We start from the raw sequence: 55,213 nt of genomic DNA, 5'->3' as shown, positions 1-55,213 counted from the left end.
TGATAGGCGGGCAACCCGCCAAATATATCGAAAATGCGCTCAAAGCGTACCAGAAGGGCGACCGCAAGCACCCCACCATGAAGGGCATCGCCGCCAGCCTGTCGGACCAGGATATCGCCGACGTTGCGGCCTATTATTCGCAACAAGCCAAGCCCAACTGAGGACCAGCCAGATGAAAAGAATACTCGCCGCCCTGTTGTGCTCGGTAGTCTCCTGTGCGGCCATGGCCGCCGGCAATATCAATACGGGCAAGGTCCTGGCTGAAAAATACAGCTGCGCCACCTGCCACGGCAAGGATTACGCCTCGCCGATCGACCCTTCCTATCCCAAGCTGGCCGGCCAGCACCGCGATTACCTGGAACATGCGCTGACCGCCTACAAGCGCGGCGACGCACCCAATGGCCGCAACAACGCCATCATGACAGGCCAGGTCAAGCCGCTGAGCAACCAGGATATCAAGGACCTGGCGGCCTATTTCCACAGCCTGCCGAAAAGCCTGGTGCTGCGCCGTTAAGGTTTCAGCCCGACCCGCTTCGCCAATTTGTGCAGATTGCTTGCGTCCAGCCCCAGCTGGCGCGCGCTGGCGGCCCAGTTGCCCTGATGCTGGCTTAACGCCTGGCGGATCGCCTGGCGCTGGCTCGCTTCGACGATCTGCTGCATGGTGGCCTGCTGGTCGTGTGACTGCGGCGGCGGTGGTGCGTCATTTGCGCCGCCAGGCATCTCGACGCCGTCCAGATCCAGCATGTCCGGCTCCAGTGTCATGATCTGCTTGCGGTCCGCGCCCCGTATCACCGCTTTCAGCGCGGCGCGACTGATCACATGTTCCAGTTCACGCACATTGCCGGGCCAGCGGTAGTGGCGCAGCGCGTCTTCGGCGGCGTTTGACAGCCGCAGGCTGCGCAGGCCCAGGCGCGCCCGGTTCAGTTCCAGGAAGCGCCCGGCCAAGAGCAGCACATCGTGGCCCCGTTCGCGCAGCGGCGGGATCGGCACCGGATACACCGACAGCCGGTGATACAGGTCGGCGCGAAACGTCCCGTCGCGCACATGGTCGCGCAGGCTGCGGTTGGTGGCGGCGATCACGCGCACGTTCACCCTGCGCGGCTGGTCGGCGCCCAGGCGCTGGATCTCGCCGTTTTGCAGGGTGCGCAGCAGCTTGGCCTGTATCGACAGCGGCAATTCGCCCACTTCATCCAAAAATAGCGTGCCGCCTTCGGCCGCTTCGAAGCGGCCCGGCCGGTCGCTGACGGCGCCCGAGAACGCACCGCGCGCATGGCCGAACAACTCGCTTTCGGCCAGCGACTCGGGCAAGGCCGCGCAATTGACATGCACCAGCGGCTTGCCAGCCCTGCGCGACAGCCGGTGCAGCCGGTGCGCGCACAATTCCTTGCCGACGCCCGTCTCGCCCAGCAGCAGCACCGGCAGTTCCGAGTCGGCGACGACTTCGAGTTCATGCAGCAGCTGGGTGATGGCCTCGCTCTGGCCCAGGAAATCGCTGTCCTCGCGTGGCGTAGCGGCGTTGGCGTGCGCCTGGGCGGCGGCGCCGGACACGCGCAGGGCGCGGATTTCCGCTTCCAGCCGCGTCACGCGCACGGCCGCTTCGATGGCGCACGCCAGTTCGCCCAGCTCGCGCTGCGCCTGGCTGTCAAAAGCACCGACCTGCAGCGCGTCCAGAGTCACCACGCCCCAGCGTTCTCCTTCCAGGTGCAGCGCCATGCCCATGCAGTCGTGCACCGGCAGCGGCTCGCCCGGGCGCTCGGCGATCAAGCCATCATAAGGGTCGGGCATGGCACTGTCGTGGTGGAAGCAGGTCACGCCGCGCCGGCGCAGGATGGTTGCCAGGCGCGGATGGTCCTGGACCAGGAAGCGGCGGCCCAGGGTATCGCTGACCAGGCCGTCCATGGCCACCGGCCGCAGATGCTCGCCGTCGAGTTTCAACAGGGCTACTGCGCCGCAGCCGAAGTGGGCGCGCAGGCTGACGACCAGGCGCTGCAGGCGCACCGCCACCGGCAGGTCGGCCACCAGGTCGGTCAGTAAAAGAAGATGGGTAGTGGTAATGGTCATGATGACCATGGAGGGTACGCGCTACCCTGTCTGGCAGGGTCATCATGACCCTGTGTTTTTCAAATCCTTGATTTGAAACGGCTTTTTCCTGGCATGCGAGTTGCGTTATTACAACTGCCAACTCGGCATACAAGAACAAGGATAGCCTCATGAAACCGTCTCTCCCCCTCGCCACCATCGCCGCCGCCCTGTGCCTGCTGTTCATCGATGCGCCGGCGCTGGCCGCCACCGCCGCGGCGCCTGCCGCCAAAGCCACAGCGTCCACCGCGCCGGCCATCCGCCGCCATGAACTGCAAACCAATATCGTCGACGGCAAGATGGTGTTTGTCGATGCCAAGGGCCAGGTCAACCCGCTGTTGACGGCCAATACGGGCGACACCATCGAGCTGGTATTGAAAAGCGGCGAGGGTGCCGAGCATGACCTGGTGATCCCGGAGCTGAATGTGTCTTCCGCCAAGTTCAGCGCCAGCAGCGGCAAGGTCTCCCTGCGCTTCAAGGTGACAAAAGCCGGCAGCTTTACCTATTACTGCTCGATCCCCGGCCATCGCCAGATCGGCATGGAAGGCAAATTGCAGGTCAGCGGGCCGACCCTGGCAGAAGCGGCACCGGCTGCCAATACCGGCAGCGACGCCAGCTCGGCCGCGCTGGCGCTGTACACCCCGGCGCCGTCGCCGATGCGCGGACCGGACCCTGCGGCCGTCAGCGTGGCGGCCAATCCGGCGCAGGTGCCCGCCGCCATCGGCGCGCGCGCGCCGCAGCTGCTCAAGTACCGCATGGAGACGGTGGAACTGCCCGGCAAGTTAGACGATGGCACCACGTTTACCTACTGGACCTTCAACCGGCAAGTGCCCGGCCCCATGCTGCGCGCGAAGGTGGGCGACACGGTGGAGCTGACCCTGTTCAACGCCGCCGACAGCAAGATGATCCATTCGATCGACCTGCATGCGGTGACCGGCGGCCATGGCGGCGGCCAGCATACCCAGGTCGCGCCGGGCCAGGAAAAAACCGTCACCTTCAAGGCGCTCAACCCCGGCCTGTATGTGTACCACTGCGCCACGCCCCTGGTGCCGCAGCATATCGCGGCCGGCATGTACGGCATGATCCTGGTGGAACCGGAAGGCGGCCTGTCGAAAGTCGACCGCGAGTACTACGTGATGCAGGGCGAAATGTACACGGGCCGTCCGCATGGCGCGCCGGTGCACCAGGAAGCGAACCTGGAAAAAATGGCCAACGAGCTGCCCGACTACTACGTCTTCAATGGCGAAGTGGGCGCGCTCAGCAAGACCCACAAGCTGCAGGCGAAAGTCGGCGAGACCGTGCGCATCTACTTTGGCGTCGGCGGCCCGAACAAAATTTCATCGTTCCACATCATCGGCGAGATCTTCGACAAGGTCTATAGCGAAGGCTCGATCAGCAGCCCCAAACACGATGTGCAGACCACGCTGGTCGCGCCAGGCGGCGCAACCATCGTCGAACTGAAAGTCCAGCATCCGGGCAGCTATCTGCTGGTCGACCATGCGCTGTCGCGCGCGGGCAAGGGCGCCGTCGGCGTGCTGGAAGTCACGGGCGAACCGGTACCGGGCGTATTCCACGCCGGTGCCCACCAATAAATCACCCTAATTTCAAGGAGTAAGCATGGATTTCATCGACCAGTCCCTGGGCCAGTTGGCCCGCCGCATTCCGGGCGCGACGCGCCTGTTCGACGCCCACCATCTCGATTTCTGCTGCGGCGGCAACCAGACCTTGCGTGCGGCGGCGGCCGCTGCCGGCATCGACACGCAGCCCATCGTCGACGAGTTGCAGGTGCTGCAGTCGCGCGCCGACGCCTCGGGCGAAGGCGAGTGGCAGCATGCGACGGCCGGCGAACTGGTGGCGCACGTGCTGGCGCGCTACCACGCCGTGCACCGCGAGCAGCTGCCCGAACTGATACGCCTGGCGCGCAAGGTCGAGCAGGTGCATGGCGAGCGGGCCGACTGCCCGCACGGCCTGGCCGACCAGTTGTCAAGCATGGCGCAAGAGCTGGAAAGCCATATGCGCAAGGAGGAAAACGTGCTGTTCCCGATGATCACCAGCGGCCATGGCGCGATGGCGGGCGGGCCGATCAGCGTGATGCGCATGGAACACGACGAGCATGGCGTGGCGCTGCGCGCGATCGAGCAGCTGACGAACGGCATCGTGGCGCCAGGCGGTGCCTGCACCACCTGGCGCGCGCTGTACACGGGATTGCGCACCTTCCGCGAAGACCTGATGGCGCATATCCACACTGAAAACAACATCCTGTTCGAGCGCTTTGCGCCGGCCATGGTGCATTGACGAAGAAAGACCAAGATGGGTCAATATAAAAAACTATGGTTCACTTTGATCGGCGTGCTGATCGTGACCTTTTCGCTGCTCGGTTATTACGGCACCGAAGTGTACCGGCAGGCGCCGCCGATACCTGCGCAGGTCACCGCGCCGGGAGGCAAACTGCTGTTCGACCGCGAGGGCATCCTCGACGGCCAGACGGCCTGGCAATCGGTGGGCGGCATGCAGCTCGGTTCCATCTGGGGCCACGGCGCCTACCAGGCGCCCGACTGGACGGCCGACTGGCTGCACCGCGAACTGATGGCCTGGCTGGAACTGGCCGCGCAGGACCAGCAAGGCAAGGCCTACGCCGCGCTGGACGGCCCGGCGCAGGCGGCGCTGCGCGAAGCGTTGAAGCAGGAATACCGTGGCAATGGCGTCGATGCGGCGCAGGAGCTGCATCTGTCGGCGCGCCGGGTCGAGGCGATCCGCATCACCGCCGGCTACTATGACCAGTTGTTCTCGGACGCGCCCGCACTGCGCACCAGCCGCGAGCACTACGCGATGAAGGAAAACACCCTGCCGAGCAGCGAGCGGCGCCGCCAGATGACGCAGTTCTTCTTCTGGACCGCCTGGGCCGCCGCCACCGAGCGCCCCGGCCATGACGTCACCTACACCAACAATTGGCCGCACGAACCCTTGATCGGCAATCACCCCAGCGGCGAGAACGTGGTCTGGTCGGTGGCCAGCGTGGTAGTGCTGCTGGCCGGCGTCGGCTTCCTGGTATGGGGCTGGGCCTTCCTGCGAGATCATGACGAGCCGCTGCCGGCTCCGGGCGCGCGCGACCCATTGACCACATTTGCCCTGACACCTTCCCAGCGCGGGCTGGGCAAATACCTGTTCCTGGTCGTTGCCCTGTTCATCTTCCAGGTGTTTATCGGCGGCTTTACGGCCCACTACACGGTGGAAGGACAAACTTTTTATGGCATCGACGTGTCGCGCTGGTTCCCGTATGCGCTGACGCGCACCTGGCATATCCAGGCGGCGCTGTTCTGGATCGCCACCGGTTTCCTGGCCGCCGGCCTGTTCCTGGCGCCCCTGATCAATGGCGGCAAGGATCCCAAATGGCAGCGCGCTGGCGTTGACGTGCTGTTCTGGGCGCTGGTGCTGGTTGTCGTCGGCTCCTTCATCGGCAACTACCTGGCGATCGCCCAGGTGATGCCGCCCGAGTGGAATTTCTGGCTCGGCCACCAGGGTTATGAATACGTGGACCTGGGCCGCCTGTGGCAGATCGGCAAATACATCGGCATCCTGCTGTGGCTGGCGCTGATGCTGCGCGGCGTGGTGCCGGCGCTGCTGGTAAAAGGCGGCGACAAGAATCTGCTGGCGCTGCTGACCGCCTCGGTGGGCGCGATTGGCCTGTTTTACGGCGCCGGCCTGTTCTACGGCGAGCGCACGCACTTGTCGGTGATGGAGTACTGGCGCTGGTGGGTGGTGCATCTGTGGGTAGAGGGCTTCTTCGAAGTATTCGCCACCACCGCGCTGGCCTTTATCTTTTCGACCCTGGGCCTGGTGTCGGTGCGCATGGCCACCGCCGCCAGCCTGGCGTCGGCCTCGCTGTTCATGCTGGGTGGCATACCGGGTACTTTCCACCATCTGTACTTTGCCGGCACCACCACCCCGGTGATGGCGATCGGCGCCAGCTTCAGCGCGCTCGAAGTGGTGCCGCTGATCGTGCTGGGGCATGAAGCGTGGGAAAACTGGCGCCTGAAAGACCGCGCCGCCTGGATGGAAAACCTGCGCTGGCCCCTGATGTGCTTTGTCGCGGTGGCGTTCTGGAACATGCTGGGCGCGGGCGTCTTCGGCTTCATGATCAACCCGCCGATGGCGCTGTACTACATCCAGGGCCTGAACACCACGCCCGTGCATGCCCATGCGGCGCTGTTCGGCGTGTACGGTTTCCTGGCGCTGGGCTTTACCCTGCTGGTGCTGCGCTATCTGCGGCCTGATTATCAGTTCAGCAAGTCGCTGATGATGACGGCCTTCTGGGGCCTGAACGTGGGCCTGGTGCTGATGATCTTTACCAGTCTGCTACCGATCGGCATCATCCAGTTCCACGCCAGCGTGACCGAAGGCCTGTGGTATGCGCGCAGCGAGCAATTCATGCAGCAGCCGCTGCTGCAAAACCTGCGCTGGGTGCGTACTTTCGGCGATGTGGTATTCATCGTCGGCGCGGTGGCGATGGCGCTGCAGGTGGTGCTGGGGTTGCTGGGCAAGGCGAAGGCCTCCGTGCTGCCACAAGCGGTGCGGCCAGCCTGACCGAGTGTTGTTGATACCTCTCCCGAAGCCGTGCTAGCCACGGCTTTTCTCCTGCATCGCCAGGAAGACGAGGCCGGCGAGCAGCGGAATGTTTTTCGTCAGCGGCCCGAAAGGGTGGATCAAAAATTCCGGCAGGAAGATGGCGATCACCAGGGTATAGCCGGCCACCAGCGTGCACTGCGTCCACCACAGCCATGGCCTGGCATGGAACAGCGAGGCGATGCCCATCGCCAGGTCGGCCAGGCAGGAGGCGGCAAACACGTGTTCCGTATGCAGCGTGATGCCGCTGCGGCGCAGCCATGCGAGCGATTCGGCATGCGGATACAGATACCAGGATACAAACGCCGTCCATAGCCAGATGAAGGCCATGCCGAGGCGCATGGCCCAGTACAGCCGCTGCAGGTTCGCTGCCGTCATGGCGTGGGCTTGGCGACCATCAGCCAGTAGACCAGCATCAGCGCGACAAATGCCGGCACGCCGAGCCAGAACCAGCAGCGTGCATAGGTCCAGTACAGGCGGGGCAGCGGCGTGCCCGCGTCGTCTGCCAGGCGGGCCAGGTCGCGCATGCGGATCTGCAGCCACACCACGGGCAGCCAGCAGGCGCCGGCCAGCGCATACAGCAGCATCGAGGCGAAGACCCAGCCGGACATGATCGGATAGCCGGCCAGGTGCGCCAGCGCCAGTCCGGACAGCGGCTGGACGATGACGGCCGGCGTGGTAAACAGCCAGTCGGCCAGCACGGTCTTTTCGGCCGACAGGCGGATCGCGCGCACCTCGCCGCTTCGGTCGTTGATCCACTTGAAGAACGCGATGCCGATGCCGGTGCCAAACAGGATGGTGGCGCTGAGAATATGCAGCCATTTGACGAACAGATACCAGCTCATGCCGGCACCTCGGTCACGTCATGGCCTTGCAGTGCGGCCAAGTAGGCTTCCACCGTGAGCAGGCCGACGCAGGGCATCGCACCGCGCGGCAGCGGCGCGCCAGCGCTGCCGGCGTTGGCCAGGCGGTTCGCCAGCGCGATCGACGCGCCGCACGGGATATGCGGCCCGTGGTTTTGCGCCGCCAGCAATTGCCATGTCAGTATCAAAGGCAGGCCATCGAGCCCCGTGCCTTGCAAGGTCACGAACATCGCGCCCTTGTCGCTGACCAGCGGTTCCACCCAGTGGCTGATGGCGTGCAGCGGCCTGACCAGTGGCAGCAGGCTGCGCAACAGGCCCTGGCGGCGTCGCGCCCGGCCACCAGCAGATGGATCGCCTGGTTGCCGGCCAGCGCCGCGCAAATGCGGGTGCCGAAAAAGCCGTAACCACCGAGTACAAGAATCGTGTGAGAGGCCAAGATATCCTTTAGGGGATGCTTTTCTTGGCAACATGATACTACCTGGTCAGCGGCGCCGCACGCAGTCAATATACGCGTCGGTATCGGGCGGCAGGCCGGAACGCTGCGAGGCCCAGATCATCTGGCCCAGGCATTCCATCACTTCGTGTTGGGCGGCGTGGGCCGAATCGAGGCGCTGGGACAGCTGCTGGACCGCCGTGCGGATGCCGCGCGGCTGGTCCACCTGTACCTGTTCCGTGATCGACAGGTGCATGGACAGGTGCAAAAACGGATTCGCCTGGCCGCCTTCGACCGAATAGTCGCGCGCCAGCGCCGCTTCGACGTCACTCAATTCGTGTTCATATTCGGGATGCTCGAGGATCCAGTCGATCGCGATCGCTTCCATCGGCGACAGGATTTCACGGGCGCGGTGCTTGCGCAAGGTGTCGCAAAAGAAGCGGCGCACATCGTCGGAAGAAGGATTGAACATCGTTTTGGCTTGAGGCTGAAAAGGGCAGGCGATATTGTACCGCGTACGCGCAATGCGTACTTGCCCCCTGATTCAGGCCCGGTCAATGCGGCCCGCATAGCAACCCCGCCTGGCGTTATGCACATGGATATAGCCGACCGCCGGATCGGCAAACAGCCTTGCGATCACGCTTTCAATCGCCGTGCCTTCCACCACATCGGCGTCGAGCATCATGCCATGCTCATCATAGGCGCGCAGCGACAGCAGCCTGATTCGCAGCGAGTCCGGTACCTGGTCGACGGCGTCATACTGCTGCGTGGCGCCCTCGCGAATAAAAATCGCATGCGAGGCGCGATAGGGCGTGTCGGCATCCTGGCAGACGTGATTCAATAGCAGCACGGTCTGCCCCGGCTCGGCATCCTCCATGGTGATCCGGTCGGGAAAGCCAGGCTTCGTATCGACCATGTAACGCAGTACGCCGAGTTGTTTCAGTTCGGCCTCGGGCAGGCCATACAAGTGTTGAAACGGCAGCGGCGACAGGCCGGAAAGTCGGAAATGCATGCGGGACTCCTGTTGGGGAAAGCCGCATCAGACCAGTTTCACGGCATGCCGGCCATCCGTTTATTGCGATGGAATGCGAAAGCCGGCCACGATGCGCGCCGCGTCACGTGCCGGCGGCAGGCCGAAGGCCCGTGCATATTCGCGGCTGAACTGGGTCGCGCTTTCATAGCCCACGTCAAACGCGGCGGCGGTGACGCTCTTGCCGGCGGCCGTCAGCAGGGTACGCGCGCGCAGCAGCCGGATGCGCTTCTGGTATTGCAAGGGGCTCATGGCGGTGACGGCCTTGAAGTGGCGGTGGAACGCCGACACGCTCATCATCGCCTGTTCGGCCAGTGTTTCCACCGGCAGCGGCTGGTCGAAATCGCGGCGTATCACGGTGATCGCGCGGCTCACGCGGGCCATCGCCGTGTCGGGCGTGGCGATCTCGCGCAGCATGGCGCCATGCGGCCCTTGCAGTACCCGGTACAGGATTTCCCGCTCATAGGCGGGCGCCAGCGCGGCGATATCAAGCGGCCGGTCCATCAGGCGCAGCATGCGCACCCAGGCGTCCATCAGTTCTTCGGTCACGGCCGCCACCGAAAACCCGGCCACTGCGCGTTCCGCCCGGGCAGGTTCAGGCAAGTCGGCCAGCAGGCCGGCAATGATGGAAGGATCGAGCGTCAGCGCCACCGCCAGGTAGGGTTCGCCCGTGGCGGCCGGCCAGATGGTGCCGACGGCCGGCAGGTCGACCGACATCACGAAATAATTCGCAGGGCAGTAGTGCAGCACTTGTTCGCCGACCGTCATCGACTTGCTGCCTTGCAGGATCAGGTTGACCATCGGTTGATACACGGCCGCCAGTTCGTGTTCGGGGATGGCGCCCTGCACCATGGCCACCCGTGGGATGCCGGTCTGCGTCAGCCGGTTCTGCGCCCTGGCGGCCAGGGTCCTGAGTTCGTTCAATTGCGTATCCATGGCGCCATCTAATCGCAAACCGGACAAATGCACAAGCACGGAAACAAGCGAAAAGCAGAATCGGGCAGGTTTGCGGCAGGAAGCGGCACGCAAGACCATCCGCTGACGCCTACGATGGCGGCACTACCACACACCTCAAGGAGCTTCAAATGAACATCATCGTGATTACCGGCGGCAGCCGCGGCATCGGCGCCAGCACCGCACTGCAATGCGCCAGCAAGGGCATGGGCGTGGTCGTGACCTATAACAGCCATGCGGCCGGCGCCGACGCCGTGGTGCGGCAGATCGTCGCGGCCGGCGGCAAGGCGGTGGCGCTGGCGCTCGATGTCGGCAATGTCGCTACCTTCGCCGGCTTCCGCGACCGGCTGGCCACCGCATTGCACGCGACCTGGGGCCGCGACAGCTTCGATGGTCTGGTCAACAATGCCGGCTATGGCAACTTCAACGCCATCGCGTCCGTCACCGAAGCCGAATTCGACGGTCTGCTGAACGTGCACCTGAAAGGGCCGTTCTTCCTGACCCAGGCCTTGCTGCCGCTGCTGGCCGACGGCGGCCATATCGTCAACATGACCAGCGCTACCACCCGCGTGGCGACGCCCGGCGCCGCGCCGTATGCGGCCTTCAAGGGCGGCCTGGAAGTGCTGACGCGTTATATGGCGAAGGAATTCGGTGCGCGCGGCATCCGCGCCAACGCCATTTCGCCGGGCGCGATCCGCACCGACATGACCGGCGCGACGTTTGACCAGAACCCGGGATTCGAAACCATGCTGGCCGGCCAGACGGCGCTGGGCCGGATCGGCGCGGCCGACGATGTGGGCAAGGTGATCGCCAGCCTGTTATCGAGTGATAATGGCTGGGTCAATGCGCAGACGATCGAAGTCGGCGGTGGCTACAACATTTAAAAAAAGGAGCTGGGCCATGCTCGACCATGTCTTTATCAACGTCACGGATTTTGAACGTTCCATCGCGTTCTACAGTGCCGTGTTCCAGCCGCTCGGCATCAAAAGCCGGGTCGACTATGACGGCAAGGATGGCCCGCCCGGGCACCCGGATCTGAAGGGCTTCGGCGCCAACGGCCGCATCTTTTTCTGGCTGCGGCAGGGGGCGGTCGATGCGCGTGCGGCGCATGTCGGCTTCGTGGCCAACAGCTGCGCCGAGGTCGATGCGGCGTATGCAGCAGCGATCGGCGCCGGCGCTGTCGACAACGGCGCACCGGGTGCGCGCCTGTATTACGACCCGCGCTACTATGCCGCCAGTTTCTTCGATCCTGATGGCTACAGCATTGAAATCGTCTATAAAAGCTGGCAGCACCCGTAGTCAAAACCGCGCTTTCACACTTCCCCGGCGGCGGTTTCCACGCTGCCGCCGCCTCTTCAACCGCGTTTTGTTAACGTCCGGTTACGCCGAAATTAATACTCCAAAGTAAGTGTTATCCACGATCCTGGCGGCCCGGCAAGGGCAAATAACGGTGATAAAATCGCTGTTCTTGATATTTGCTATGGACATAGCCGTCTATTTGTTGTGATTTTGGCCCCGCGCGAGGGCCGAAACAACAGCGGCGCCGTGTTTTCCTTGTCCGCACCATCGCCACCCGATCGCTGCCGCCACCTGCGGCGCGGCGGCGGCATGCATGCTGGTTTCATCACCATCAATATCCACGATCCGGCCGTTTTTTGCGCTGGAGGGATAGCTGTTTTCCGATGATCTTGCACCTGCCGCCCTGGTGGCCTGGAAGAGCCAACCCTCAGTATTCATAACGGAGTTATCCATGCGTAAATCGCTATTAATTTTGATGTCGTGCCTGATCCTGGCGGCATGTGACAAGACGCCGCCGGCGTCGACGGACAAGCCGCTCGACGTGCTGCTGGTGGGCGCCGGCACCATGAGTGCCACCCTGGGCAGCATGCTCAAGGAACTCGATCCGTCGCTGACGATGGAAATGTTCGAGCGCATGGATTCCGTGTCGGCCGAAAGCTCGGACGCGATGAACAATGCGGGCACCGGCCACTCGGCGTTCGCTGAATTGAACTACACCCCGGAAGCGGCCGACGGCAGCATCGAAACCAAGAAGGCCGTTGCCATCAACGAGCAGTTCGAAGTTTCAAAGCAGTTCTGGGCCTACCAGGTGGCCAGCAAGCACCTGGGCGCGCCGCAGACCTTCATCAACAATGTGCCGCACATGAGCTTTGTGTGGGGCGACGACAATATCACTTTCCTGAAGAAGCGCTACGCCGCGCTGCAACAGGAAAACCTGTTCAAGGGCATGCTGTTCTCGGAAGACTACAACCAGATCGCACAGTGGGCGCCGCTGGTCATGCAAGGCCGTGACAAGAACCAGAAAGTGGCGGCAACCCGCATGGACATCGGTACCGACGTCAACTTCGGCAACCTGACGCGCGGCCTGGTCAAATACCTGACCGACAGCCACGGCATGACCTTGCACCTGCGCCACCAGGTGGAAGACATCAAGCGCGGCGCCGATGGCGTGTGGAACGTCACCGTCAAGAACCTGGCCGATGACACGGAAAAGAACGTGCGCGCCAAGTTCGTGTTTATCGGCGCTGGCGGCGGTTCGCTGCCGCTGCTGGAAAAATCGGGCATTCCTGAAGCCAAGGGCTTCGGCGGCGTGCCGGTCGGCGGCCAATGGCTGGTGACCACCAATCCGGCCCTGGTCGAAGCGCATGCGGCCAAGGTCTACGGCAAAGCCTCGGTCGGTTCGCCGCCGATGTCGGTGCCGCATTTGGATACCCGCATTATCGATGGCAAGAAAGCGCTGCTGTTTGGCCCGTTCGCCACCTTCTCGACCAAGTTCCTGAAAAACGGTTCGTGGATCGACCTGCCAGCATCGATCGGCACCGGCAATATCAAGCCGATGTTGCAAGCCGGCTACGACAATATTCCGCTGACCAAATACCTGGTGCAGCAAGTGATGAATTCGCCGGAAGATCGCCTGGCCACGCTGCGCGAATACCTGCCGAACGCCAAGATGGAAGACTGGACCTTGCAGAACGCCGGCCAGCGCGTGCAGATCGTCAAGGATGATCCGGTCAAGGGCGGCTTGCTGCAGTTCGGCACCGAAGTGGTCGGCGCCGCCGATGGCAGCATCGTGGCCCTGCTGGGTGCCTCGCCAGGCGCGTCGACTGCGCCGCCGATCATGATCAAGGTGCTGCAAACCGCCTTCAAGGACCGCCTGGCCACGCCGCAATGGCAGGCCAAGATGCTGGAAATGGTGCCATCGTATGGCCAGAAGCTCAATGGCGACCCGGCGCTGGCGAACAAGATCCGCCACTACAGCAGCGATATCCTGGGCTTGAAGGCATTCACGCTGGAAGTACCAGCCGCAGCTGCCGCGCCAGCGGTCGCGGCAAACTAAGAATCACGCCGGCGGCAAGTTTGCCGGCATAAAAAAAGGGCAGCCTGCGAGGGCTGCCCTTTTGCGTGGGACGCTGAATTGATGCCGGCTAAAGTTTGCCCGGCAGTATCAGTTCCGGTGTGGCGATTTCCAGTTTGCCTTCCTCGCCTGCCTTGGCCGCTGCACCGGCCTCTTGCGCACGGGGCGCATGGGGCTGGCGCAAATAGCGCGAGGTATGGCGGTGCGGCTGCTGCGTGTTGCCATGCACGGGCCAGGTCAGGAAGCGCGACAGCTCCTGCAAGGCGCGCTGGTAGACATCACGCTTGAATTCAATCACGACATCGAGCGGGACCCAGTACTCATGCCAGCGCCAGGCGTCGAACTCGGGATGATCGGTCAGGCGCAGGTTGACGTCGTTATCGCGCGCGCACATTCTCAGCAGAAACCAAATCTGCTTCTGGCCACGGTAATGGCCACGAATCTCGCGCTTGATGAAGTGATCCGGCACTTCATAGCGCAGCCAGTCGCGGGTGCGGCCGACAATTTTGACGTGTTCCTGTCTGAGTCCGATTTCCTCTTCAAGTTCGCGAAACATGGCTTGTTCCGGTGTTTCGCCATATTTGATACCGCCTTGCGGAAACTGCCATGAGTGCTCGCGCACCCGCTTGCCCCACCACACCTCGTTCTGGGCGTTTAGCAGGATGATGCCGACGTTGGGCCGAAACCCTTCACGGTCGAGCATAAAACACCTCAAACTTTCTGCGACAGCGCGTCTTTTTTTACATAAATGCCTACAACTCCGCGTGCCAACGGTCTTTTCGGGGTGCGAAAAGGGCTGGAATCGCACCAATTGAGCGCATTTGTATAAAGTATGGACGCATCAGCCAGCTAATCCTTTAAAATTAGGTTGATTATAACCCTCTCTTTTTAAAAAGAATTCACCGTTATGCGCGCCTCCCGTTTTTTTATCTCGACACTCAAAGATGCCCCTTCTGACGCGGAAATCGTCAGCCACCAATTGATGATGCGTGCAGGCATGATCAAACGCCTCGGTTCCGGCATTTATACCTACATGCCGATGGGCCTGCGCGTGATCCGCAAAGTGGAAGCCATCGTGCGCGAGGAGATGAACCAGGCCGCCGCCATCGAGCTGCTGATGCCGCTGGTACAGCCGGCCGAACTGTGGCAGGAGACGGGCCGCTGGGACAAGATGGGCGCCGAACTGATGCGCGTGAAAGACCGCCATGGCCGCGAATACGCGATCCAGCCGACCTCGGAAGAAGTCATCACCGACGTGGTGCGCACGGAAATCAAGTCCTACCGCCAGCTGCCGCTCAATTTTTATCATATCCAGACCAAGTTCCGCGACGAGCGCCGTCCGCGCTTCGGCCTGATGCGCGGCCGCGAATTCACCATGAAGGACGCCTATTCGTTCGACCGCGACCTGGCCGGCATGCAGGCGTCGTACAAGGTCATGTTCGACGCCTATACCCGCATCTTCACGCGCTTCGGCCTGAAGTTCCGTGCGGTGGCGGCCGACAACGGCGCCATCGGCGGCTCCGGTTCGCATGAATTCCACGTCATCGCCCATACCGGCGAAGACGCGCTGGTGTACTGCCCGACCTCGGACTACGCGGCCAATATGGAAGCGGCCGAAGCGCTGCCGTTGACGGGCGAGCGCGCCGCGCCTGCCCAGGAACTGGTGAAAACCGCGACCCCGGACACCGTCAAGTGCGAAACCGTGGCCGCCTTGCTCGGCATCGACCTGGCGCGCACCGTGAAAACCATCGCGCTGACGGCGGAAACCGAAAAAGACGGCAAGGTCACCAAACAGCACTTCATGCTGCTGCTGCGCGGCGACCATGAACTGAACGAGATCAAGGTCGGCAAGGTCGCCGGCCTGGGCGAGCACCGCTTCACCACCGAAGAAGAGCTGCTGGAAGTGTATGGCTCGATTCCTGGCTACCTGGGCCCGATCGGCACCAAACTGCCGGTGACAGTGGTGGCCGACCGCACGGTTGCCCAGATGAGCGACTTCGTCTGCGGCGCCAATGACGCCGGTTTCCATTACACGGGCGCCAACTGGGGGCGCGACCTGCCGGAAGCTGCCATTGTGGCCGACCTGCGCAACGTCGTCGCCGGTGACGCTTCGCCGGACGGCAAGGGCGTGCTGGCGATCGAGCGCGGCATCGAAGTCGGCCACGTGTTCCAGCTCGGTACGGCCTACTCGGAAAGCATGAAAGCCACCTTCCTTGACGAAAACGGCAAGCCTGCGCCGCTGCAGATGGGTTGCTACGGCATCGGCATCACGCGCATCCTGGGCGCCGCCATCGAGCAGAACTTCGACGACAAGGGCATTATCTGGCCAGCCTCGATCGCGCCATTCGAAGTGGTGCTGTGCCCGATGGGCATGGACCGCAGCGAACTGGTCAAGGAACAGACGGAACAGCTCTACGCGGCCCTGCAAGGCGCTGGCGTCGACGTCATCCTCGATGACCGCGGCCAGCGCCCTGGCGCCATGTTTGCCGACTGGGAGCTGATCGGCGTGCCACACCGCATCGTTATCGGCGAGCGTGGCCTGAAGGAAGGCAAGCTGGAATACCAGGGCCGCCGCGATACCGAGGCAACTGGCGTGGCGCCAAGCGACATCGTCGCTTTTATCCAGGCCAAAATGGCGCAGTGATCCGCGTGTTGTTCATGAAAACGGCCGGCGCGCTCGCGCTGGCCGCCTGCCTGGCCTGCGCTCCGCTTGCGCAGGCCGGCAACCAGAAGGAAGAAGCGCTGGCCGACTCGGTGCGCCTGGCGCTGTCGAATGCGATCCGCGACGAGCGCCCGCCTCAACCCACCTTTGCCAATCCGCTGGAGCTGCAACGCTACCAGCAATGGCTGGCGCAGATGTCGCAGCGCCTGCAGCGCAAACTCCCGGACACCCAGCTGCGCACGGAATTCCTGGAAACCGTCTGGTATGAAGCGCGCCGCGCAGGCCTGGAGCCGGCGCTGGTGCTGGGCCTGATCCAGGTCGAATCCGCCTACCGCAAATATGCCGTCTCGCTGGCCGGCGCGCGCGGCTACATGCAGGTGATGCCATTCTGGACCGGCGTGATCGGCGACCATGACCGCAGCAAGCTGTTTCACATGCAGACCAATTTGCGCTATGGCTGTGCGATCCTGCGCATGTACCTGGATATGGAAAAAGGCGATTTGTTCCTGGCGCTGGGGCGGTATAACGGCAGCCGGGGACGACCGGAGTATCCGAATGCGGTACGCGCCGCGTGGGTGCAGTGGGAGCTCAAATAGGCTGTCTGACGTATTGGAAGACGCAAAGCGTAAAAACGGCGGGCCGGAGACGCGAGCCCGAGAAAATGCCGATGGCGGCGTTGCAGCTCCTTGCCGTACATGCGTACTGTCTGCATCGCTGCGCCTTGCCCTCGACATTTTTCAGGCTCGCTGGCCCTATGCACCTGTGCGGGCTCCTGGGGGCGCTAACTTGACGGCATCAGGGGCTGACCCAAAAAAATACCCCGCTCGCAGTAAAGCGGCGGGGCACTCGCTCGGCTGGATGGCCGGCGGGTAGCTGATTATTTCAAATGATCGGAGATCAGTTTCGTCATTTCAAACATGGAGACTTGGGCCTTGCCGCCAAAAACGGCTTTCAGTTTGTCGTCGGCATTGATCATGCGGCGGTTGGCCGGATCTTGCAGGTCGAGTTTTTTGATGTAATCCCAGACCTTCTTGGTCACTTCAGTGCGCGGCAGTGGTGCTGCGCCAACGACGGCTGCCAGATCCTTGGATGGCGTCATTTCTTTCATGAAGGCTGCGTTTGGCTTGCGTGGTGTTGCCGGTGCTGCCGCTTTCTTCGCCGCTGCCGGTTTCGCAGCCGGCTTGGCTGCGGGTTTTGCCGCTGGTGCGGCTTTGGCTGCGGGTGCTGCTTTCTTGGCGGCTGCAGGCTTGGCTGCTGCTGCCTTGGCTGGCGCTGCTACTGGGGTTTTTTTGGCTGTTGCCATCTTCGAGCCTCCTTAACAAACACATGGGAAATTGCGCAATTAATCGCACGGCTAATATTGGTGGGGATTTACACAGTATGCAAGCGATTTTCACGTTTTCACGAGGAAAAAAGCAGCGAAAACCTCCCTCTGTCGCCCGGGCGCAGCTTGGAAGGGCTTGCCAGGGTGTTTTTGCCTGAAAACGGCATGGTTGCTGGCTATGCGGGGAGGGGGAAATGCCGGGCTGAGGAACATGCTGCCCGGCATTATTTAACATATCGTTTTACTGATTTTTGCGGCCGCAAAACAGCTTCCGGAACGTCGATCCGGAAGGCTCAATACCTTACTTCAGACCAGGCATCATGCCCTTCATACTGCGCATCATCTTCATCATGCCGCCGCCAGACAGTTTTTTCATCATCGTCTGCATCTGCTCGAACTGGTTCAGCATGCGGTTTACTTCCTGCACCTGCACGCCGGCGCCGGCGGCGATGCGGCGCTTGCGAGTGGCCTTGATCAGTTCAGGCTTGGCGCGTTCCTGCGGCGTCATCGAGTCGATGATGCCGCACATGCGGCGCACCTGCTTGTCGGCCTGGTCCATGTTCTTGCCGCCGGCGGCCTGCTGGAACTGGGCCGGCAATTTGTCCATCAGGTTGGCCATGCCGCCCATTTTCTTCATCTGGCCCAGTTGCGCCTTGAAGTCGTTCATGTCGAACTTGCCGCCGACCTTCATCTTCTGCGCCAGATCGGCCGCCGCCTTGCTGTCGACGCCCTTGCGCGCTTCTTCGACCAGCGCCAGGATGTCGCCCATGCCGAGAATGCGGTTGGCCATGCGGGTCGGGTCGAACGCTTCGAGGCCGTCGAGTTTTTCCGACACGCCGGCAAACTTGATCGGCTTGCCCGTGATATGGCGTACCGACAGGGCCGCGCCGCCGCGCGCATCGCCATCGAGCTTGGTCAGCACGATACCGGTCAGCGGCAGCGCATCGTTGAAGGCCTTGGCCGTGTTGATGGCGTCCTGGCCCAGCATGGCGTCGACCACGAACAGGGTTTCAATCGGTTTCACGGCCGCGTGAACGGCGGCGATTTCGCGCATCATCTCTTCGTCGATGCCGAGACGGCCGGCCGTATCGATGATCAGTACGTCGTGATAGTGCTTTTTCGCCCAGTCCAGCGCGGCCAGGGCGATATCGACCGGCTTGTCGGTGGCGGTGGACGGGAAGAAGTCGGCGCCGACCTGGCTGGTCACCGATTGCAGCTGGGCGATCGCGGCAGGGCGATACACGTCGGCCGAGACGGTCAGCACTTTTTTCTTCTTTTCTTCTTTCAGGTATTTGGCCAGCTTGCCGACGGTGGTGGTTTTACCCACGCCCTGCAGACCTGCCATCAAAATGATGGCGGGCGGCTGCTGCGCAAAACTGAGTTGCGACGCTTCGGGGCCGAGGTCGGCGCCCATGATGGCGGCCAGCTCGCGCTGTACCACGCCAACCAGGGCCTGGCCCGGCGACAGCGAGGAAATGACTTCCTCGCCCATGGATTTTTCCTTGACGCGGGCGATGAATTCGCGCACGGCGGGCAGGGCGACGTCGGCTTCGAGCAGCGCCAGGCGCACTTCGCGCAGCATTTCGGCGGTATTGGTTTCGGTCAGGCGCGCCTCGCCGCGCATGGTCTTGACGACTTTGGCAAGCCGTTGGGTAAGATTATCTAGCATGATCAACCTGCAGTGGAAAGCTTGGGAGTGGGCGGCTCTAGGCCGGACGATGGGCGCCATTTTACTCTATCGCGCCGTTGGGACGGTCGCGCATCGGCAGTGATAGCTTGGCATTTATGGCAATGCCATGATTGCATGCAGGGTCATTTCAGGGTTAAAATGAGAATAATTCTTATTTACATCACTGCCCAATGCCATGGCCGCCGCCGACTTTGTCCAGCAACAGCAACTGCACGCGCTCTACAGCAGCCATCACGGCTGGCTGCAGGGCTGGTTGCGGCACAAGCTGGGCAATGTGGGCGAGGCGGCCGACCTGGCGCAGGATACCTTTGTCAGCGTCTTGACGAGTGGCGCGGCGCCGCAGATCCGCGAAGCGCGCCCCTTCCTGGCCACCATTGCGCGCCGCTTGGTGGCGCACCGCTACCGGCGCCAAGTGCTGGAAGACGCCTACCTGGCGGCGCTGGCTTGCCTGCCGCCGGCCGTGGCGCCGGCGCCCGAAGAGCGGCTGCTGGCGCTGGAAGCCTTGCAGGAAATCGATGCGGCCCTTGACGGCTTGCCGCTGCCGGTGCGCACGGCCTTTTTGCTGGCCCAGCTCGAAGGCCTCAGCTACGCCGAGATCGCCGTGCGGCTCGATGTCTCGGCCAGTTCGGTCAAACAGTACCTGACGCGCGCCAACCGGCATGTGTTTTTTGCGCTGCCGTCGTGAGTACCTTGAGTACCTTGAACCAGCCTGCCTTCAGCGAGGCCGTGGCGCAGCAGGCGGCCGACTGGCTGACCGTGCTGATGTCGGACGAGGCGGGCGACGAGGAGCGCCGCGACTGGTTGCGCTGGCGCGACGCGGACCCTGAACATGCGCGGGCCTGGGCCCATATCGAAGCGTTTTCCCGGCGTTTTGGCAATGTGCACCAAGGGGCCGCCACACAGGCGCTGGCCAATGTAGCGCTACCTGCCGGCGGCAAGCGCCGCCAGTTGCTGGTGTGGCTGGGCGTGGCCGGTGGCGCCGGCCTGCTGGCCGCGCACAGCGGCGCCTTCGATGGTGCGCGCACCGTGCTGGCCGACTATCGCACGGCCACCGGCGAGCGGCGCGATGTCGCCTTGGCTGACGGCAGCGTCCTGACCCTCAATACCGCCTCGGCCGTCAACCTGCGCTTCGATGGCCATCAACGCCTGATCGAACTGCTGGCCGGCGAAATCATGGTGGCCAGCGGGCATGGCGCGGGCAGCGATGTGCCGTTGCTGGTGGCGACCCGCGAAGGCCGGGTGCGCGCGCTTGGCACGCGCTTTGCGGTGCGCCAGTGCGATGGCGTGAGCCACGTCGCCGTGTTTGAAAGCGCGGTCGAGATAAGCTCCGCGGACGGCATCGGCGCGCCGTTGCGGCTGGCCGCCGGCCACAGCGCCACCTTCACGCGCCAGCGTCCCGCCGCGCCACAGGCCATAGACGCCCACCTTGACGCCTGGTCGCGCGGCCAGCTGATCGTCGACGACGTGACCCTGGGCGAGTTCCTGGCCGACCTGTCGCGCTACCGCCCGGGCCTGATCCACTGCGCGCCGGAAGTGGCCCGGCTGCGCCTGTCGGGCGTGTTCCCGCTGTTCGACACGGAACGCATCCTGAACATGCTGCCCAATTCGCTGCCGGTGCAGGTGCGCAGCCGCACGCGCTACTGGGTCTCGGTCGAACCGGCGCCATAGCCGCCATCCCTCGAAAATAATATGCAGCAGGACTGCCCGATTTGCATGCTCGCGGCACCTGTATGTGAAGGGTGCGGTTTTCATCATCCATTTGACGCAGAGAGGCAGTAATGCAACAGAAACAAATAATCCACGGAGTGCCACAGCCATGAAATCGGCCCATATGCTGTTGTTGTCGCGCGTGCTGGCGGCCATTTTCGGCGGCTATGCCTTGACCTCCGGCGTGGCGGTGCTGCTGTCGGCCACGCTGCCCCTGTCACGCGTGGAAGCGGTGCAGACGGCCACCCTGAGCGCTTTTGTGATCTATACCTGCGCCGTGATCTGGGTGTTTTCGGTGCAGGACCTGCGCCGCGCCTGGCTCGGCATGCTGCTGCCGGCGATGCTGTGTGGCTGCCTGGGCCTGCTGCTGGCGCGGGGTGCCGCATGAGCATGAAGCTGGAAAAAGCCGTCAAGATGCCACAGTCGGGCGGCCTGCGCCAGGCCATGGCCTGGTTGCATACCTGGAGCGGCTTGTGGATTTCCTGGCTGCTGTTCGCCATTTTCCTGACCGGCACCCTGTCGGTATTCGAGGAACCGATCGGCCACTGGATGCAGCCCGAGCATGCGATCGAAGAGTCAAAGCATGCGAACGAGCCGCCACCGCCCAAGGTCACCGACCGCGCGCAACGGCTGCAGCTGGCGCTCGACTTTATGGCCAGGGCGCATCCGAGGGCCGACATGTGGGAAATCTGGCCGGTGCAGCGCCCGGGTCAAGGCCTGTCAGCCTATTGGTTCCAGCCGCAGGGCGGCTATGGTGCGGCCGATCTCGACCCGTTGACCGGCAAGCAGATCGAACATGGCCACGCAGGCGTGCAGCGCGCCACGCAGGGCGGCCACCATTTCGTCGATTTCCACTATGAGCTGCACGCGGGCCGCATTGGCGTCTGGATCGTCGGCATTACCACCATGATCATGCTGGTCGCACTGGTGAGCGGCGTGATCACGCACAAGCGCATCTTCAAGGACTTCTTTACCTTCCGCCCGGCCAAGGGCCAGCGTTCCTGGCTCGATGCGCATAACGCGGTGGCCGTATTGACCCTGCCGTTCCAGTTCATGATCGCCTATACCGGCCTAGTGTTTTTCGCCGACGATTACGTACCGGCGCCGGTGGTGGCGCAGTACGGCGCGGACAATGCCAAGAAATCCTTCCTGGCCGACTGGAACGATGTCGGCAAACCGGCGCGCAGCGGCCAGCCGCTGGCGATCCCGGACCTGGAACAATTCGCTCTGCGCGCCGAGCAGGCCATCGGCCAGGAAATCCGCGCCGTGGTGCTCGACAATCCGAACGACGCTTCCATGCGCGTGTGCATGTACGGCTGGAACGAGGACAGCGAACTGCTCGAGCGCATCAGTGCCAATACGGGCCGCGCCTGCTATGCACTGGCGACCGGCGTTGAAACGGTAGTGCGCCAGCCGGGCGAATCGGATACGGGCGGCGCGGCGCTGACGCGCAATGTCATGTCCAGCCTGCACATGGCCAGCTTTGGCGGCCTGCCCATGCGCTGGCTGTATTTCCTGTGCGGCCTGGCCGGCACCGCCATGATGGGCACCGGCGCCGTCCTGTTCCTGGTCAAGCGGCGCCAGAAGTCGCTCGGCGAATTCGGCGCCGCCACGCCGCGCGTCTATCGCCTGGTCGCTTGCATGAATATCGCCGCGATTGCCGGCCTGTCGATTGCCTGCATCAGCTACCTGTGGGCCAACCGTTTGATCCCCATCGGCCAGGAACTGCGCGCCGGCTGGGAAGTGCGGGCCTTTTTCGGCGTCTGGTGTTTGACCTTGCTGCACGCCTGCCTGCGCAGCGAAAAACGCGCATGGATCGAACAACTGGGCCTGCTGGCGGCCCTGTGCCTGCTGCTGCCGCTATTGAATCTGCTGACGACGGGTGACAACCTGGCGGCGCAATATGCGCGCGGAGACCTGGAAAGCGCCGGCGTGGAGTTGTGCGCCATCGGCTTTGGCCTGCTGGCCGCCTGGGGCGCCTGGAAGGTCGGCACGCGCAAGAGCGCCGCGCCAGCGAAGAAAACCGCACCGGCCAATATCAACAGATCAACCACCATGGAGAACAACGCATGATCAATACCATCCTGTGCGCGCTGGGCCTGTCGTATGCGGGCATGGCCAGCCTGTCGCTGGCGATGGACCGTCATCATGGCCAGGTATTCGGCCGCGACGCCACCGGCCATGTGCGGCGCGCGCTGCAGCTGGCCGGCAGCGCGCTGCTGGCGCTGGCCATCTGGCCTTGCGTGGCCGGCTGGAGCGCGTCGGTTGGCGTGGTCGCCTGGCTGGGCTTTTTATCGGCCGGCGCGCTTGGCGTGGCCCTGCTGCTGCCGTATGCGCCGAAATTGTTGTTTCGTAGTTCCCTGCTGGCAGCCGTCGCCGCGCTGGCAGGTCTGGCAACCCTGCTGCAGTAACTTCCTCAAGGACAGACCGATGCACGTTTCACCCAAGGCGACACCGTTTTATGCTTCCCGCCGCGCGGCCATTCTTGGCGGCGTGGCGCTGCTGGCGCTGATCGTCGCCGGCGCCCTGTGGACCACGCGCGGCCCGGCCACCATCTTCGAGACCACGCCCGTCAAGCGCGGCAGCATCGAGGCCAGCGTGACGGCGATCGGCACGCTGCAGCCGCAAACCTATGTCGACGTAGGCGCCCAGGTATCGGGCCAGATCACGCGCCTGCACGTGCAGCCCGGTACGGTGGTGGAAAAAGGCCAGCTGCTGGCCGAAATCGACCCCAGCGTGCAGCAGGCCACCGTGGATGCGGGCCGCGCCGCGCTGGCCGGCCTGCGCGCGCAATTGGCGGATCAGAAAGCGCAGCACCGCCTGGCCGGCCAGCAGCATGTGCGCCAGCAGCAGATGGCCAGGTTCGATTCCACTCCGCTGGCCGAGCTGGAGCTGGCCGAGGCCACCCTGGTCTCGGCGGCTGCCAGGATCGACCACCTGAAGGCGCAGATCGACCAGACCCAGGCCAGCCTGAAGGCCGATGAAGCGCGCCTGGGCTATACCCGCATTTACGCGCCGATGGCCGGCAGCGTGGTGGGCCTCGATGCCAAGGAAGGCCAGACCCTCAATGCGACGTACCAGACACCGAATATCCTGCGCATCGCCGATTTGTCCGCCATGACGGTATGGACCGAAGTGTCGGAAGCCGACGTGCGCCGCGTGCGCGCCCGGATGCCGGTGTATTTCACCACCTTGGGCGGCGACCAGCGGCGCTGGAGCGGCAAGGTGCGGCAAGTGCTGCCGGCGCCACCGGTGCCGGGCGGCAGCAGTGCCGGCACGGCCCTGGCGCCGTCGACCAGCAAGGTGATCTTGTATACGGTGCTGTTCGACGTCGATAACGCCGACGGCGAACTGATGCCGCAGATGACGGCGCAAGTGGTGTTCGTCACGGCGGCGGCCAACAATGTGCTGGCCGTGCCGCTGCCGGCTTTGACACCGTCGACCGCCGAAGGCGCGAAAGCCGGCCAGTTTACGGCCCGCGTGATGGCGCCTGATGGCACGGTCGATGCACGTGAAGTGACGGTGGGCGTGCGCAACCGCCTCAGCGCCGAAGTGCTGAAAGGCCTGAAGGAAGGTGAACTGCTGGTGACGGGTGAACAACCGGCCGGCAATGGCCCCAGCAGGTTCCAGCTATGAGTGAGCCTTTGATTGAACTGCACGGCATCCGCAAGCGCTATGGCGGCCATGACGGCGCGCCGGCGGTCGAGGTGCTGCGCGGCGTGAGCTTGTGCATCGGCGCCGGCGAATTTGTCGCCATCGTCGGCGCGTCCGGTTCCGGCAAGTCGACCCTGATGCATCTGCTCGGCTGCCTGGACCGCCCCAGCGACGGTACCTATCGCTTCGCCGGCCAGGACGTGGCCAGCCTGAACCCTGACGAACTGGCCTGGCTGCGGCGCGAGGCCTTTGGCTTCGTGTTCCAGGGTTATCACCTGATCGCCACCGAATCGGCGCGCGAAAACGTCGAAGTGCCGGCCCTGTACGCGGGCATGCCGGCCGCTGAACGCCATGCGCGTTCGGCGGCGCTGCTGCGGCGCCTGGGACTGGGCGAACGGTTTGACCATCGCCCGAACCAGTTGTCGGGCGGGCAGCAGCAGCGCGTGTCGATCGCGCGTGCGCTGATGAACGGCGGGCGCATTATCCTGGCAGATGAACCGACCGGTGCGCTGGACAGCAGCAGCGGCGCCGAGGTCATGGCGCTTCTTGGTGAGCTGGCCGACGCCGGCCACACCATCATATTGATTACCCACGACCGCAAGGTGGCGGCGCAGGCGCGCCGCGTGATCGAGATCCGCGACGGCGAAATCATCGAAGACTCGGGCGCGGTAGCCATTGCCGCCACGGCCGCGGCGCTGCCGCCGCTCGACATGTCGCGCGCCGCGCAGGATACGGGGGCGTCGCTGGGCACGGAATTGCTGGACGCGGCGCGCGCGGCCTGGCGCGTACTATGGATCAACCGCTTTCGCACCGGCCTGACCCTGCTCGGCATCGTGATCGGTGTCGCCTCCGTGATCGTCATGCTGGCCATTGGCCTGGGCACGCGCCAGCAGGTGATGGCGCAGCTGGGCGCGTTCGGCTCGAACCTGCTGTATATGTCGTCGCGCGGCGAAAGTTCGCGCATTCCGGGGCGCAGCATCACCCTGGGCGACCTGGAGGCCTTGAAGGACGTGCCGGGCATCTCGCATGTGCTGCCGAATGTCACCGGCAACAAGGTCATCCGCCATGGCAATATCGACGTGCAGACCTATGTGCGCGGCACCGGGCCGGCGCTGCCGCAGATCCAGACCTGGCCGGTGGCGAAAGGCGGTTTCTTTACCGAGCAGGACGAGCGCGAGATGGCGACCGTGGCGGTGCTGGGCTCGCGCCTGGCCGAAAAACTGATGCCCGATATTGCCAACCCGGTGGGGCAAAGCATTTTGATCGGCAACGTGCCGTTCCAGGTGATCGGCGTGATGAGCACCAAGGGCGCGCTGACGGGAGAGAAAGACGAGGACGACGTGCTGCTGCTGCCGTTTTCCACCGCCGGCATCCGCGTCTTCGGCCAGCGCGAGCCGACCTACACGGTGCTGGCGGCGGCGGACGTCAAACGCGTGACCGAAGTCGAGGCGGCAGTTGATGCCGTCCTGTTCGAGCGCCACCGCATCCGCGACTACGGCATCAGCAACGCGGCCGCCTCGATCGCCGCCGAAGCGAAAACCCAGGACAACATGACCATGATGCTCAGCCTGATCGCCGCCGTCTCGCTGGTGGTGGGCGGCATCGGCGTGATGAACGTAATGCTGATGACGGTGCGTGAGCGCACGCGCGAAATCGGCATCCGCATGGCCACCGGCGCGCGCCGCCGCGACATCCTGCGCCAGTTCCTGACCGAGGCGGTGCTGGTGTCGGTGGTCGGCGGCGTGGCCGGCATCGTGGTCGGCATCGCATTCGCGGGCCTGCTGCTGGTATGGCAAGTGCCGGTGATCTTTTCCCTCAGCGCCATCGGCGGCGCCTTTGCCTGCGCCGTGGTAACGGGCCTGGTGTTCGGCTTCATGCCGGCGCGCAAGGCCTCGGGGCTGGATCCGGTGGTGGCGCTGGCGGGGCAGTAAATACGGATACGGCTACACTGTGAGCCATTGTCCATGACGGGAACTCCCATGTATCACGCTGAAGAAATCGAAGTTGCTGCCATCGCCATGCTGCAGACGGGGCATTGAAATGAATCTTGTGAATGCTGGGAAGTTTCCATCCTCGTTCGGTCTGGTGAAAGCACCAGGCAATATTGTTGTAGAAAGCTTCCTGGATTGGCAGAAAGAGGTTTTACGGCAATATGGTTTTGAGTTGCGCCTGGAAGTGCGCCACGATGACCTTGGCGGTGCTCTGCAGGCGCTGTTGCCTCGCACCGCACCGGTTACCACGAAGTACCTGTTCTGGCCGCTCAATGAACACTGGACGATGTATTTCGACAATGGCGTCAATGGAACGGATGCCGGTCCGCCGAAAGTATTGTCATCGAAACTCGGTGTCGACGCCATGAGGGTGGTCATGGCAGACGACATCCTCGATGCGTCGAACGGGCAAACGATGCAATACTGCGCATCGATACTCGAGTACTACCGGCAGGGCGTCGAGAAACGGCATATCTTTGCTGCGAATGACGGCGGAAAATGGAAGTTTGGCCAAGCTGGTGAGCCGTTTCCATTTGAAGACATGGCAGCATACAAGTTGAAATCGATCAAACAGCGGTTCACGAACACCATGTTGCGTGGCTACCTCAACCAATTAGGGGCAGACATAGTCAATGGCAGTCTTGCTGTTGCTGAACCGGGTCATGGCTATTTGCTAACCAAGCATGGCAAGATGCCAGCAACTTATCAGGAATTCAAAAGCTGACGCGCCAGGCCGACTCGGCCAATAGATCTCGGTTCAGGTTTGCAGTCAGGGCTGAGTTCGTGTACGAATGGCGGACCTGATCCCGGCTGCCCGGACCCCGGCTGCCCCGGCTGCCGGCGCGGCTGCAGGCGGTTCGGCGGGCAGTTGGCCGGAGGGGGCTAGGATGCCCAGCGCGATCGGCAGGTCGAAACGTCCCGATTCTTTCGGCAGGTCGGCTGGCGCCAGGTTGGCCTTGATGCGCCGGGCTAACATCTCGAAGCCGCAATTTTGCAGTGCGGCACGTACCCTGTCGCGCGACTCCTTGACCTCGGTAACGGGCAGGCCAACGATGTTCTTAGTGGTATGGTTTATAAAGTAAAATCGTTTAGCCGATTTCTTTCGTTATGACGGTGATGGTGTCTTGATGTTCCGGGCTAACACTGACTTGCCCCTATTGTCACTGGCACACCTAACGCAGTTCAAGAACATGGGATGGTCCTTCGCCACGCTGCCAGCCATAGGCGATCTATCAAGCAAAAAATCTTCAAATCGGTACTAACGTGCTACAGGATGCATTCCGAGACATTCATATTGAACGCTACGGAATCCATACAGTTTTCCTACCATTGCATAGCCTTAGCCACCCTGCTGCTGCTACTAAGACCGACCTGCTGGCACAGGTAAGGTATCGTGTTTTCACACACACCAGTCCCCAGGCGCGTGATGAAGAACTATCAGCTCGGTTTATCCAATGTCGCGGATTACCTCAGCCACAGAGGAAATGACGGCTTTCTTTGACGGAAGCGTAGTTCCACCAGTTGGCCGACGTCCCGCCGGCGCTGACCTGGTTCGCCAACATCGACAATTCACAGACGCCTCGTGCCTATCTGAATCCAAATTCGATGTCACCACCGTGCCGCTAGCCACGATTGCCATCACCAGGCGTAGGTCACTCCCAAAATTCATTAAAAATGAACTGTATTTTTTACAAAGTAAAAAAAACTACATGTTTTTTTTATTTCGGATTATAATTACTTCGCTCCATCAAAAGAGAAGCAATAAATGGCGACTTCGTGCGCCAAGACGGGCTCGGACTGGCGCGGGTTGCGCAATTTCAAACGCGACCAACGACGTGTGGGCATTGAGATAGGGTACAACCAGCGCGCCACAATGCGCGCTTAAACAACGCCAGCGGCGTCTTAATAAACTGATAAGGAGTAAAAATGGGCTTTCTAGACATGCTGGAAAACATGGCAAAGGGTGCTGCCACGGGGGTAGCTGTAGTTGTGGCGCTACCAGTTTTTGGCCCTGTGGGCGCGATCACGGCAACTGGCATTGCACTGGCATCGTCTGTTGGCGCCACGGCTGCGCTGATCGATGACGTGAAGAAGTTCAATTGAATTGGTTGACCAGCCAGGCTCTAATATCCTGCCGGCTGGTCAACTGCCCCTTTCAAAACTTACATTGATATATATGGACGAACTTACACCAATCCGAAAAGTCATCGATGGCGTCAACATCAACACGGATACAGCGCACCGCTTTCACGAAGATGTGAAAGTTGTGAGTGAGTTGGTCGAAGATACGGTCGTACATCGGCGCATCCACCAATGCCTTTATCAGACACAAGGCAACGTCCGCTACTTCCTTGCGTTCTGGAATAAACCGCTGTGGAATGACGATGCACTGCAATTCGTGTACATCAACGATGCCAGTCTAATCGACGTGGAACAGGCCAAACAATGGATGCTGACCAACTGCCCCGAGAAGCTTGATGATTTCGTCAAGAACCTCGATAACACAGACAAAGCACCGAGCTCGGTGGCAGTCAATCTGCGCATGCCGATGGCACTGCGCAACCACCTGATGCAGACAGCCGAGTTGACCGGCAACTCGCTGAACAAGATCTGCCTCAACCTCATGAATATGGGCATGTCATACGCACACAGGAAAAGAGCTATCTCGCTACCAGCCTCATTTATTCGATTGGAGATGCCAAATGGTGAACCAGCACTGGATGAGTTTGAGCATGCGCGCCAGTTCAAGGACGAAGACGATCAAGCGTTGGCAAACTACGCAGAGAACCTGTACAGCCTCTATAAACAAGACTTTCCACGACTCTTTCCCGTAGCACTACACATTCTGTACCGTCTGTTTCATATCAATCGAGACAGCAAGCGCGCTATATGCTTTGCCATCTGGCTCTCACATTTCTATCGTGTCTCCTGGCAAGACAGTCAGGACATTTCTCAGCGCCGACAGGGTCCTGTCGAATACGGGCAGTGGCAATGGGTCAAACATGAGGGGCCCGGTTGAGAAAATCAGCAAATTCTCGTTTTCTGCACCAGCCGCCGTCTGTCCCGTCAGTTGCCGTTATTTCCGGTTCGGAAATTATGGAAACCCCTTACGCTGGTCCTGCCACTTGGTAAACAACTTCTCCCAGGAGAAAGCAAATGACTGATCCGTTTTACAGAAAAATCATGGCCCCTAGCGGGAATATCGTTTCGGGTGCTGCAGCGTTTATGGTGCACATCAAGAACGCTGGCGGTCCATCCAAGATGATGCGAGATATCGCCATCATGGCTGGCGAGGCAGGTGGTCAAAAAGTGCTAGATCGCCTCAGCCAGCGGCATCAGCACGCCTTGCCCGTCCATGCGCAGCCTCGAGCGGAGGAAAAACTCCATTGAGCACCGAAGGTGCGAATAAGGGATTTGTGAATGTAACTAGGGGCGATAGGGCAGCGAGTTTGTGCCGGATCGTCGCGCCGGCCAGCGCACGCTCTTCAAAGTCGCGGTGCCATGCAAGCATGTGGACCGGCGTGACTATCCGAAACTGTTTCGGCAAGTCGATGCCCGTGAACGCCATGGACTCGGTCAGATCGCACTGGTAGCTTCGACAACAATCCGCAGCGACCTGGATTCGTAGCGGCGGTTGAAAGCCGAGAACGAAGTGGCTCTTTAGTCTTTGCTAGTACTCGCCAGTTGAGAATGCCAAAATGTAACGGTTCTCTGGTATTGTTGGACTGCTCGCACTCAAGCGGGAATTCGGTAAATAGTTATTTTAATGGAGCCAGCATGGCAAACAGGACGTGGGGAAAAGAGTCAGCCGAGGATCGTATTCAAACTCGGCTCAATGAGGTCAAGACCGTAGTAATTAAAGACTACGTGCGGGAAACGGACTTGTTCAACTTGCCAAATGGCAAGGCCTACCGTGTCGATGGGGTTCACATTTACGTCGACATCCTGAATATTGACGACATGCTCGGCACCACTACGTATGAAGGGGAAACGGTCCACAAGCGCACGTTGCGATTTCTCAACCTTCATTACCGCGCTGTCCGCCGCGTTCTGATCGACGTCGATGCGATTCAAGTCGATTTTCATAATCAAAGATTACATGCAGTGTTCGCCAAACCGTATGGCGACGAGGCAACTCGCGTTCATCGTGCAGTGGCTACAGCTCAGTTAATCAGTGATGTCTTGGCGAAAACGGGCGAAAACAGCGATGATCCGCTGCCAGGTGCAAAAGTTCGCGTCGGCATAGACACTGGTAAAGCTTTGGCAGTAAGCAACGGGCGTCGCGGACACCGGGAGCCATTGTTTCTCGGCCCTCCTGCAAACTTAGCGGCTAAACGAGCAGGCGGAGGACAAAAAGCCGGCATCTTCATCACCAACAACGCTCGCGAGATCATTGACTTGGACGAGGTCGACAACGTCGACGTGACCGCCCTCACGGTCGAGGAGATCCAAGTCTCGCAAGACAAGGCTAAACTCAACGTCACTGTCGATCAGGTGGTCAGAGAGTGGGAACAAGGTTTAAAGGATCACCCGATCGCGAGCATCGTGTTCACAGCGCACACCCCGCCTTATCGCGATCTTGACATTGAACTGCTGGCTTCTGCGAATTCGCGTCGTCAAGAAGCTATTTCGATTTATGCTGACATCGATGGATTCACCAAATATGTTGGTGATCGCGTGGACGATGACGAAGAGGCAAAGGACGTTGTTCGCGTCCTGCATGTACTGCGTAGTGAACTTGACGCGGTTTTGCATGAAGACTTTGCAGGCAGAAAAATCCGTTTCATCGGCGACTGCGTTCACGGCGTGCTCGTCGAGGGGACCGCTCAAACCACAGAAGGAACTGAGTCTTCTAAGAACGCGATGCTTTGTGCCGCGGCTATGCGAAGCAGCTTTGTCGTGGCGTTGGATATGCTAAATGACGAGGGTATCGATACGGGTGAGCTTGGACTTGCCATTGGCCTTGAATTTGGCCCAATCGCCATTACCCGCCTCGGTATCAAAGGCGAAAAGATTCGCTGCTGCATCAGTCGCGCGGTGCTGCAATCGGAGACGGAGCAAATGAGATGCGCGGGAGGCCAAACAGCAATAGGTGAACAAGTTGATAAACGTGCCCCATCGGCATTGACTAATCTCTTCGGAACGTCACGTCGCCGAACCAATTTTCACTACGATGAAGCCGTCGAGGCTTTAGACAACGCGGCGAAAGTTGCAAAATCTCTTAGCGCCGGTTCTTCAAGCTTATTGCACCCTGCGACGCCTGCCGTCGGTGCAGGTGTGGCTGCCGCAGCGGCTGGATTTAGCTTTCCAGCCACTGCGGCTTCGCCCTCGAAGACTCCTGCCGGGTTTGCGTGATGTGGTATGAAACCAAGCCAGCTCGCGTCAAAGCCGAGCTCGACGGTATAACCGCTCTCGCGGTGAATCAAGCATGGCTTAAAAGAATTAATTTCCGGCTGGATAAAGTCTCCAAAGCCTTGTGCGTCGATATCGATCTTCAAGTTGGTGAAAACCTTCGCCTTGTGACTCTCGCCTATCCCGAAGGATTTCCCCACACTCCTCCCTCGATCAAACCGCGTGGAGAGACCGTGACATGGACCGGTCATCAATATGGCGCTGGGGGCGAGCTTTGTCTCGAACACCGGCCGGATAATTGGGAGCCTCAGATCACAGGCGTGGACATGATCCAGAGCGTTTACAAGCTTCTCGATAGCGAGGCGGGTAAAGACGAGGGCGGCCAACCTCTTGTCGTTGAATCCGCACATCGCTCAACCGTAGGCCGGTCTATGAGGATCAAGTGGAGCCGGTTTGTGGCGACAGCATCGATGCTCCAACAAATCGTCATTTGTGACAAACCCGCGAGAGCTTTATTCCGCATTTCAATTGGCAAAAAATCGCTTGTCTATATGTTGCATCACCTCATCCAACCAGATGGCTCGAAATGGATTGATCCAGAGTTGCCGCCGGGGTTCGGTGAATGCGCAACCCGCAAAGGCTTCGTCCTAGACCTGGGCGTCGATTATATGCGTTTGATGCAAATTCCTAAGGATGACAGGACCGGGGCTGCCGCAATGAGGGAATCGTTCATAGGCCCTGACGCTGGCCCTTTTAATGGAAACGAAATTGTCCTGATCACTGTTTGTTCCTTTTTGTTCGCGTATAGACTCGATCCCGAAGATGACAAAGTTATACACATGGGCGTGATCGATCCAGAACCAGGTAAGCGAATGCTTGACAATAACGCCACATTGGCTATGAAAAAAGTCGCTATCCTCGGAGCAGGATCGATGGGAAGCAAAGTGGCTGAGTCCCTTGCCAGGGCGGGAGTTCGCAAATTCGTGCTGATGGATGAAGATGTGATGATGCCTGGGAATATGGTGCGCCATACACTGGACTGGAGAGCGGTCGGGCATCACAAAGTCAGAGCGCTTGAAGGTAAACTGAATTTTCTCGCTCCTGATATCGATATTGATGCATGGGTTTTCGATTTGGGCGGCCAGAATTCCGTGGGGCATTTCGATAAAATGATCGCTGCCTTGCAACAATGCGATCTGATTGTGGACGCCACCGGGAACCCGAATGCTTTTAATTACGCGTCTGTCGTCGCGGTGGATAACTTAAAACCGATGGCATGGGCGCGGGTATTTGGTGGAGGCTATGGTGGCTTAATTGCGCGGTCGCGCCCTGGATTGGAGCCTGCACCGCCATTCGCGCGGGCGGCGATTGACGCTTGGTGCGCTAATCCGGAGTTTCCGAAGGCGCCGAAAGAGCTCACCGACTATGGCGCGACAGGCGAGGGCGGCGAGCCAATGATCGCGGATGACGCAGACGTGTCAGCCATCGCTGCGCATTTCACACGTTTGATAATCGATACTTTGATATCGCCTGAGAAATCCGTCTTCGCGAGTTCAGCCTACATGATTGGGCTTCGGGAAGAATGGATATTCAAAGCCGCCTTCGACACCCACCCAATCGATCTGGGAGCCCCTCATATGCCGCTGCTCGGAAACCTTTTGCCTGCACATGAGGCAGCGGAAGTAGCTGCCATATTGGTAAGGCTCAAATTGGCCGTTGCAGAGGAGGGCGAATGATACAAATTCTGATTGAAGACGCTTGTGTACGCAAGCTCAAACGCGAGTTGAAAGTTGCAGGGGCGCGTGAAATGGGCGGTGTGCTAGCTGGTGAAAACCTGGGTAATGGTCAATTTCGAATTATTGCCATGTCCTTTCAGCGCAGCGGTGGTTCGATTGCTAGCTTTGTTCGGGATCCATCATTTCATCGTCGATTTATGCGCAGATTTATGGCCCGAACTGGCAACCGACCCGAGCAATTCAATTATTTTGGTGAGTGGCATTCGCATCCGAGCTTCATTCCTTTACCGAGCGGGACTGACATCATTCAAATGCAGCAGTTGATTCATGCACGTGATCAAGCAGCCAACTTCCTCGTTTTGCTCATCGCTAAATTGAGTTTTTCGGGAAGCGTGGAAGCGAGCGCACATGCTTTTCGCAGGGCGTATCCTCCGCTTCAATTGCAGTTAATATCCGAAGATCAGTCAAAGCTTCAGGACTATCGTGGGCGCCTCCGAATTACTCCCAAAGATTCTCAGGCATTGAAGCGTGAACAGAGCACATTTTTCCAAGGAGCTACAAGATGAGTTTGAAATCCAGATTTGAAAAGAGGGAGGCGCTTATCGAAGGGTTACGGGCACAAAAAATCATTCAAGGCGACGTTGAGATTGCGAGGGGAATTGCCCAGGTCGGAGAGCTTGTCGAGTTCGCTCCTGGACAAAATTTGATCGTCCAGGGGATGGCCGATCGTGACATGTATTTTATCTTGGCTGGCAAAGCGTCTGTGATCGTCAAAGGATCGCGACTCTACCCGCGCGAGAAAAACTGGACTGTGGGTGAAATGTCGGCGCTCAACCCTGAAATACTTAGGTCGGCTACTCTTGAAGCCGACGAAACCACTGTCGCATGGAGGATCACGCACGAGCAGTTGGAACTCATCGCGACGGAGCACCCAAGGTTGTGGAAGCTCTTAGCAGCCGATCTCGCAGGGCGTTTGGAACAGCGCAACCAATTTATTTCTCGTCCTAATGCGAGGCCTCGCGTATTTTTCATCTGTTCTGCCGAGGCTCTGGAAATTGCGGAATGTATTCGGGCAGGTCTCGATCACGAAGATGCGACCATCGAGATATGGAGCGATGAGCAGATTTTCCCTGCGGGCGGCTATCCGATTGAGGCGCTCGAACGCGCGGTGGATGATGCTGATTTCGGAATCGCCATTGCGCAACCCGACGACTTGATTCGCTCGCGTCACCGGCAAGCGGCAGTGCCTCGCGACAATGTCATATTCGAGCTAGGTTTCTTCCTCTCCCGTCTTGGCCGAAAACGGACGTTGCTGCTGGTTCCGAGAGGGGAAAATGTACAGCTGCCTTCCGACTTTAAGGGCCTCACTCCGATCAACTACAAAGTGGCGAGCGAGCACGAAAAGCTTTCTACAGCGCTTGGCCCGACTATTTACCGCATCAAAGAAATCTTGAAGGAACATGGAGTGCGCAAGGATCTGTGATCTTCGACGAGCATAAATTTTTTATTTGCTTTTAAGCTATTTCTGTCAAGATGATTTCAGTTAGTGGAGCATGAAGGATACTGAACGATTGAATTATCCCTGTTAGATGGGGGAGCAGAATTCAAAAAATCGTACATAAGGCGTGCCTGGCCATCGCTCGATCGATCGATGGTTTCGACCCATTGCGTACGTTTAGTTATTTGCCACGGTCGCATTTTAACTTCGTTGGTAAGTTTCTTCTTGGTAACGTCTGTACCACCTGAACTCTCGACGCCATAATTAAATGCGGGCAACAATATGAATTGTGCCCGCATTTTATTATGGTCACAAAAACTCAATCAGTCATTTCGTTGGTCAAACGTAAGCGTCTTAAAACTGCACGTCACCTTCCTGCAAACTAGTGCCAGCATCAAGCAATTCGATCTCGGATTGTAGGCTGCTGTGGGGAAAAATTTGCTGCGATAATGCTGTCTTCCCAACGTCAGGCCAATATGCCGGTAGTCGGCCACGATATCATCGGCTTCCGTCGGTGGCGCCAGCTCCAGAACTGGCTCGGGAATGTTGGTCGCACGCATCAAATCCCGATCAGTCACGCTCGCTGCGGCTTTGCAACTGGCCTGTCTTTACGCCTGCGATTAAGACCGCATCGGTGGCGACAATTTTACGGCACGCCACGCAGCGCGGCGCTGACCTTGCGCAGCAAATGTTAATCATGGCCGATGCTGGCGCAAAAAAATTGTTGCTCCAGCTCCAACACACGGTACTATCTCTGCATAATAAAAAAGCAGTGTTTCCTTGCCTGCAAGGCAGGCGATCCCCACCACCGTGAAACAGGAGAAGCAGATGCGCCAGTACAGTATCTTGAAAACCACCATCGCCGCCGCCGTCATGCTGACGTTCAGCATGGGCGCGGCGCAGGTACAGGCCCAGGAAGTGGTTCGCTTGGGCAATTTGAAATTCGCCCACTACGGCGCCGTGTCGTATATCAAGGAAATCGCGCCCAAGTGCGGCATCAAGGTCGAAGAGCATATCTTCGCCAAGGGCCTCGATGTGATGCAGGCGATTATCGCCGGCGAACTGGACGTGGGCGCGACGGCTTCCGAGGCGGCCATTTCCGGCCGTGCGGGCGGTGCGCCGATCTATGTGGTGGCCGGCTTTGCCAAGGGCGGTGCGCGGCTGGTGGGTGGTGCGGGGCAAAAGTTTGCCTGCGTGAAGGACCTGAAAGGCAAGCGCGTCGGCGTCACGCGCGGCGGCATCCAGGAAGTGCTGCTGCTGGCCGAGCTGTCGCAGGCGGGGCTGACGTATTCGGAAACCAAAGGCAAGGACGTGCAGCTGGTGTTTCTCGCATATGCCGACCTGAACCAGGCGCTGATGGGCAAGAATATCGACGCCATGATGCAGTCGGAACCGCAATCATCGCAGGCGATCAACAAGGGTTTCGGTAGCGAAGTGCTGAAACCGTATGACACGCCGATCGGTGAGCCGGTGCGCACCATGGTGATGACGGAAAAGTTCTACAAGGAACGCCGTCCGGTGGCGGAAAAATTCATGCGCTGCTTCGTCGAGGCCACCAAGACATTTATCGACAGCAAACCGACGGCGGAAAAATACGTGCGCGAAGTGGTGTTCCGTGGCCAGATCACCAAGGATGACTTCGATGACGCGATCAGCAATTCGCCGTATTCCTACGACATCACGCCCGAACATATCCAGACCACCACCGATGTAATGGTGAAAACCGGCGTGGGCCGCATGAGCAAGCCACCGGTGGCGAAAGACTGGGTCAAGACGGATCTGCTCGATCAGGCCAAGAAAAGCCTGAACGTGAAATAAGGCGATCGACATCATGGCCCGCCGCGGCGGGCCATGATCGGGAAGAAGCTGGCTCAGCGGGCGTTAAAGCCCATCCAGCCTTTTTCCGTCTGCTTGAAAGTCAGTGTATAGACGCGCGTCAACTCGTCGCCCTTCTTGAGCTGGCGGTTGATGATGGCGCCATAGTTGTTGATCACGATCTGATCGGCCCATTGCAGCAATTTCTCGAAACGTTCCGGCGCCGTCGCCGCCTGCCTGGCCTGCAGCGACGCGGGGATCGCTTTTTTCTCCACTTCCTGCGCCCAGAATTCCTGGAACGCCTTGTTTTCGCCGCTCATGCTGCGTGCCATCAAGCCCACGCCCATGCTCAGGTTGACCGATGGATCCGTCTTGGCCTCCTGCTCGATCTGGTTGACGAAATCGGCCAGCAGCTCCAGGTAGCCCACCTTGGCGCGCAATAACGCCGAACCCTTGATCTCGTACTGTTCGTTTTCTTTCCAGCCATTGACCTTTTCCAGACTGACGATGTCAAAGTAATCCTTGTACAGGTCATAGCCATTGATGGATGTGCGGAAATACTCTTCATACGTCGATTGCGAGGGCGCGTTTTTCATGCAGCCACTGAGCAAGGTGCAGGCCAGCACCAAGAGGCAAGGCCAGGAAAATTTCTTAAAAGACATGGCGTAGGAAAAGTAGGGTGGAGGATGGGAGATTGTTGCCTTGAGGATATAAGTATAGGGCCGGCCAAGCGCGATGGCAACGCCGCCACAGCGCGACGTGCCCGCTGGCCTGGCCCAGCCCGGCAACTCCTTATAAGCCGCTTTTTCGAATCTCCACCACTTGTCAGTGCTTGGCCACCGCCGCCAGAATCACCTCGGCCACCTGTTTTGGCTGCGACAGCATCGGCACGTGGCTCGTTTGCAGCACGGTGGTGGTGGCGTTGATTTTCTTTGCAAACGCCTGTTCCAGTTCCGGCGCGATCATGCGGTCCTTGCCGGCCACGATGTAATAGCTGGGCTTGTTTTTCCATGCGGCCACGGTGGTCTTGTCGGCAAACGCCTTGCCGTGGATCGGGCCCTGAGTGGCGGCCATCAAGCGCGTTTGCGCGGCCGGCAGGTCCTGGGCGAAATTGACGCGCACCGATTCGGCCGGCAGATACAGGAAACCGGCGGCATCCGCTGTCAGGGTGGCGATGCCCGGCGGCGTCGGATAGTCCTTGCCCAGTTCGCCCGACGCTTCACCTTCGGATGGCGCAAACGCCGCCACGTAGACCAGCGCTTTGACCTTGTCGCTGGTGCCCGCTTGGGTGATGACGGTGCCACCCCACGAATGGCCCACCAGGATCACGCGGCCGGTCTGCGCATCGATCACGCGCTGGGCGGCGGCTACGTCGTCGGCCAAGGACGTCAGCGGATTTTGCACGGCCACCACTTTCAAGCCCTTGGCCTGCAGCAGCGGGATCACCTTGTCCCAGCTGGAGCCGTCGGCAAACGCGCCATGCACCAGCACCACGGTGGTGTCGGCATTTTGCTGGGTTGGCGCGGCAGCATGGGCGGGAGCGAAGGCAGCGGCGGAGGCGATGGCGGCGGCGAGCAGGGAAGCTTTGAAAGGGATGGACGACATGGCAGGACTCCTTGATTTATAGCTTGCTATTAGTTAGCGCGCTAAATTATTAATAAAAAAATGACCGGTAAGATCAACCTTGCCGTACTGCCTGAAGCTGCGCGGCCAGTCGATGCAAGAAGAGTAGCGCACTAATCGTTAGTGCGCAATATATTTTTTAAAGAAAGTTGCCAGGCTTGCGCCCTCAGGCACCCAGCCTGGCGTTCAGTTTGCGCAAGCCTTCCATCATCACCTCGAACTCCGGCGCGATCACGCTGCAGTTGTCGGCAATTGCCAGGTCGATGGCGGTGCTGGCCTGGCGCAGCTGGCGCCCGGCCGGCGTCAGGGTCAGCACGCGGTTGCGTTCGTCGCGCGGATCGCGTGCGCGCAGCAGGTAGCCTTCCGCTTCGAGCCGCTTGACCAGCGGCGTGATCGAGCCGGAGTCCTGCTGCAATCGCTCGGCCAGGTCCTTGATACCCAGGCCTTCCTGGTCCCACAGCACCAGCATGACCAGGTATTGCGGATACGTCAGATGGATGGCCGCCAGCATCGGCTTGTAGAGCTGGGTCATTTTCAGCGAGGTGGCATACAGCTGGAAACACAATTTATCGTCGAGGCTGGAGGTGGGCATGGCAAGGCAATCAGAAAGCGGTGATGGCGCCAGCCTAACGATAATCGGCGCTTTAAGCAAACTGACCGGCGGCGGCGTTTCCAAAAATCTTGAGGGCCGGCTACCCGGCCTGGCCCCAGGCGCGATATCATGGCAGGCTCTTTCGCATTGCGGATGGCCTGCCGGCCCGGCCGCCCGTGCCGCTGCGCGATTCGCGCTGGCCAGCTATGGTGTAAACTTACAACATGCAGACTTATTTCTTTTTCCTTGCCGCCCTGGCGTATGCGGTGTGCGCGCTTCTTCCCTCGTCGCAGGGCAGGCTGATCGCCGCGCTGACCGGCCTGGCCTGGCTGTCGCACGGCGCTACCTTGTGGTTCGACCTGATGGCGCCGGGCACCTTGCGCTTCGGTTTTTCCGCCATGCTGTCGGCTGCGCTGTGGGTATCGGTGGGCGCCTACTGGATAGAGAACCGCAACCTCAGCCTCGACGGCTTGCGCCGCATGGTCATGCCCTGCGCCGTGCTGGCGATCGGCCTGGCCTGGGCCTTTCCCGGCAACCAGGTGGTGCTGGAAGGCAAATCGGCCGTGTTCGGCTGGCATATCACGGTGGCCGTGCTTGCCTACAGCACGCTGACGATCGCCGCTTTTCACGCCGTGCTGATGGCGCTGCAGGAATCGCGCTTGCACACGCGCAGCGAACGACGCGGCTTTTTGTCGGGCGCGCTGGATCAACTGCCGGCCCTGCTGACGATGGAAAAGCTGCTGTTTCGCATGATCGGCCTGGGTTTCATTTTGCTGAGCCTGACCGTATTGTCGGGCATCGTGTTTTCCGAACAATTATTTGGCAAGGCCCTGACCTGGGATCACAAGTCGGTGTTTACACTGCTGTCGTGGTTGCTGTTTGCCGTGCTGCTGGCCGGACGCCGCTTTCGCGGCTGGCGCGGCAAGACGGCGCTGACGTTTACCCTGGCCGGCTTTGCCACCTTGCTGCTGGCCTATGTCGGCAGCCGTTTCGTACTGGAAGTGGTTTTGCACCGAGGATATTTATGACCCGTATTTTGTTCTGGCTGGCGCTGGTGTTCCTGGTGGTGTTCGCGATCCGCAGCAAGCTTCGCGGTTTGCAGCAGCGCGCCCAGCAGCAACGCCAGCAGCAGCCCAATCCCTTTACTCCGCCCGGCCGCGTGGCTGAACTGCCCGACGCCGAGCTGATGCTGTGCTGCGCTCACTGCGGCGTGTATTACCCGGCTTCCGAAAACGTGCAGGCCAAGGGCCACGACTACTGCAGTCACGCGCACGCCACGCTGTAACCGTCCCGCCTGCATTGCTCATCCGTATCGTAACGCCATCGGCTGCCGGCCAGGCGTAGCATGATTGTGGCACGCATTACCTGAGGTGCCCGATCGCAGTCCTTGCTGAAGGATAATCATGCCCAGCTCGCGTACCGGTGCCGCCGGCGGCCATGTTGCGCCCATCGCGCCAGTTGCTGCGCCGCAGTTGAGCGGCAGCTCGGCCGCCATGCAGGCGTTGCGCGCACAGATCACGCGCATCGCCGCGTCCGGCGCACCGGTGGCGATCCAGGGCGAATCGGGTAGCGGCAAGGAACTGGTGGCGCGCGCCATTCATGCCCAGGGCGCACGCGCCGATGGCCCCTTCGTGGCCGTCAATTGCGGCGCCATTCCCGAAGCCCTGATGGAAGCGGAACTGTTCGGCTGCCGCCCGGGCGCATACACGGGCGCGCTGCACGAACGCCAGGGCCTGTTCCAGGCGGCTCATGGCGGCAGCCTGCTGCTTGACGAAGTCGATGATGTGCCACTGGCGATGCAGGTCAAGCTGCTGCGCGCGCTGCAGGAACGCCGCGTGCGCAAACTGGGCGGCAGCACCGACGAGGCCGTTGATGTGCGAATTCTGTGCGCCAGCCAGCAGGGCCTGGCGCGCGGCGTGACTTGCGGCACTTTTCGCCAGGACTTGTATTACCGCTTGAACGTGATCGAACTGGCCGTGCCGCCCTTGCGCGAGCGGCTGGGCGACCTGCCGGCCTTGTGCGAGGCCATTCTGGCGCGCCTGGCGCCACGGCAAAATGTGCGGCTGGCACCGGCGGTGCTGGCGGCGCTGGCGCGCCATGCTTTTCCCGGCAATGTGCGCGAACTGGAAAACCTGCTGGAGCGGGCGCTGGCTTTTGCCGATGGCGGCCTGCTCACGGTCGATGGGCTAGGCTTGCCAGCGCTGGTGCCTGCCCAGGCGCCGGTAACGGCCTTGAATGCCGGCTTGCCCGGCCGGCAGTTGCCGCTGCCAGGCATGGGACATGGCAGCGCGCCCATCGTGCCGCTGCAGCTGTTCCTGCTGCAAACCGAGCGCGAGATGATCTTGCAGGCGCTGGCGCAAACGCGCTACCACCGCGCGCGGGCGGCGCTGCACCTGGGCATCAGCGTGCGCCAGCTGCGCTATCGCATGCAGAAATTACAATTGCGCGAACTACCGGGCTGAGCCGAAAAAAGCGGCGGCGGGACCGAAGCGGCGCGGTAGATTATAATGCCGGCCTTGTTTGCCCGACGGCGGCTGACCGATGTGCCGGTAGTTGCATTGACGTAAATAATTGCTGGCATAGCAAGGCCAACCAGGCTGATATTGACCTGGATTAATATCGGGGAACCGGGCGCGCAGCGGTCCGCGCCAGCCTGCGTTAGTGCTTACTATGCGGGCGCCGCGCTGGTTATCCATAGCCTGAAAAGTCAATCGAATTCGTGCATGTAAATGCAAAAATTAAGCGGTACATCGGCGGGAAAAAGTATTGCGCCTGCCATCGATGGGTACTACAATTAGTGCATAAATTAGATGTAGTTACTAAATGTAGTGCCATCACAGCGGTTTCCAGAATTAGTGTCTAGCCAGCGCCAACACCATCTGCGTGCTCACCTGGCAATGTTGACACTGGCGGTTTATCACCCATCGAGACATGTTTCGCGCCAGCTTGGGCCGTGAGGGCAGGCTGTTTTCATTAGTATCATCTGATGCCTTAAAAATGTAGTTTTTAATAATAAATACCGGAAGAAGCCCGGACCATTGGGCGTTCTATTCAACAACACACGCGGCAGCAAAACTGCAGGCTGACTTTAGCTGACAACGGGAGCTTCAATGCAATCACCTCAAGATATTTCCATCCATCCAACGCCAGTACCGCCAGCGCCAAGCGCGGCGCACAGCGTGGCAAGCACCGGCGCGGCCATGGGCGACTATCGCATCATCCGCCGCAACGGCGCGGTGGTGGCATTCGAGCCGTCGAAAATCGCAATCGCCATGACCAAGGCGTTTCTGGCCGTGAACGGTGGCCAGGGCGCCGCTTCCGCCCGCGTGCGTGAACTGGTGGAACAACTGACCAGCTCCGTCGTGGCCGCGCTGGTGCGCCGCCAGCCGGGCGGCGGCACCTTCCATATCGAAGACGTGCAGGACCAGGTGGAACTGTCGCTGATGCGTTCGGGCGAACACGACGTGGCGCGTGCCTACGTGCTGTACCGCGCCAAGCACATGGAAGAGCGCCGCCTGCAGAAGGAAGCGCAAGGCGGTTCCGCGCAAGTGGCCGCACCGCAACTGAACGTGCTGGACAACGGCGTGCGCCGCCCGCTCGACATGCAGCAGGTGCGCGACCTGATCAACGCTGCCTGCGCCGGCCTGGAAAAGCACGTCGACGCCGACGCCATCCTGGCTGAAACCGTGAAAAACCTGTACGACGGCGTGCCGGTCGAAGAACTGCACAAGTCGGCCATCCTGGCAGCGCGCGCGCTGATGGAAAAAGACCCGGCCTACAGCCAGGTCACCGCCCGCATCCTGCTGCACACGGTGCGCAAGGAAGTGTTCGGCAAGGAAGTGCCGCAAGCGGCCGCCGCCAGCGAATACCTGACCTATTTCCCGGCCTATATCGCCAAAGGTATCAAGGCAGAACTGCTGAACCCTGTGCTGGCTACCTTCGACCTGGAGCGCCTGGCGAAAGCCATCGTTGCCGACCGCGACCTGCAATTTGGCTATATCGGCCTGCAAACCCTGTATGACCGCTACTTCCTGCATATCCAGGACGTGCGCATCGAAATGCCGCAGGCGTTCTACATGCGCGTGGCAATGGGCCTGGCCCTGAACGAGTCGGATCGCGAAGCGCGCGCCATCGAGTTCTACAGCCTGCTGTCCTCGTTTGATTTCATGAGCTCGACGCCGACCCTGTTCAATTCGGGTACCTTGCGCTCGCAGCTGTCGTCGTGCTACCTGAGCACCGTTTCCGATGACCTCGAAGGCATCTACGACGCCATCAAGGACAACGCGCTGCTGGCCAAATATGCCGGCGGCCTGGGCAACGACTGGACGCCGGTGCGCGCCCTGGGCGCCCATATCAAGGGCACCAACGGCAAGTCGCAAGGCGTGGTGCCGTTCCTGAAAGTGGTCAACGACACGGCTGTGGCCGTGAACCAGGGCGGCAAGCGCAAGGGCGCCGTCTGCGCCTACCTGGAAACCTGGCACATGGACATCGAGGAATTCCTCGACCTGCGCAAGAACACCGGCGACGACCGCCGCCGCACCCATGACATGAACACGGCGAACTGGATACCCGACATGTTCATGAAGCGCGTGATGGAAAAAGGCGAGTGGACCCTGTTCTCGCCATCGGAAACGCCGGACCTGCACGACAAGGTCGGCAAGGCCTTTGAAACGGCTTACCTGGGCTACGAGGCGAAAGCCGCCGCCGGCGAAATCCGTTCGTTCAAAAAGATCCAGGCGCTGGACCTGTGGCGCAAGATGCTGTCGATGCTGTTTGAAACCGGCCACCCATGGATCACCTTCAAGGACCCATGCAACATCCGCAGCCCGCAGTCGCATGTGGGTGTGGTCCACAGCTCGAACCTGTGCACGGAAATCACGCTGAACACCAGCGCCGATGAAATCGCCGTCTGCAACCTCGGTTCCGTCAACATGCCGGCGCACATGAAAGAAGGCAAGCTCGATCACGTCAAGCTGGCCAAGACCGTGCGCACCGCCATGCGCATGCTCGATAACGTGATCGACATCAATTACTACGCCGTCGACAAGGCGCGCAATTCGAACATGCGCCACCGTCCGGTCGGCATGGGCATCATGGGCTTCCAGGATTGCCTGCAGATGATGCGCATCCCGTTCGCCTCGGACGCTGCCGTATCGTTTGCCGATACCTCGATGGAAGCGGTGTGCTACTACGCCTACCTGGCCTCGACCGAACTGGCCGAAGAACGCGGCCGCTACGAGTCGTACAGTGGCTCGCTGTGGGACCGCGGCATCCTGCCACAGGACTCGGTGAAACTGCTGGCTGAAGAGCGCGGCGGCTACCTGGAAGTGGACAGCTCGTCGGCGATGGACTGGACCCCGGTGCGCGAACGCATCGCCAAGTTCGGCATGCGCAATTCGAACTGCGTGGCGATCGCTCCGACGGCCACCATTTCGAACATCATCGGCGTGTCGGCCTGTATCGAGCCGACGTTCCAGAACCTGTACGTGAAATCGAACCTGTCGGGCGAATTCACCGAGATCAACGGCTACCTGGTGCGCGACCTGAAGGCGCGCGACCTGTGGGACGAAGTCATGATCTCGGACCTGAAATACTTCGATGGCTCGCTGGTGAAGATCGACCGCATCCCGCAAGACCTGCGCGACATCTACGCCACCGCCTTCGAAGTGTCGCCAAGCTGGCTGGTGGAAGCCGCGTCGCGCCGCCAGAAGTGGATCGACCAGGCCCAGTCGCTGAACATCTACATGGCTGGCGCCTCGGGCAAGAAGCTGGACGAAACCTACAAGCTGGCATGGCTGCGTGGCCTGAAAACCACCTACTACCTGCGCACCATCGCCGCCACCCACATGGAGAAATCGACCTCGAAGACCGGCGCGCTGAACGCCGTGGCAGTCGATGGCGGCATGTCGGCCAGCGCCCAAAGTGCACAGAACAGCGCCCAGGCAGCGAGTGTCGCGGCGGCAGCCGTCGCCGTGGCGCCAGTGGTGGCCGCAGCAGCGGACGACGCCGATGGCGAAGCTTGCTACCTGCGCCCTGGTGATGACGGTTTTGAAGAGTGCGAAGCCTGCCAATAAAAACCTACTGCGCAGCCCGCTCTCGGGTTCTGTGTTGCTCACCGTACCTCTCGTACGGTTCCGCTACGCGACCCGATATCGGGCTTGCTCGCTACGGTTTTTAAAAAATTAAAGAGGTCAGCCCGGCAGTGCCGGGCTGATTCAATGTTTGAATATCTGCATTTCAAGAGAGAAATAATTATGTCCTTATCCTGGGATGATGAAACCACGCCGGCAGCCGTGCCGCGTCCGGCGCAGCAAGCGCCACTGGGCAATACCGATCTGAACCTGGCTGGCGGCGCCGAGCCATCCGAAGCGAACGCCGAGCAGGTGGCGCGCCGCGTCAATGCCGACGACAAGCGCATCATCAACGGCAAGACCGACGTCAACCAGCTGGTGCCGTTCAAGTACAAATGGGCGTGGGACAAATACCTGGCCGGCTGCGCGAATCACTGGATGCCGCAGGAAGTGAACATGCAGCGCGATATCGAGCTGTGGAAAAACCCGAACGGCCTGACCGAAGACGAACGCCGCCTGGTGAAACGCAACCTGGGCTTTTTCGTCACCGCCGACTCGCTGGCCGCCAACAACATCGTGCTGGGCACCTACCGCCACATCACCGCGCCGGAATGCCGCCAGTACCTGCTGCGCCAGGCGTTCGAGGAAGCGATCCACACGCACGCCTACCAGTACATCGTCGAATCGCTGGGCCTGGACGAAGCCGAGATCTTCAACGCCTACAACGAAGTCAAGTCGATCCGCGACAAGGATGAATTCCTGATCCCGTTCATCGACATGCTGACCGACCCGAGCTTCACCACCGGCACCACCGAAAACGACCAGAAGCTGCTCAAATCCCTGATCGTGTTTGCCTGCCTGATGGAAGGCCTGTTCTTCTACGTCGGCTTCACGCAGATCCTGGCGCTGGGCCGCCAGAACAAGATGATGGGCGCGGCCGAGCAGTACCAGTACATCCTGCGCGACGAATCGATGCACTGCAACTTCGGCATCGACCTGATCAACACTATCAAGATGGAAAACCCGCAGCTGTGGACGGCCGAATTCCGCGAGGAGATCAAGGTACTGTTCCTGAAAGCGGTCGACCTGGAATACGCGTACGCCGAAGACACCATGCCACGCGGCGTGCTGGGCCTGAATGCGCCGATGTTCAAGGGCTACCTGCGCTTCATCGCCAACCGCCGCGCCCAGCAGATCGGCCTCGAGCCGCTGTTCGCGCAAGAGGAAAACCCGTTCCCGTGGATGAGCGAAATGATCGACATGAAGAAGGAACGCAACTTCTTCGAAACGCGCGTGACGGAATACCAGACCGGCGGCGCGCTGAACTGGGAATAAGCTGCTGCATATTAAAAAAAACCCCGCCAGCTGGAGTCCAGCTGGCGGGGTTTTTTCATGGCACGCCGGCTGTTACTGCAAGCCGCCGGCGCTGATGAAATGCTGGCGCGCAAAGGCCAGCAGCTGGGCGTCGGACGGATGATCGACCGTTTCCACGGCCTTGACCTTGTCGGCGACAGCTGGAACGTTGGCGCTCAGGTGTTTGGCAAAGGCGGTCTTTTCGCCAGCCGGTCCGACCACCAGGATTTGCTGGCTGTCTTTCAAGGCCTCCGCGATATCGTTGTAGAAGCGCGTGTTATCGTCCTCATTGGCATGGCTGTCGCCGTGCTTGATGTGAGGATGCGGGTGCGTCGAGTGCGTTTTCAGCGACTCGGATTCGGCAGCGTCCTTGTCGAAATGGATGACATGGGCTTTGGCATGGTCAAGCCAGACGACGGCGTTATTGAGTGACATGGGGTACTTTCGTGGGAATGCGTGAGGACGCATGAGCGCCGCGGGGAGAAGCATGTCGCCCGGACGCATCCGGACGATTCGGCAACGTACCTATCGTAAGCGCATGGAGGCACCTTGATCGGTGCGGCAGCACACGCAAGTGCGGCCGGGTTGTTTACCGCACCGTCAGCACCAGCTTGCCCTGGATATTGCCGCGCGCCGCGCGCTCGTGCGCCTGGCGCGCATCGGCCAGCGGATAGGTGCTGTCGATCACCACACGGATGGTTCCATCGTCGAGCAGGGGCGCCAGTTGCGCCAGCTGCGCGCCACTGGAGCGCACCTGGGTCGACGAGACCGTGACGCCCAGCTGCGCCGCCTCGTCAAACCCGTCGAAACCGAGCGGGAAAATCGGGAACAGCGCGCCGCCGCGTTTCAGCGTGCGCAGGAAGCGGCTGGACGCGGGGCCACCGACCGCATCGACGACCAGATCGGCGCCCTGCACCAGCTCCTCGGGAACAACCTTGGTGTAGTCGATGAACTGGTCCACGCCCATGTCACGCAGCAGCGCTTCATGCTTGCCGGATGCGACCGCGATCACGCGCGCACCCTGCCATTTGGCGATCTGCACCAGGAAGTGACCGACGCCGCCGGCCGCGCCGTTCACCAGCACGGTCTTGCCCTTGAGCGGCACGGGTTGATGCTGATGCGGCTGCAGCGGATTCGGTGCATCGTGCCCCAGCGCCACCAGGAACTGCCAGGCGGTCAGCAGCGACATCGGGGCCGCGGCGGCATGCACATGATCGATGCCGGCCGGCTTGCGTGCCAGCTCCGAGGCTGGCACGCTGACATACTCGGCATAGGCCCGGCTGTCGCCTGCCAGGCCGCCGGGAAAGCGCACCATCGCATACACTTCGTCGCCCACGGCAAAGCCGCTAACATCATCCGCCAAGGCCTCGATCACGCCCGACACGTCTGTGCCCAGGATCACGGGAAACGCCACCTGCGGCTGCCATTCGGGCGGCAGCATCCGGTAGCCGTCGCGCAGATACCAGTCGGGTGGATTGATGCCCACCGCATGCACCCGCACCAGCACTTCGCCGGGCTTCGGTTCAGGCATCGGTGCATCTTCAAGGCGCAGCACCTCGGGGCCGCCGAACTGGTGCTGGCGTACGGCTTTCATTTGTTTTGTTGTCATTGCGTTCCCCTTGAGCAGGATGGATAATCATGAACGGAGCAATGCTCCAAATAAATGGAGCATTGCTCCGCTTTATGTCAAATATACGGAGCATCGCTCCGATTGTCAAGGCCATGCATGCGAGCTGACGCACAAAAAAACTACGATCATTTGCTGGAAACGGGACGCGAGGTGGTCGCCGAGCAGGGCGCCGAGGCCTCGATGCGGGAAGTCGCGCGCCGGGCAGGGGTGGGCATCGGCACCTTGTATCGTCATTTCCCCACGCGCGAGGCGCTGCTTGAAGCCTTGCTGCGCGAGAGTTTTGATGAATTGACGGCCAAAGCGGCACAGTTCGAGGCGTCGGCCTCAAAAGGTGATGCGCTGGTATCCTGGCTGCGCGAGATGGTCGCGCTGACGCACAGCCATCGCGGCGTGATTGCGTCGATGACGGCCGCCATCGCCGAGCCCGATTCGGCCTTGCATGCGTCGTGCGTGTCGTTGCGCGCCTCGGGGGCGCAATTGCTGGCGCGCGCGCAGGCGGACGGCGAGGCGCGCACGGACATCGACGGTACCGATCTGCTTGCGCTGGTCAGCGCACTGGCGTGGCTCAACGACCAGCCGCCGTTCGCCTCGCGCGTGGATCGACTCTTCGACATCATTGCCAGCGCCATCCTGCTGCCGCAAAGCCGCAGCTGAAGCCTAGCCAGGCAGCGGCACCGCCGGCACGCGCTTGCCGCGCTGCGCTGTGACCGAACTGCCGACCGACGCCGCCACGATCAGGGCGATCGCCAGCCATTGCATGGCGCTCAGGTACTCTCCCAGCAGGGCCAATGCCAGCAGGGCCGCCGCCGCCGGCTCCATGCTGGCCATGATGCCGAAGGCCTGCGGCGACAGGCGTTTCAAGGCCACCATTTCAAGCGAGATCGGGATCGCGCTCGAGATCAGCGCCACGCCCAGGCCCGTGGCGAGTATTGCCGGCGACAGCAGAGCGGCGCCGGCATGCGCCACGCCGACCGGCACCACCACCAGCGCGGCCACGAACAGGCCCAGCGAGACCGAATGGCCTGCATGCAGGTGGCTGGCGCGCTTGCCGAAGACGATGTAAGTGGCCCAGAACACGGCGGCGGCCAGCGCATACAGCACGCCGGCCGGGTCCAGCGTGGAGACGTCATGACCGAGCGGCAGCAGCAGCCCCAGGCCGGCGGCGGCCAGCAGCACCCAGAGGAAGTCGAGCGGACGGCGCGAGGAAAACAGGGCGACGGCCAGCGGCCCGGAAAATTCGATTGCCACCGCGAGGCCGAACGGGATGCTGCGCAGCGACATGTAGAAGCATAAATTCATCGCGCCGAGTGCCGCGCCGTATAGCGCCACCGTGCGCGCGTCGGCGCGGCTCAGGGCCCAGCGCCAGGGGCGCCAGAACAACAGCAGCAGCAAGGCGGAAAAGCCGACGCGCACGGCCGTCGTGCCCTGTGCGCCCACCACCGGAAACAGGCTGTGCTTGGCCCAGGAGGTACCCAGGCCGAGCGCGGTGACGGCGCCCAGGATGGCCAGCAGGGGGATCAGTGCGGCATGGCGCGAACTATGCATGGGCTGGCGCCGGCTGGAAGTCGATGATGCGTCCGGCCACGCCGCGCAGGCAGAAGCTGATGATGGCGCTGCCGTGCGCACTCAGTGCGGCAGCGTCCTGGCCTTTGTCTTCGGTTGACAGCGGCCGCACCAGCCCCTCGAACAGGCAGCCGACGATGCAGTCGGCCGAGGCGTCCGCGTCCTGCGCGGGAAACTCGCCGCTGGCGATGCCCTGCTCGATAATCGCGTGGAACACGCGGCCCAGCGCGCGGTGATAGACCAGGCGCGCCGCTTCCACTTCCGGCTCCACCGGTTCGGCCACCAGCGCATGGGCCATGCGCCGCCCCCGCAGGGCGCGGCTGGCGAAAGTCCAGGCGGCGGCGCCCAGGCGCTCGGCCGCCGTGGCGTGCAGCGTGGCGTCGGCGCCGGCAATCGCCGCCACTACATCGACTTCGCGCTGCGCCACCAGGCCCACCACCTCGACCATCAGGTCGGTCTTGGCGGGAAAATAGCGGTACAGGGTGCCAATCGCAATGCCGGCGGCGTCGGCGATGGCCGACATCTGCACGTCGCGAAAGCCCGAGGCGGCCACCAGCCGGCGTGCCGTATTGAGGATCAGCGGATATTTGTCCGGGCCGCGGTGGCGCAGCCGAGGTTTGGGGCCGGTGGGTGCATCAATCTTTTCTGCTTGTTTTTCCACATCTTCTCCGGGAATGGACCTGCATGCCAGCGACTGGCGTTGCAAGACACCCCAACGGCGGACAGCTGGGGGCAGACCCTGAGGGTCTGACCCCGGAATTTGCTTTTGGGGTGAATGACGCCAGCTTATTGGCAGGCCACGGCTGACCCGGCGATTGTACCTCCTGCCCACCCTCGCTTTCCATTCAGCCACCGTTGCCACCCTGCTGCACCGCCGCACAACAAGTGATTGACACCCATAAGGCTTCGTCATACTCTTAAGTGAAGATGAATTCTATTATCTACTTAATGGAACATCCCGGCGTCACGCCACCAGAGCGCTCGCCCCCACCACCGGAGACCACCGCCATGCCCAGCATTAATATTCAACACTTGATCGACGAATCCAGATTCAACCGCTTCCACGCCATGATCCTCTTCTGGTGTTTCCTGATCCTCGTCATCGACGGCTATGACCTGGCCGTGGTCGGTGCGGCGCTGCCCCTGATCATGGAAGAGATGGGCGTCACCGCCACCACGGCCGGCTTCATGGCCAGTTCCGCGCTGTTCGGCATGATGCTCGGTGCGATGTTTTTCGGCGCGCTGGCCGACAAGCTGGGGCGCCCGAAGATGCTGGTGCTGTGCATTGCGATCTTCAGCGTCTTCACGGCGACGGCGGGCCTGACCCACGATTCGCTGACCTTCAGCGTGACGCGCTTTGTCGCCGGCCTTGGCATCGGCGGTGTGCTGCCGATCGCTGCCGCCCAGATGGGCGAGTTTTCGCCGGCGGCGATGCGTTCTCGCCTGGTGGCGCTGGTGTTTGCCGGCTACGCGGTCGGCGGCGTGCTGGTGGCCATCGTCGGCAAGCAGCTGATCGCCGGCTACGGCTGGCAGTCGGTGTTTTTTGTCGCCATCCTGCCGCTGCTGCTGATCCCGTTCATTCTCAAGACCATGCCCGAATCGGTGCCGCTGCTGATCAAGCAGGGCCGCAACGACGAACTGCGCCGGATTGCCTTGCGGGTCCAGCCCGGCCAGCAGGTGCCGCAGGATGCGCAGTTTGTCGTCTCGCTGGCCGACCGCCAGAGCAATGCGCCGGTGCTGGAACTGTTCCAGGGCGGGCGCGGTTTCAGTACCGTGATGATCTGGATCGCGTTTTTCTTTGGGCTGTTCATGGTGTACGCGCTCAGCTCCTGGCTGACCAAGCTGCTGGCGATTGCCGGCTACAGCCTCGGTTCGGCGCTGACGTTCGTGCTGGTGTTCAATGCGGGCGCCATCCTGGGCGCCATTGGCGGCGCCTGGCTGGGCGACCGCTTCAATATCAAGCATGTGCTGATCGCTTTCTATGCGCTGGGGGCCGTCTCGCTGACGCTGATGGGTTTCGTGCAGTCGAGCGAGGTGCTGTTCGTGATGGTGTTCATCGTCGGCGCCAGCACCCTCGGCACGCAGCTGGTGGCGTATGCCTATGCGGCGGCGTTCTATCCGGCCGCGATCCGTTCGACCGGCGTCGGCTTTGCCTCCGGCGTGGGGCGCGCCGGAGGCATTGTCGCGCCCATCATTATCGGCGTGATCGTCGGCCTGCAACTGCCTCTCGAACAAAACTTCATGGCCATCGGCCTGGCCGGTTTCCTCGGCATGCTGGCGGTCGTGCTGATCAATCACCGGCTGTTCGCGTCCAGGGCGCCAGCGCCTGCCGGCACGCCAGCCATCATTCCCGCACTGGATTGAAGCATGCAAAAACGACCCGTAACTGCCCCCGCCATCGACCAGCAGGACATGCGCGCCGCCGTCGACTGGGCGCTCGCCTCGCGCCGCTCGATCCGCGCCTTCTTGCCGCGCGAAGTGGCGCGCGCCGATATCGAGGCGATCATCGAAGTGGCCCGCTACAGCGCCTCGGGCATGAACACCCAGCCGTGGCAAATCCATGTCGTCACGGGCGCGGCAAAGCAGCAACTGAGCGCGGCCATCCTGCGCGTGCATGACGACCCGGGGCTGCTGGCGCAGCACAGCGAGCCCTATGACTACTATCCGGCCGAGTGGATTTCGCCGTATCTCGAGCGGCGCCGGCAGGTCGGCTGGGAACTGTATGGCCTGCTCGGTATCGGCAAGGGCAACCGCGCCGCCATGCATGCCCAGCATGGCCGCAACTACCGGTTTTTTGATGCGCCGGTGGGGCTGATGATCACGGTGGACCGCAGAATGGGACGCGGCAGCCTGCTCGACTGCGGCATGCTGCTGCAAAGCCTGATGGTCGCCGCCCGCGCGCGCGGCCTCGATACCTGCCCGCAGGCGGCGTTCAATACTTTTCACCGCATCATCGCGCAGGAACTGGCTTTTCCTGACGACCAGATGCTGGTTTGCGGCATGAGCCTGGGCTACGCCGATCCGGCCTGCATCGAGAACACGCTGGTCACCGAACGCCTGCCGGTAGCCAGCTTCACCACTTTTCACGACACCATAAAAAAGGAGACAGCCCGATGAGTGCACACGCCTACTCGCTTGGCCTGGATAAAAATCCCGCCAACCACCAGCCATTGACACCGGTGCACTTCCTGGGCCGCACGGCCGATGTGTACCCGGACCGCACGGCGATCATTCACGGCGTCTTGCGCCAGAGCTGGCGCCAGACGCGCGAGCGCTGCCACCGCCTGGCGTCGGCGCTGGTGCAATTGGGCGTGCAGCCCTGCGACACGGTTTCGATCATCGCGCCCAATACGCCGGCCATGCTCGAAGCCCACCTGGGCGTGCCGCTGTCGGGCGCGGTGCTCAATGCGATCAACTGCCGGCTCGACGCCGACAGCATCGCCTTCATCCTGCGCCACGGCGAATGCAAGGTGCTGCTGGTCGACCGCGAGTTTGCTGCGCTGGCCGCCAGGGCCCTGGCCGGCCTGGCCACGCCGCCGCGCGTGATCGACATCAACGACACAGAGGCACCCGCTGGTGCGCCGATCGGCGAGCTTGACTATGAATCCCTGCTGGCCAGTGGCGACCCTGCATTTGAAGCGCGCCTGCCGCTTGACGAATGGAGTCCGATCGCCCTCAACTACACCTCCGGCACCACCGGCGACCCGAAAGGCGTGGTGCCCAGCCACCGCGGCGCCTATTTGATGACCTTGCTGCAAATGACCAGCTGGGCTCTGCCGCGTGCGCCGGTTTACCTGTGGACGCTGCCGATGTTCCATGCCAATGGCTGGTGCTTTGCCTGGGCCATCACGGCCGCCGCAGGCACCCATGTCTGCCTGCGCAAGGTAACGGCGGAGCATGTCTTTGCGGCGATCGCCACGCATGGCGTCGATCACTTCTGCGCCGCGCCCATCGTGCTCGCCGGTATCGCGGCCACGCCGGTGGCGCAGCGCCCGGTGCTGCCGCGCAGGGTGCGCGTGCTGACGGCCGGCTCGCCGCCACCGGCCGCCATACTCGAAGTGGTCGGTGCGATGGGCTTCGAAGTGGAGCACGTATTCGGCATCACGGAAATTTCCGGCACCCCCATTACCTGCGCCTGGCAAGAGCAGTGGAGCGCGGCGCCGGCAGACCAGCAGGCCCGCCTGAATGCGCGCCAGGGCGTGCGCGCCGCGATGCTGGAACAGCTGCGCGTGGCAGCTGAAGGCAGCGTCGAGCCGGTCGCCTGTGACGGTGCATCGTCCGGCGAAATCCTTGTGCGCGGCAACACCGTCATGATGGGCTACCTGAAAAATCCCGCGGCGACGGCAGCGGCGTTCCTTGATGGCTGGTTCCACACTGGCGACGTGGCGGTGGTGCATGCTGATGGCTACCTGCAGATCACCGACCGTTCGAAGGACATCATCATCTCGGGCGGCGAGAATATTTCGTCGGTGGAGGTGGAGGAGGTGCTGTACACGCTGCCCGGTGTTTTGTACGTGGCGGTGGTCGCGCAGCCCGACGACAAATGGGGCGAAGTGCCGTGCGCCTTCGTGGAAGTGAAGGCCGGGACAGATGGTCTGACGGAGGGCGACGTGATCGCTTTCTGCCGCCAGCGCCTGGCTCATTTCAAGTGTCCGCGCCGTGTGATTTTTTGCGAGGTACCGAAGACCGCGACGGGGAAAATCCAGAAATTCAAACTGCGCCAGCAGGCCGGCAGCCGCGAAGCAATCACGCGCATCGCGGTGTGAAAAAAGCGCCCGCCGAGTTTCGACATGGAGGATGAAAAAAAGCGTCGCTGATGATGCGTGGCCGCGTGCATGGTCTGTTTGGCGCACGTTTGTGCGTTGGCGCGCCTATCCCTGCAAAAAAGGCCGCGAAAACGTATCGTGCCGGTTGCGCATCGACAAGGTTTTCGTGTACTTTAGGACGATTGCAAATGCGAGTGGTAGTATGCGGGGTTTTTTGACCAGCGCGACGCCAGAAAAGCTCGCAAAACAGGGATACAGATTTACACGGATATGCACAAAACCACACCGTTTTCGTCTGCCGCCGTGCCCGAATTTTTTCAGGCATGGCGGTTTTTTATTTGACGATACGCCGTGGTGGCGAGCGCGATGCGAGGAGCGGAAAAAACGCACGGCATCGAAAACGAAACAACCGAATTCAGACTTTGCCACCAGCTGCGAGATAAAGCACGGTGGCACCGACGATGGCTGAAGTGCTGCAAACGTGAGGAGTTGCAGCAGTTCAGCTGGTGCCGAATTCATTAGCGCAAACGACCGTTTGTGCCGATGAATAATTCGCCTGGCCTATCCCTGTGGTGGGTTGGACGGGTTTAAATCTTGTAGCTTAAATTTCTCATCTCAGATGAAGGAGATACAAATGGCAACAGCCGCTAAGAAATCAGAAGTAAAGAAACCAGCCGCCAAAGCTGCTCCTGCCGCGAAGACGCCGGCAGCCGCAGCCAAACCGGTTGCCGCCAAACCAGCTGCCAAGACGGCAGCTAAACCAGCCGCCAAAACCGCAGCCAAGCCAGTAGCCAAAGCCGCAGCGAAACCTGCAGCCAAACCAGCAGCGAA

Annotated in this window: 55 protein-coding genes and 1 pseudogene (2 of these 56 cut by a window edge); 36 read left to right on the top strand and 20 right to left on the bottom strand. The window is 61.3% G+C overall.

The genetic code is table 11. The features are described from left to right. Window positions 1-161, top strand: the final stretch of a protein-coding gene (locus AC0Z42_RS09535) for a c-type cytochrome (RefSeq protein WP_485467985.1). Its footprint begins 169 nt before the window's first position; the window shows 161 of its 330 coding nt (coding positions 170-330); the start codon falls outside the window, past its left edge; it ends in the stop codon at window positions 159-161. An 11-nt stretch (window positions 162-172) separates the two neighbouring features. Further along, window positions 173-514 carry a c-type cytochrome gene (locus AC0Z42_RS09530; RefSeq protein ID WP_485467984.1) on the top strand — a complete coding sequence of 114 codons (342 nt, stop codon included), beginning with the start codon at window positions 173-175 and terminating at the stop codon, window positions 512-514. Here AC0Z42_RS09530 and norR read toward each other — a convergent pair. Continuing rightward, window positions 511-2,061, bottom strand: coding sequence for a nitric oxide reductase transcriptional regulator NorR (norR, locus tag AC0Z42_RS09525; protein ID WP_485467983.1), 1,551 nt, complete (start codon window positions 2,059-2,061; stop codon window positions 511-513). The genes AC0Z42_RS09530 and norR overlap by 4 nt on opposite strands. A 149-nt stretch (window positions 2,062-2,210) precedes the next feature. Between norR and nirK the strand changes: the two genes are divergently transcribed. The 3 genes from nirK to AC0Z42_RS09510 are packed head-to-tail and all read left to right on the top strand — an operon-like array spanning window position 2,211 to window position 6,663. Continuing rightward, window positions 2,211-3,671 (top strand): copper-containing nitrite reductase, encoded by a 1,461-nt coding sequence (nirK, locus tag AC0Z42_RS09520; protein WP_485467982.1) that lies wholly within the window; start codon window positions 2,211-2,213, stop codon window positions 3,669-3,671. Window positions 3,672-3,696: 25 nt separating this feature from the next. Further along, entirely contained in the window at window positions 3,697-4,374 is a 678-nt protein-coding gene (gene ytfE / locus AC0Z42_RS09515) for an iron-sulfur cluster repair protein YtfE (RefSeq protein WP_485467981.1), read from the top strand. A gap of 15 nt (window positions 4,375-4,389) precedes the next feature. After that, a complete protein-coding gene (locus AC0Z42_RS09510) occupies window positions 4,390-6,663 on the top strand; it encodes a nitric-oxide reductase large subunit (RefSeq protein ID WP_485467980.1) in 2,274 nt (757 codons plus the stop codon). 33 nt (window positions 6,664-6,696) lie between these two features. Here AC0Z42_RS09510 and AC0Z42_RS09505 read toward each other — a convergent pair whose 3' ends face one another. The 6 genes from AC0Z42_RS09505 to AC0Z42_RS09480 form a co-directional block, all read right to left on the bottom strand. Then, a complete protein-coding gene (locus AC0Z42_RS09505) occupies window positions 6,697-7,080 on the bottom strand; it encodes a DoxX-like family protein (RefSeq protein WP_485467979.1) in 384 nt (127 codons plus the stop codon). Next, entirely contained in the window at window positions 7,077-7,547 is a 471-nt protein-coding gene (locus AC0Z42_RS09500) for a DUF2269 family protein (RefSeq protein WP_485467978.1), read from the bottom strand. Before AC0Z42_RS09500 ends, AC0Z42_RS09505 begins: the two co-directional genes overlap by 4 nt. Then, entirely contained in the window at window positions 7,544-7,876 is a 333-nt protein-coding gene (locus AC0Z42_RS09495; protein WP_485467977.1) for a hypothetical protein, read from the bottom strand. The genes AC0Z42_RS09500 and AC0Z42_RS09495 overlap by 4 nt, the downstream gene beginning before the upstream one ends. Window positions 7,877-8,047: 171 nt before the next feature. Next, the gene (locus AC0Z42_RS09490) at window positions 8,048-8,470 is read right to left on the bottom strand and encodes a DUF1841 family protein (protein ID WP_485467976.1); all 423 of its coding nucleotides are present in this window, start codon (window positions 8,468-8,470) and stop codon (window positions 8,048-8,050) included. A 72-nt stretch (window positions 8,471-8,542) separates the two neighbouring features. Then, window positions 8,543-9,010, bottom strand: a complete 468-nt coding sequence (locus AC0Z42_RS09485) for a DUF1203 domain-containing protein (RefSeq protein WP_485467975.1) — start codon at window positions 9,008-9,010, stop codon at window positions 8,543-8,545. 60 nt (window positions 9,011-9,070) lie between these two features. Then, entirely contained in the window at window positions 9,071-9,964 is an 894-nt protein-coding gene (locus AC0Z42_RS09480) for an AraC family transcriptional regulator (protein WP_485467974.1), read from the bottom strand. 149 nt (window positions 9,965-10,113) lie between these two features. Here AC0Z42_RS09480 and AC0Z42_RS09475 point away from each other — a divergent pair, with 149 nt between their 5' ends. Together AC0Z42_RS09475 and AC0Z42_RS09470 are read left to right on the top strand one after the other, a co-directional pair. Next, window positions 10,114-10,866, top strand: coding sequence for an SDR family NAD(P)-dependent oxidoreductase (locus AC0Z42_RS09475; RefSeq protein WP_485467973.1), 753 nt, complete (start codon window positions 10,114-10,116; stop codon window positions 10,864-10,866). A 16-nt stretch (window positions 10,867-10,882) separates the two neighbouring features. After that, window positions 10,883-11,281 carry a VOC family protein gene (locus AC0Z42_RS09470; RefSeq protein WP_485467972.1) on the top strand — a complete coding sequence of 133 codons (399 nt, stop codon included), beginning with the start codon at window positions 10,883-10,885 and terminating at the stop codon, window positions 11,279-11,281. A gap of 195 nt (window positions 11,282-11,476) precedes the next feature. On the opposite strand, the gene AC0Z42_RS09465 is transcribed toward AC0Z42_RS09470, so the two are convergent. Continuing rightward, on the bottom strand, window positions 11,477-11,734 hold the full coding sequence (locus AC0Z42_RS09465) for a hypothetical protein (protein WP_485467971.1): 258 nt from the start codon (window positions 11,732-11,734) through the stop codon (window positions 11,477-11,479). On the opposite strand from AC0Z42_RS09465, the gene mqo reads away from it, so the two are divergent. Further along, window positions 11,733-13,337, top strand: a complete 1,605-nt coding sequence (gene mqo, locus AC0Z42_RS09460) for a malate dehydrogenase (quinone) (RefSeq protein ID WP_485467970.1) — start codon at window positions 11,733-11,735, stop codon at window positions 13,335-13,337. The two genes, AC0Z42_RS09465 and mqo, sit on opposite strands and share 2 nt — an antisense overlap. A gap of 88 nt (window positions 13,338-13,425) precedes the next feature. Here the strand turns inward: mqo and AC0Z42_RS09455 are convergent, their stop codons facing one another. Further along, window positions 13,426-14,058: an RNA pyrophosphohydrolase gene (locus AC0Z42_RS09455; RefSeq protein ID WP_485467969.1), complete on the bottom strand. Its 633-nt coding sequence runs from the start codon at window positions 14,056-14,058 to the stop codon at window positions 13,426-13,428. 204 nt (window positions 14,059-14,262) lie between these two features. On the opposite strand from AC0Z42_RS09455, the gene AC0Z42_RS09450 reads away from it, so the two are divergent. Further along, a complete protein-coding gene (locus tag AC0Z42_RS09450) occupies window positions 14,263-15,999 on the top strand; it encodes a proline--tRNA ligase (RefSeq protein ID WP_485467968.1) in 1,737 nt (578 codons plus the stop codon). A 14-nt stretch (window positions 16,000-16,013) separates the two neighbouring features. Next, complete coding sequence (locus tag AC0Z42_RS09445; RefSeq protein ID WP_485468169.1) at window positions 16,014-16,613, top strand: lytic transglycosylase domain-containing protein; 600 nt, start codon at window positions 16,014-16,016, stop codon at window positions 16,611-16,613. Between the two features lie 281 nt (window positions 16,614-16,894). Here AC0Z42_RS09445 and AC0Z42_RS09440 read toward each other — a convergent pair whose 3' ends face one another. Beyond that, entirely contained in the window at window positions 16,895-17,320 is a 426-nt protein-coding gene (locus AC0Z42_RS09440; protein WP_485467967.1) for an SWIB/MDM2 domain-containing protein, read from the bottom strand. A gap of 322 nt (window positions 17,321-17,642) precedes the next feature. Next, a complete protein-coding gene (gene ffh / locus AC0Z42_RS09435; protein ID WP_485467966.1) occupies window positions 17,643-19,010 on the bottom strand; it encodes a signal recognition particle protein in 1,368 nt (455 codons plus the stop codon). 196 nt (window positions 19,011-19,206) lie between these two features. On the opposite strand from ffh, the gene AC0Z42_RS09430 reads away from it, so the two are divergent. The 8 genes from AC0Z42_RS09430 (at window position 19,207) to AC0Z42_RS09395 (ending at window position 27,107) form a co-directional block, all read left to right on the top strand. Beyond that, the gene (locus AC0Z42_RS09430) at window positions 19,207-19,716 is read left to right on the top strand and encodes a sigma-70 family RNA polymerase sigma factor (protein ID WP_485467965.1); all 510 of its coding nucleotides are present in this window, start codon (window positions 19,207-19,209) and stop codon (window positions 19,714-19,716) included. Beyond that, a complete protein-coding gene (locus tag AC0Z42_RS09425; protein WP_485467964.1) occupies window positions 19,713-20,699 on the top strand; it encodes a FecR domain-containing protein in 987 nt (328 codons plus the stop codon). The genes AC0Z42_RS09430 and AC0Z42_RS09425 overlap by 4 nt, the downstream gene beginning before the upstream one ends. 148 nt (window positions 20,700-20,847) lie before the next feature. Next, window positions 20,848-21,126 (top strand): hypothetical protein, encoded by a 279-nt coding sequence (locus AC0Z42_RS09420; RefSeq protein WP_485467963.1) that lies wholly within the window; start codon window positions 20,848-20,850, stop codon window positions 21,124-21,126. 2 nt (window positions 21,127-21,128) lie between these two features. Beyond that, window positions 21,129-22,811 carry a PepSY-associated TM helix domain-containing protein gene (locus AC0Z42_RS09415; RefSeq protein ID WP_485468168.1) on the top strand — a complete coding sequence of 561 codons (1,683 nt, stop codon included), beginning with the start codon at window positions 21,129-21,131 and terminating at the stop codon, window positions 22,809-22,811. After that, entirely contained in the window at window positions 22,808-23,149 is a 342-nt protein-coding gene (locus tag AC0Z42_RS09410; RefSeq protein WP_485467962.1) for a DUF3325 domain-containing protein, read from the top strand. The genes AC0Z42_RS09415 and AC0Z42_RS09410 overlap by 4 nt, the downstream gene beginning before the upstream one ends. Window positions 23,150-23,168: 19 nt before the next feature. Beyond that, window positions 23,169-24,374 carry an efflux RND transporter periplasmic adaptor subunit gene (locus AC0Z42_RS09405; RefSeq protein WP_485467961.1) on the top strand — a complete coding sequence of 402 codons (1,206 nt, stop codon included), beginning with the start codon at window positions 23,169-23,171 and terminating at the stop codon, window positions 24,372-24,374. Continuing rightward, a complete protein-coding gene (locus tag AC0Z42_RS09400) occupies window positions 24,371-26,323 on the top strand; it encodes a MacB family efflux pump subunit (protein ID WP_485467960.1) in 1,953 nt (650 codons plus the stop codon). Before AC0Z42_RS09405 ends, AC0Z42_RS09400 begins: the two co-directional genes overlap by 4 nt. Before the next feature lie 109 nt (window positions 26,324-26,432). Next, window positions 26,433-27,107, top strand: a complete 675-nt coding sequence (locus AC0Z42_RS09395; RefSeq protein ID WP_485467959.1) for a hypothetical protein — start codon at window positions 26,433-26,435, stop codon at window positions 27,105-27,107. 84 nt (window positions 27,108-27,191) lie between these two features. On the opposite strand, the pseudogene AC0Z42_RS09390 reads toward AC0Z42_RS09395, so the two are convergent. Continuing rightward, a pseudogene (locus tag AC0Z42_RS09390) lies at window positions 27,192-27,440 on the bottom strand (magnesium chelatase domain-containing protein); the annotation flags it as partial. A gap of 869 nt (window positions 27,441-28,309) precedes the next feature. On the opposite strand from AC0Z42_RS09390, the gene AC0Z42_RS09385 reads away from it, so the two are divergent. The 8 genes from AC0Z42_RS09385 (at window position 28,310) to AC0Z42_RS09350 (ending at window position 36,787) form a co-directional block, all read left to right on the top strand. Further along, window positions 28,310-28,486, top strand: coding sequence for a hypothetical protein (locus AC0Z42_RS09385; protein WP_485467958.1), 177 nt, complete (start codon window positions 28,310-28,312; stop codon window positions 28,484-28,486). A gap of 73 nt (window positions 28,487-28,559) precedes the next feature. After that, a complete protein-coding gene (locus tag AC0Z42_RS09380) occupies window positions 28,560-29,402 on the top strand; it encodes a hypothetical protein (RefSeq protein WP_485467957.1) in 843 nt (280 codons plus the stop codon). Window positions 29,403-29,539: 137 nt separating this feature from the next. Then, window positions 29,540-29,773 (top strand): hypothetical protein, encoded by a 234-nt coding sequence (locus tag AC0Z42_RS09375; protein WP_485467956.1) that lies wholly within the window; start codon window positions 29,540-29,542, stop codon window positions 29,771-29,773. 387 nt (window positions 29,774-30,160) lie between these two features. After that, window positions 30,161-31,738 carry an adenylate/guanylate cyclase domain-containing protein gene (locus tag AC0Z42_RS09370; RefSeq protein WP_485467955.1) on the top strand — a complete coding sequence of 526 codons (1,578 nt, stop codon included), beginning with the start codon at window positions 30,161-30,163 and terminating at the stop codon, window positions 31,736-31,738. After that, entirely contained in the window at window positions 31,738-33,471 is a 1,734-nt protein-coding gene (locus AC0Z42_RS09365; RefSeq protein ID WP_485467954.1) for a ThiF family adenylyltransferase, read from the top strand. The genes AC0Z42_RS09370 and AC0Z42_RS09365 overlap by 1 nt, the downstream gene beginning before the upstream one ends. Continuing rightward, on the top strand, window positions 33,468-34,037 hold the full coding sequence (locus AC0Z42_RS09360) for a Mov34/MPN/PAD-1 family protein (protein ID WP_485467953.1): 570 nt from the start codon (window positions 33,468-33,470) through the stop codon (window positions 34,035-34,037). The genes AC0Z42_RS09365 and AC0Z42_RS09360 overlap by 4 nt, the downstream gene beginning before the upstream one ends. Beyond that, complete coding sequence (locus tag AC0Z42_RS09355; RefSeq protein ID WP_485467952.1) at window positions 34,034-34,954, top strand: TIR domain-containing protein; 921 nt, start codon at window positions 34,034-34,036, stop codon at window positions 34,952-34,954. Before AC0Z42_RS09360 ends, AC0Z42_RS09355 begins: the two co-directional genes overlap by 4 nt. Window positions 34,955-35,842: 888 nt before the next feature. Continuing rightward, window positions 35,843-36,787 carry an ABC transporter substrate-binding protein gene (locus AC0Z42_RS09350; RefSeq protein WP_485468167.1) on the top strand — a complete coding sequence of 315 codons (945 nt, stop codon included), beginning with the start codon at window positions 35,843-35,845 and terminating at the stop codon, window positions 36,785-36,787. A gap of 53 nt (window positions 36,788-36,840) precedes the next feature. Here the strand turns inward: AC0Z42_RS09350 and AC0Z42_RS09345 are convergent, their stop codons facing one another. The 3 genes from AC0Z42_RS09345 to AC0Z42_RS09335 all read right to left on the bottom strand — a co-directional run bounded on the left by AC0Z42_RS09345 (window position 36,841) and on the right by AC0Z42_RS09335 (window position 38,999). Continuing rightward, window positions 36,841-37,446 (bottom strand): hypothetical protein, encoded by a 606-nt coding sequence (locus tag AC0Z42_RS09345; RefSeq protein ID WP_485467951.1) that lies wholly within the window; start codon window positions 37,444-37,446, stop codon window positions 36,841-36,843. Between the two features lie 163 nt (window positions 37,447-37,609). Then, window positions 37,610-38,389, bottom strand: a complete 780-nt coding sequence (locus AC0Z42_RS09340) for an alpha/beta fold hydrolase (RefSeq protein WP_485467950.1) — start codon at window positions 38,387-38,389, stop codon at window positions 37,610-37,612. Between the two features lie 184 nt (window positions 38,390-38,573). Further along, a complete protein-coding gene (locus AC0Z42_RS09335; protein WP_485467949.1) occupies window positions 38,574-38,999 on the bottom strand; it encodes a MarR family winged helix-turn-helix transcriptional regulator in 426 nt (141 codons plus the stop codon). 224 nt (window positions 39,000-39,223) lie between these two features. Here AC0Z42_RS09335 and AC0Z42_RS09330 point away from each other — a divergent pair, with 224 nt between their 5' ends. The 5 genes from AC0Z42_RS09330 (at window position 39,224) to AC0Z42_RS09310 (ending at window position 46,405) form a co-directional block, all read left to right on the top strand. Then, window positions 39,224-40,027: a cytochrome C assembly family protein gene (locus AC0Z42_RS09330; protein ID WP_485467948.1), complete on the top strand. Its 804-nt coding sequence runs from the start codon at window positions 39,224-39,226 to the stop codon at window positions 40,025-40,027. After that, window positions 40,024-40,284 (top strand): PP0621 family protein, encoded by a 261-nt coding sequence (locus AC0Z42_RS09325; RefSeq protein ID WP_485467947.1) that lies wholly within the window; start codon window positions 40,024-40,026, stop codon window positions 40,282-40,284. Before AC0Z42_RS09330 ends, AC0Z42_RS09325 begins: the two co-directional genes overlap by 4 nt. A 118-nt stretch (window positions 40,285-40,402) precedes the next feature. Then, complete coding sequence (locus AC0Z42_RS09320; RefSeq protein ID WP_485467946.1) at window positions 40,403-41,461, top strand: sigma-54 interaction domain-containing protein; 1,059 nt, start codon at window positions 40,403-40,405, stop codon at window positions 41,459-41,461. 648 nt (window positions 41,462-42,109) lie between these two features. Continuing rightward, window positions 42,110-45,073 (top strand): ribonucleoside-diphosphate reductase subunit alpha, encoded by a 2,964-nt coding sequence (locus AC0Z42_RS09315; RefSeq protein WP_485467945.1) that lies wholly within the window; start codon window positions 42,110-42,112, stop codon window positions 45,071-45,073. A gap of 180 nt (window positions 45,074-45,253) precedes the next feature. Next, window positions 45,254-46,405 carry a ribonucleotide-diphosphate reductase subunit beta gene (locus tag AC0Z42_RS09310; RefSeq protein ID WP_485467944.1) on the top strand — a complete coding sequence of 384 codons (1,152 nt, stop codon included), beginning with the start codon at window positions 45,254-45,256 and terminating at the stop codon, window positions 46,403-46,405. 72 nt (window positions 46,406-46,477) lie between these two features. On the opposite strand, the gene AC0Z42_RS09305 is transcribed toward AC0Z42_RS09310, so the two are convergent. Together AC0Z42_RS09305 and AC0Z42_RS09300 are read right to left on the bottom strand one after the other, a co-directional pair. Beyond that, window positions 46,478-46,858 carry a translational machinery protein gene (locus tag AC0Z42_RS09305; protein WP_485467943.1) on the bottom strand — a complete coding sequence of 127 codons (381 nt, stop codon included), beginning with the start codon at window positions 46,856-46,858 and terminating at the stop codon, window positions 46,478-46,480. A gap of 154 nt (window positions 46,859-47,012) precedes the next feature. Further along, on the bottom strand, window positions 47,013-48,032 hold the full coding sequence (locus AC0Z42_RS09300) for an NADP-dependent oxidoreductase (protein WP_485467942.1): 1,020 nt from the start codon (window positions 48,030-48,032) through the stop codon (window positions 47,013-47,015). Between the two features lie 117 nt (window positions 48,033-48,149). Between AC0Z42_RS09300 and AC0Z42_RS09295 the strand changes: the two genes are divergently transcribed. Beyond that, window positions 48,150-48,707: a TetR/AcrR family transcriptional regulator gene (locus tag AC0Z42_RS09295; protein ID WP_485467941.1), complete on the top strand. Its 558-nt coding sequence runs from the start codon at window positions 48,150-48,152 to the stop codon at window positions 48,705-48,707. Between the two features lie 3 nt (window positions 48,708-48,710). On the opposite strand, the gene AC0Z42_RS09290 is transcribed toward AC0Z42_RS09295, so the two are convergent. Together AC0Z42_RS09290 and AC0Z42_RS09285 are read right to left on the bottom strand one after the other, a co-directional pair. Then, window positions 48,711-49,598, bottom strand: coding sequence for an EamA family transporter (locus AC0Z42_RS09290; protein WP_485467940.1), 888 nt, complete (start codon window positions 49,596-49,598; stop codon window positions 48,711-48,713). Beyond that, entirely contained in the window at window positions 49,591-50,277 is a 687-nt protein-coding gene (locus AC0Z42_RS09285) for a TetR/AcrR family transcriptional regulator (RefSeq protein WP_485467939.1), read from the bottom strand. The genes AC0Z42_RS09290 and AC0Z42_RS09285 overlap by 8 nt, the downstream gene beginning before the upstream one ends. 347 nt (window positions 50,278-50,624) lie before the next feature. On the opposite strand from AC0Z42_RS09285, the gene AC0Z42_RS09280 reads away from it, so the two are divergent. From AC0Z42_RS09280 to AC0Z42_RS09265, 4 genes are read left to right on the top strand one after another with little or no spacing between them, the layout of a single operon-like run. Then, window positions 50,625-51,980 (top strand): MFS transporter, encoded by a 1,356-nt coding sequence (locus AC0Z42_RS09280; RefSeq protein ID WP_485467938.1) that lies wholly within the window; start codon window positions 50,625-50,627, stop codon window positions 51,978-51,980. Between the two features lie 3 nt (window positions 51,981-51,983). Then, a complete protein-coding gene (locus tag AC0Z42_RS09275; RefSeq protein WP_485467937.1) occupies window positions 51,984-52,733 on the top strand; it encodes a nitroreductase in 750 nt (249 codons plus the stop codon). Beyond that, window positions 52,730-54,382: an AMP-binding protein gene (locus AC0Z42_RS09270; protein ID WP_485467936.1), complete on the top strand. Its 1,653-nt coding sequence runs from the start codon at window positions 52,730-52,732 to the stop codon at window positions 54,380-54,382. The genes AC0Z42_RS09275 and AC0Z42_RS09270 overlap by 4 nt, the downstream gene beginning before the upstream one ends. A gap of 31 nt (window positions 54,383-54,413) precedes the next feature. Next, window positions 54,414-54,851 carry a hypothetical protein gene (locus tag AC0Z42_RS09265; RefSeq protein ID WP_485467935.1) on the top strand — a complete coding sequence of 146 codons (438 nt, stop codon included), beginning with the start codon at window positions 54,414-54,416 and terminating at the stop codon, window positions 54,849-54,851. Window positions 54,852-54,997: 146 nt separating this feature from the next. Here AC0Z42_RS09265 and AC0Z42_RS09260 read toward each other — a convergent pair whose 3' ends face one another. Further along, on the bottom strand, window positions 54,998-55,213 hold the final stretch of the coding sequence (locus AC0Z42_RS09260) for a hypothetical protein (RefSeq protein ID WP_485467934.1). 786 nt of this gene lie beyond the right edge of the window; the window shows 216 of its 1,002 coding nt (coding positions 787-1,002); its start codon lies beyond the right edge, outside the window; it ends in the stop codon at window positions 54,998-55,000.

The sequence above is a fragment of the Janthinobacterium sp. 1L-D-8-B-C4 genome, from assembly GCF_057291295.1.
The sequence above is the reverse complement of the archived record's forward strand: the minus strand, read 5'-3'. Positions and strand labels throughout refer to the sequence as shown.

Excerpts from the sequence above, each read along its gene's own strand:
- AC0Z42_RS09530 (WP_485467984.1), top strand. The coding sequence starts at position 173 with ATGAAAAGAATACTCGCCGCCCTGTTGTGCTCGGTAGTCTCCTGTGCG.
- norR (WP_485467983.1), bottom strand. The coding sequence starts at position 2,061 with ATGACCATTACCACTACCCATCTTCTTTTACTGACCGACCTGGTGGCC.
- nirK (WP_485467982.1), top strand. The coding sequence starts at position 2,211 with ATGAAACCGTCTCTCCCCCTCGCCACCATCGCCGCCGCCCTGTGCCTG.
- ytfE (WP_485467981.1), top strand. The coding sequence starts at position 3,697 with ATGGATTTCATCGACCAGTCCCTGGGCCAGTTGGCCCGCCGCATTCCG.
- AC0Z42_RS09510 (WP_485467980.1), top strand. The coding sequence starts at position 4,390 with ATGGGTCAATATAAAAAACTATGGTTCACTTTGATCGGCGTGCTGATC.
- AC0Z42_RS09505 (WP_485467979.1), bottom strand. The coding sequence starts at position 7,080 with ATGACGGCAGCGAACCTGCAGCGGCTGTACTGGGCCATGCGCCTCGGC.
- AC0Z42_RS09500 (WP_485467978.1), bottom strand. The coding sequence starts at position 7,547 with ATGAGCTGGTATCTGTTCGTCAAATGGCTGCATATTCTCAGCGCCACC.
- AC0Z42_RS09490 (WP_485467976.1), bottom strand. The coding sequence starts at position 8,470 with ATGTTCAATCCTTCTTCCGACGATGTGCGCCGCTTCTTTTGCGACACC.
- AC0Z42_RS09485 (WP_485467975.1), bottom strand. The coding sequence starts at position 9,010 with ATGCATTTCCGACTTTCCGGCCTGTCGCCGCTGCCGTTTCAACACTTG.
- AC0Z42_RS09480 (WP_485467974.1), bottom strand. The coding sequence starts at position 9,964 with ATGGATACGCAATTGAACGAACTCAGGACCCTGGCCGCCAGGGCGCAG.
- AC0Z42_RS09475 (WP_485467973.1), top strand. The coding sequence starts at position 10,114 with ATGAACATCATCGTGATTACCGGCGGCAGCCGCGGCATCGGCGCCAGC.
- AC0Z42_RS09470 (WP_485467972.1), top strand. The coding sequence starts at position 10,883 with ATGCTCGACCATGTCTTTATCAACGTCACGGATTTTGAACGTTCCATC.
- mqo (WP_485467970.1), top strand. The coding sequence starts at position 11,733 with ATGCGTAAATCGCTATTAATTTTGATGTCGTGCCTGATCCTGGCGGCA.
- AC0Z42_RS09465 (WP_485467971.1), bottom strand. The coding sequence starts at position 11,734 with ATGGATAACTCCGTTATGAATACTGAGGGTTGGCTCTTCCAGGCCACC.
- AC0Z42_RS09455 (WP_485467969.1), bottom strand. The coding sequence starts at position 14,058 with ATGCTCGACCGTGAAGGGTTTCGGCCCAACGTCGGCATCATCCTGCTA.
- AC0Z42_RS09450 (WP_485467968.1), top strand. The coding sequence starts at position 14,263 with ATGCGCGCCTCCCGTTTTTTTATCTCGACACTCAAAGATGCCCCTTCT.
- AC0Z42_RS09445 (WP_485468169.1), top strand. The coding sequence starts at position 16,014 with ATGAAAACGGCCGGCGCGCTCGCGCTGGCCGCCTGCCTGGCCTGCGCT.
- AC0Z42_RS09440 (WP_485467967.1), bottom strand. The coding sequence starts at position 17,320 with ATGGCAACAGCCAAAAAAACCCCAGTAGCAGCGCCAGCCAAGGCAGCA.
- ffh (WP_485467966.1), bottom strand. The coding sequence starts at position 19,010 with ATGCTAGATAATCTTACCCAACGGCTTGCCAAAGTCGTCAAGACCATG.
- AC0Z42_RS09430 (WP_485467965.1), top strand. The coding sequence starts at position 19,207 with ATGGCCGCCGCCGACTTTGTCCAGCAACAGCAACTGCACGCGCTCTAC.
- AC0Z42_RS09420 (WP_485467963.1), top strand. The coding sequence starts at position 20,848 with ATGAAATCGGCCCATATGCTGTTGTTGTCGCGCGTGCTGGCGGCCATT.
- AC0Z42_RS09415 (WP_485468168.1), top strand. The coding sequence starts at position 21,129 with ATGAAGCTGGAAAAAGCCGTCAAGATGCCACAGTCGGGCGGCCTGCGC.
- AC0Z42_RS09410 (WP_485467962.1), top strand. The coding sequence starts at position 22,808 with ATGATCAATACCATCCTGTGCGCGCTGGGCCTGTCGTATGCGGGCATG.
- AC0Z42_RS09405 (WP_485467961.1), top strand. The coding sequence starts at position 23,169 with ATGCACGTTTCACCCAAGGCGACACCGTTTTATGCTTCCCGCCGCGCG.
- AC0Z42_RS09400 (WP_485467960.1), top strand. The coding sequence starts at position 24,371 with ATGAGTGAGCCTTTGATTGAACTGCACGGCATCCGCAAGCGCTATGGC.
- AC0Z42_RS09395 (WP_485467959.1), top strand. The coding sequence starts at position 26,433 with ATGAATCTTGTGAATGCTGGGAAGTTTCCATCCTCGTTCGGTCTGGTG.
- AC0Z42_RS09385 (WP_485467958.1), top strand. The coding sequence starts at position 28,310 with ATGGGCTTTCTAGACATGCTGGAAAACATGGCAAAGGGTGCTGCCACG.
- AC0Z42_RS09380 (WP_485467957.1), top strand. The coding sequence starts at position 28,560 with ATGGACGAACTTACACCAATCCGAAAAGTCATCGATGGCGTCAACATC.
- AC0Z42_RS09375 (WP_485467956.1), top strand. The coding sequence starts at position 29,540 with ATGACTGATCCGTTTTACAGAAAAATCATGGCCCCTAGCGGGAATATC.
- AC0Z42_RS09370 (WP_485467955.1), top strand. The coding sequence starts at position 30,161 with ATGGCAAACAGGACGTGGGGAAAAGAGTCAGCCGAGGATCGTATTCAA.
- AC0Z42_RS09365 (WP_485467954.1), top strand. The coding sequence starts at position 31,738 with ATGTGGTATGAAACCAAGCCAGCTCGCGTCAAAGCCGAGCTCGACGGT.
- AC0Z42_RS09360 (WP_485467953.1), top strand. The coding sequence starts at position 33,468 with ATGATACAAATTCTGATTGAAGACGCTTGTGTACGCAAGCTCAAACGC.
- AC0Z42_RS09355 (WP_485467952.1), top strand. The coding sequence starts at position 34,034 with ATGAGTTTGAAATCCAGATTTGAAAAGAGGGAGGCGCTTATCGAAGGG.
- AC0Z42_RS09350 (WP_485468167.1), top strand. The coding sequence starts at position 35,843 with ATGCTGACGTTCAGCATGGGCGCGGCGCAGGTACAGGCCCAGGAAGTG.
- AC0Z42_RS09345 (WP_485467951.1), bottom strand. The coding sequence starts at position 37,446 with ATGTCTTTTAAGAAATTTTCCTGGCCTTGCCTCTTGGTGCTGGCCTGC.
- AC0Z42_RS09340 (WP_485467950.1), bottom strand. The coding sequence starts at position 38,389 with ATGTCGTCCATCCCTTTCAAAGCTTCCCTGCTCGCCGCCGCCATCGCC.
- AC0Z42_RS09335 (WP_485467949.1), bottom strand. The coding sequence starts at position 38,999 with ATGCCCACCTCCAGCCTCGACGATAAATTGTGTTTCCAGCTGTATGCC.
- AC0Z42_RS09330 (WP_485467948.1), top strand. The coding sequence starts at position 39,224 with ATGCAGACTTATTTCTTTTTCCTTGCCGCCCTGGCGTATGCGGTGTGC.
- AC0Z42_RS09325 (WP_485467947.1), top strand. The coding sequence starts at position 40,024 with ATGACCCGTATTTTGTTCTGGCTGGCGCTGGTGTTCCTGGTGGTGTTC.
- AC0Z42_RS09320 (WP_485467946.1), top strand. The coding sequence starts at position 40,403 with ATGCCCAGCTCGCGTACCGGTGCCGCCGGCGGCCATGTTGCGCCCATC.
- AC0Z42_RS09315 (WP_485467945.1), top strand. The coding sequence starts at position 42,110 with ATGCAATCACCTCAAGATATTTCCATCCATCCAACGCCAGTACCGCCA.
- AC0Z42_RS09310 (WP_485467944.1), top strand. The coding sequence starts at position 45,254 with ATGTCCTTATCCTGGGATGATGAAACCACGCCGGCAGCCGTGCCGCGT.
- AC0Z42_RS09305 (WP_485467943.1), bottom strand. The coding sequence starts at position 46,858 with ATGTCACTCAATAACGCCGTCGTCTGGCTTGACCATGCCAAAGCCCAT.
- AC0Z42_RS09300 (WP_485467942.1), bottom strand. The coding sequence starts at position 48,032 with ATGACAACAAAACAAATGAAAGCCGTACGCCAGCACCAGTTCGGCGGC.
- AC0Z42_RS09295 (WP_485467941.1), top strand. The coding sequence starts at position 48,150 with ATGCGAGCTGACGCACAAAAAAACTACGATCATTTGCTGGAAACGGGA.
- AC0Z42_RS09290 (WP_485467940.1), bottom strand. The coding sequence starts at position 49,598 with ATGCATAGTTCGCGCCATGCCGCACTGATCCCCCTGCTGGCCATCCTG.
- AC0Z42_RS09280 (WP_485467938.1), top strand. The coding sequence starts at position 50,625 with ATGCCCAGCATTAATATTCAACACTTGATCGACGAATCCAGATTCAAC.
- AC0Z42_RS09275 (WP_485467937.1), top strand. The coding sequence starts at position 51,984 with ATGCAAAAACGACCCGTAACTGCCCCCGCCATCGACCAGCAGGACATG.
- AC0Z42_RS09270 (WP_485467936.1), top strand. The coding sequence starts at position 52,730 with ATGAGTGCACACGCCTACTCGCTTGGCCTGGATAAAAATCCCGCCAAC.
- AC0Z42_RS09265 (WP_485467935.1), top strand. The coding sequence starts at position 54,414 with ATGAAAAAAAGCGTCGCTGATGATGCGTGGCCGCGTGCATGGTCTGTT.